Annotated in this window: 47 protein-coding genes (1 of these 47 running past the window's edge); 31 read left to right on the plus strand and 16 right to left on the minus strand. The window is 72.3% G+C overall.

What is annotated here, in order from left to right; all coding sequences use genetic code 11:
* Window positions 1-196 precede the first annotated feature (196 nt).
* On the minus strand, window positions 197-463 hold the full coding sequence (gene rpsT / locus DCW30_RS07065) for a 30S ribosomal protein S20 (protein WP_030783448.1): 267 nt from the start codon (window positions 461-463) through the stop codon (window positions 197-199).
* A gap of 218 nt (window positions 464-681) precedes the next feature.
* Between rpsT and lepA the strand changes: the two genes are divergently transcribed.
* A complete protein-coding gene (gene lepA, locus DCW30_RS07070) occupies window positions 682-2,553 on the plus strand; it encodes a translation elongation factor 4 (RefSeq protein WP_062776579.1) in 1,872 nt (623 codons plus the stop codon).
* Window positions 2,554-2,812: 259 nt separating this feature from the next.
* Entirely contained in the window at window positions 2,813-4,702 is a 1,890-nt protein-coding gene (locus tag DCW30_RS07075; protein WP_076689339.1) for an AMP-dependent synthetase/ligase, read from the plus strand.
* Between the two features lie 25 nt (window positions 4,703-4,727).
* Here the strand turns inward: DCW30_RS07075 and DCW30_RS07080 are convergent, their stop codons facing one another.
* Both DCW30_RS07080 and DCW30_RS07085 read right to left on the minus strand, forming a co-directional pair.
* Window positions 4,728-5,312, minus strand: coding sequence for a response regulator (locus DCW30_RS07080; RefSeq protein WP_076689341.1), 585 nt, complete (start codon window positions 5,310-5,312; stop codon window positions 4,728-4,730).
* 11 nt (window positions 5,313-5,323) lie between these two features.
* Window positions 5,324-9,418, minus strand: a complete 4,095-nt coding sequence (locus DCW30_RS07085; protein WP_076689343.1) for a HAMP domain-containing protein — start codon at window positions 9,416-9,418, stop codon at window positions 5,324-5,326.
* Window positions 9,419-9,664: 246 nt separating this feature from the next.
* Between DCW30_RS07085 and DCW30_RS07090 the strand changes: the two genes are divergently transcribed.
* Window positions 9,665-11,581 (plus strand): SpoIIE family protein phosphatase, encoded by a 1,917-nt coding sequence (locus DCW30_RS07090; RefSeq protein ID WP_079250145.1) that lies wholly within the window; start codon window positions 9,665-9,667, stop codon window positions 11,579-11,581.
* 65 nt (window positions 11,582-11,646) lie between these two features.
* Entirely contained in the window at window positions 11,647-12,879 is a 1,233-nt protein-coding gene (gene hemW / locus DCW30_RS07095) for a radical SAM family heme chaperone HemW (protein WP_076686432.1), read from the plus strand.
* 129 nt (window positions 12,880-13,008) lie between these two features.
* Here hemW and DCW30_RS07100 read toward each other — a convergent pair whose 3' ends face one another.
* Entirely contained in the window at window positions 13,009-13,842 is an 834-nt protein-coding gene (locus DCW30_RS07100) for a DUF3097 domain-containing protein (protein ID WP_076686433.1), read from the minus strand.
* A gap of 35 nt (window positions 13,843-13,877) precedes the next feature.
* Window positions 13,878-14,618 carry an MBL fold metallo-hydrolase gene (locus tag DCW30_RS07105; protein ID WP_076686435.1) on the minus strand — a complete coding sequence of 247 codons (741 nt, stop codon included), beginning with the start codon at window positions 14,616-14,618 and terminating at the stop codon, window positions 13,878-13,880.
* 166 nt (window positions 14,619-14,784) lie between these two features.
* Here DCW30_RS07105 and hrcA point away from each other — a divergent pair, with 166 nt between their 5' ends.
* The 17 genes from hrcA (at window position 14,785) to DCW30_RS07190 (ending at window position 33,194) form a co-directional block, all read left to right on the plus strand.
* Window positions 14,785-15,801: a heat-inducible transcriptional repressor HrcA gene (gene hrcA / locus DCW30_RS07110; RefSeq protein WP_062776595.1), complete on the plus strand. Its 1,017-nt coding sequence runs from the start codon at window positions 14,785-14,787 to the stop codon at window positions 15,799-15,801.
* On the plus strand, window positions 15,802-16,938 hold the full coding sequence (gene dnaJ, locus DCW30_RS07115) for a molecular chaperone DnaJ (RefSeq protein WP_062776597.1): 1,137 nt from the start codon (window positions 15,802-15,804) through the stop codon (window positions 16,936-16,938). It begins immediately after the preceding gene.
* 250 nt (window positions 16,939-17,188) lie between these two features.
* Window positions 17,189-18,280 carry a nitronate monooxygenase gene (locus DCW30_RS07120; RefSeq protein ID WP_076686437.1) on the plus strand — a complete coding sequence of 364 codons (1,092 nt, stop codon included), beginning with the start codon at window positions 17,189-17,191 and terminating at the stop codon, window positions 18,278-18,280.
* A complete protein-coding gene (locus DCW30_RS07125) occupies window positions 18,277-19,017 on the plus strand; it encodes a 16S rRNA (uracil(1498)-N(3))-methyltransferase (protein ID WP_076686439.1) in 741 nt (246 codons plus the stop codon). Before DCW30_RS07120 ends, DCW30_RS07125 begins: the two co-directional genes overlap by 4 nt.
* A gap of 20 nt (window positions 19,018-19,037) precedes the next feature.
* Entirely contained in the window at window positions 19,038-19,430 is a 393-nt protein-coding gene (locus DCW30_RS07130; RefSeq protein WP_076686441.1) for a VOC family protein, read from the plus strand.
* A 90-nt stretch (window positions 19,431-19,520) separates the two neighbouring features.
* Window positions 19,521-20,129 (plus strand): hypothetical protein, encoded by a 609-nt coding sequence (locus DCW30_RS07135; protein WP_237283437.1) that lies wholly within the window; start codon window positions 19,521-19,523, stop codon window positions 20,127-20,129.
* 46 nt (window positions 20,130-20,175) lie between these two features.
* Entirely contained in the window at window positions 20,176-23,406 is a 3,231-nt protein-coding gene (locus tag DCW30_RS07140; RefSeq protein WP_076686444.1) for a S41 family peptidase, read from the plus strand.
* A 75-nt stretch (window positions 23,407-23,481) separates the two neighbouring features.
* Window positions 23,482-23,835: a histidine triad nucleotide-binding protein gene (locus DCW30_RS07145; RefSeq protein ID WP_076686446.1), complete on the plus strand. Its 354-nt coding sequence runs from the start codon at window positions 23,482-23,484 to the stop codon at window positions 23,833-23,835.
* Between the two features lie 15 nt (window positions 23,836-23,850).
* Window positions 23,851-24,756 (plus strand): ribonuclease Z, encoded by a 906-nt coding sequence (locus tag DCW30_RS07150; RefSeq protein ID WP_076686448.1) that lies wholly within the window; start codon window positions 23,851-23,853, stop codon window positions 24,754-24,756.
* A gap of 62 nt (window positions 24,757-24,818) precedes the next feature.
* Window positions 24,819-25,820 carry an adenosine deaminase gene (locus DCW30_RS07155; RefSeq protein ID WP_076686449.1) on the plus strand — a complete coding sequence of 334 codons (1,002 nt, stop codon included), beginning with the start codon at window positions 24,819-24,821 and terminating at the stop codon, window positions 25,818-25,820.
* A gap of 163 nt (window positions 25,821-25,983) precedes the next feature.
* Window positions 25,984-27,171 (plus strand): macrolide family glycosyltransferase, encoded by a 1,188-nt coding sequence (locus DCW30_RS07160; RefSeq protein WP_076686451.1) that lies wholly within the window; start codon window positions 25,984-25,986, stop codon window positions 27,169-27,171.
* 131 nt (window positions 27,172-27,302) lie between these two features.
* A complete protein-coding gene (locus DCW30_RS07165) occupies window positions 27,303-28,607 on the plus strand; it encodes a glucarate dehydratase family protein (RefSeq protein ID WP_076686453.1) in 1,305 nt (434 codons plus the stop codon).
* 76 nt (window positions 28,608-28,683) lie between these two features.
* Window positions 28,684-29,787, plus strand: coding sequence for a carbohydrate kinase family protein (locus DCW30_RS07170; RefSeq protein WP_062776620.1), 1,104 nt, complete (start codon window positions 28,684-28,686; stop codon window positions 29,785-29,787).
* A 218-nt stretch (window positions 29,788-30,005) separates the two neighbouring features.
* Window positions 30,006-31,022 (plus strand): PhoH family protein, encoded by a 1,017-nt coding sequence (locus DCW30_RS07175; RefSeq protein WP_076686455.1) that lies wholly within the window; start codon window positions 30,006-30,008, stop codon window positions 31,020-31,022.
* Window positions 31,023-31,034: 12 nt separating this feature from the next.
* Window positions 31,035-31,532, plus strand: a complete 498-nt coding sequence (ybeY, locus tag DCW30_RS07180) for an rRNA maturation RNase YbeY (protein WP_062776625.1) — start codon at window positions 31,035-31,037, stop codon at window positions 31,530-31,532.
* Between the two features lie 4 nt (window positions 31,533-31,536).
* Window positions 31,537-32,841, plus strand: coding sequence for a hemolysin family protein (locus tag DCW30_RS07185; RefSeq protein ID WP_062776628.1), 1,305 nt, complete (start codon window positions 31,537-31,539; stop codon window positions 32,839-32,841).
* Window positions 32,838-33,194 (plus strand): MmcQ/YjbR family DNA-binding protein, encoded by a 357-nt coding sequence (locus DCW30_RS07190; RefSeq protein WP_076686457.1) that lies wholly within the window; start codon window positions 32,838-32,840, stop codon window positions 33,192-33,194. The genes DCW30_RS07185 and DCW30_RS07190 overlap by 4 nt, the downstream gene beginning before the upstream one ends.
* Window positions 33,195-33,396: 202 nt before the next feature.
* On the opposite strand, the gene DCW30_RS37890 is transcribed toward DCW30_RS07190, so the two are convergent.
* Entirely contained in the window at window positions 33,397-33,528 is a 132-nt protein-coding gene (locus tag DCW30_RS37890) for a hypothetical protein (protein ID WP_257788610.1), read from the minus strand.
* A 444-nt stretch (window positions 33,529-33,972) separates the two neighbouring features.
* Here DCW30_RS37890 and DCW30_RS07195 point away from each other — a divergent pair, with 444 nt between their 5' ends.
* Complete coding sequence (locus tag DCW30_RS07195) at window positions 33,973-34,887, plus strand: helix-turn-helix domain-containing protein (protein WP_076686459.1); 915 nt, start codon at window positions 33,973-33,975, stop codon at window positions 34,885-34,887.
* A 198-nt stretch (window positions 34,888-35,085) separates the two neighbouring features.
* Entirely contained in the window at window positions 35,086-35,310 is a 225-nt protein-coding gene (locus tag DCW30_RS07200; RefSeq protein WP_076686461.1) for a DUF397 domain-containing protein, read from the plus strand.
* A 50-nt stretch (window positions 35,311-35,360) separates the two neighbouring features.
* Here DCW30_RS07200 and DCW30_RS07205 read toward each other — a convergent pair whose 3' ends face one another.
* A complete protein-coding gene (locus DCW30_RS07205; protein ID WP_076686463.1) occupies window positions 35,361-36,788 on the minus strand; it encodes an MFS transporter in 1,428 nt (475 codons plus the stop codon).
* Window positions 36,789-36,879: 91 nt separating this feature from the next.
* On the opposite strand from DCW30_RS07205, the gene DCW30_RS07210 reads away from it, so the two are divergent.
* From DCW30_RS07210 to era, 3 genes are all read left to right on the plus strand, one after another.
* Window positions 36,880-37,770, plus strand: coding sequence for a helix-turn-helix transcriptional regulator (locus tag DCW30_RS07210; protein ID WP_076686464.1), 891 nt, complete (start codon window positions 36,880-36,882; stop codon window positions 37,768-37,770).
* A gap of 37 nt (window positions 37,771-37,807) precedes the next feature.
* Window positions 37,808-38,161, plus strand: coding sequence for a cytidine/deoxycytidylate deaminase family protein (locus DCW30_RS07215; RefSeq protein WP_062776644.1), 354 nt, complete (start codon window positions 37,808-37,810; stop codon window positions 38,159-38,161).
* A 253-nt stretch (window positions 38,162-38,414) separates the two neighbouring features.
* The gene (gene era / locus DCW30_RS07220) at window positions 38,415-39,368 is read left to right on the plus strand and encodes a GTPase Era (protein ID WP_076686466.1); all 954 of its coding nucleotides are present in this window, start codon (window positions 38,415-38,417) and stop codon (window positions 39,366-39,368) included.
* Window positions 39,369-39,671: 303 nt separating this feature from the next.
* On the opposite strand, the gene DCW30_RS07225 is transcribed toward era, so the two are convergent.
* The 4 genes from DCW30_RS07225 to DCW30_RS07240 all read right to left on the minus strand — a co-directional run bounded on the left by DCW30_RS07225 (window position 39,672) and on the right by DCW30_RS07240 (window position 43,721).
* Window positions 39,672-40,910 carry an MFS transporter gene (locus DCW30_RS07225; RefSeq protein WP_076686468.1) on the minus strand — a complete coding sequence of 413 codons (1,239 nt, stop codon included), beginning with the start codon at window positions 40,908-40,910 and terminating at the stop codon, window positions 39,672-39,674.
* Window positions 40,907-42,259, minus strand: coding sequence for a GH1 family beta-glucosidase (locus tag DCW30_RS07230; protein ID WP_076686470.1), 1,353 nt, complete (start codon window positions 42,257-42,259; stop codon window positions 40,907-40,909). Before DCW30_RS07230 ends, DCW30_RS07225 begins: the two co-directional genes overlap by 4 nt.
* 75 nt (window positions 42,260-42,334) lie before the next feature.
* Window positions 42,335-42,601, minus strand: coding sequence for a protealysin inhibitor emfourin (locus tag DCW30_RS07235; protein ID WP_062776653.1), 267 nt, complete (start codon window positions 42,599-42,601; stop codon window positions 42,335-42,337).
* Window positions 42,602-42,644: 43 nt separating this feature from the next.
* Complete coding sequence (locus DCW30_RS07240) at window positions 42,645-43,721, minus strand: M4 family metallopeptidase (protein ID WP_076689345.1); 1,077 nt, start codon at window positions 43,719-43,721, stop codon at window positions 42,645-42,647.
* Between the two features lie 358 nt (window positions 43,722-44,079).
* Here DCW30_RS07240 and leuA point away from each other — a divergent pair, with 358 nt between their 5' ends.
* From leuA to DCW30_RS07265, 5 genes are all read left to right on the plus strand, one after another.
* Complete coding sequence (gene leuA / locus DCW30_RS07245; RefSeq protein ID WP_062776658.1) at window positions 44,080-45,801, plus strand: 2-isopropylmalate synthase; 1,722 nt, start codon at window positions 44,080-44,082, stop codon at window positions 45,799-45,801.
* A gap of 207 nt (window positions 45,802-46,008) precedes the next feature.
* Window positions 46,009-46,740, plus strand: coding sequence for a TerB family tellurite resistance protein (locus DCW30_RS07250; RefSeq protein ID WP_373569014.1), 732 nt, complete (start codon window positions 46,009-46,011; stop codon window positions 46,738-46,740).
* A 149-nt stretch (window positions 46,741-46,889) separates the two neighbouring features.
* Window positions 46,890-48,998 (plus strand): MMPL family transporter, encoded by a 2,109-nt coding sequence (locus DCW30_RS07255; protein WP_079250147.1) that lies wholly within the window; start codon window positions 46,890-46,892, stop codon window positions 48,996-48,998.
* A 65-nt stretch (window positions 48,999-49,063) separates the two neighbouring features.
* A complete protein-coding gene (locus DCW30_RS07260; protein WP_103557491.1) occupies window positions 49,064-50,308 on the plus strand; it encodes a sensor histidine kinase in 1,245 nt (414 codons plus the stop codon).
* Window positions 50,305-50,973, plus strand: coding sequence for a response regulator (locus DCW30_RS07265; protein WP_076686472.1), 669 nt, complete (start codon window positions 50,305-50,307; stop codon window positions 50,971-50,973). The genes DCW30_RS07260 and DCW30_RS07265 overlap by 4 nt, the downstream gene beginning before the upstream one ends.
* A gap of 32 nt (window positions 50,974-51,005) precedes the next feature.
* Here the strand turns inward: DCW30_RS07265 and DCW30_RS07270 are convergent, their stop codons facing one another.
* The 5 genes in view from DCW30_RS07270 to DCW30_RS07290 are tightly spaced (at most 37 nt apart) and all read right to left on the minus strand, a layout consistent with a single transcriptional unit that may run on beyond the window.
* Window positions 51,006-51,935 carry a dihydrodipicolinate synthase family protein gene (locus tag DCW30_RS07270; RefSeq protein WP_076686473.1) on the minus strand — a complete coding sequence of 310 codons (930 nt, stop codon included), beginning with the start codon at window positions 51,933-51,935 and terminating at the stop codon, window positions 51,006-51,008.
* The gene (locus tag DCW30_RS07275) at window positions 51,932-52,972 is read right to left on the minus strand and encodes an oligopeptide/dipeptide ABC transporter ATP-binding protein (RefSeq protein ID WP_076686474.1); all 1,041 of its coding nucleotides are present in this window, start codon (window positions 52,970-52,972) and stop codon (window positions 51,932-51,934) included. Before DCW30_RS07275 ends, DCW30_RS07270 begins: the two co-directional genes overlap by 4 nt.
* Entirely contained in the window at window positions 52,969-55,014 is a 2,046-nt protein-coding gene (locus tag DCW30_RS07280) for a dipeptide/oligopeptide/nickel ABC transporter permease/ATP-binding protein (RefSeq protein WP_079250148.1), read from the minus strand. The genes DCW30_RS07275 and DCW30_RS07280 overlap by 4 nt, the downstream gene beginning before the upstream one ends.
* 31 nt (window positions 55,015-55,045) lie before the next feature.
* A complete protein-coding gene (locus tag DCW30_RS07285) occupies window positions 55,046-56,005 on the minus strand; it encodes an ABC transporter permease (RefSeq protein WP_076686475.1) in 960 nt (319 codons plus the stop codon).
* A gap of 37 nt (window positions 56,006-56,042) precedes the next feature.
* Window positions 56,043-57,671: the 3' portion of an ABC transporter substrate-binding protein gene (locus DCW30_RS07290; protein ID WP_076686476.1), read on the minus strand. The gene runs 36 nt beyond the window's last position; only the last 1,629 of its 1,665 coding nucleotides appear in the window; its start codon lies off the right edge, out of view — the gene reads right to left on this strand; it ends in the stop codon at window positions 56,043-56,045.

Here is a 57,671-nt window from a genome sequence, read left to right on the forward strand (position 1 = left end):
CCTGGGGAAGGTCGGCGAGACGGGGTCTCGGGAAATGCTGGGTGGACCCGTACCCGCGTGGCGAACGCAGATCGTGTACGGATCCGAGGTGCCGGACGGGAGCGGAAGAGAGGGCCCGCTGGTTCCCGTATCGGCGTCGAATCAAGTGAGGCCGCTGTCAGCCGCTCGAAGAGGGCCCGCGGTTCTCGCAGAGGCTTCAGCCCTTGAGGGACGCGGCCTTCGTCGCAAGCGCCGACTTCTTGTTGGCGGCCTGGTTCTTGTGGATGACACCCTTGGAGACGGCCTTGTCCAGCTGACGCGTGGCCTCACGCGTGAGCTCGGCGGCCTTCTGGGCGTCACCGGCGGCAACGGCCTCGCGGGCCTTGCGGATCGCGGTCTTCAGGGAAGACTTGACCGCCTTGTTGCGCTGACGCGCCTTCTCGTTGGTCTTGATCCGCTTGATCTGGGACTTGATGTTCGCCACGAAAGAGCCTTTTCAGGTTCAGGTACTGCAGAGGTACTGCAGATGAGTGTTATGACACGCGCCTCGATGCTTTGAGAGGGCTACGAGACACAGCTGTCCACGGTATCAGTCACCCTCCGACCGGCCCAAACCGAGCGCAGTGCGCCACCCATGGGACGATGGAGGCTACGTATAGATCCGACCCGAGGCGACAGGCGCCTCAAGAGACAGGACCCTGCGTGCCCGCGACCCCTAAGAATGTGCCCGAGCCGAGCCGTACCGACCCGGCTCTGATCCGCAATTTCTGCATCATCGCGCACATCGACCACGGCAAGTCCACGCTCGCCGACCGCATGCTCCAGCTCACCGGTGTGGTGGAGCAGCGGCAGATGCGTGCTCAGTACCTCGACCGGATGGACATCGAGCGCGAGCGCGGCATCACGATCAAGTCCCAGGCGGTGCGTCTGCCCTGGGCCCCGAGCGAGGGCCCGGACCAGAGCAAGACCCACATCCTCAACATGATCGACACCCCGGGCCACGTGGACTTCACGTATGAAGTCTCGCGTTCGCTCGCGGCCTGTGAGGGCACGATCCTCCTGGTCGACGCGGCCCAGGGCATCGAGGCGCAGACTCTCGCCAACCTCTACCTGGCGATGGAGAACGACCTCAAGATCGTCCCCGTGCTGAACAAGATCGACCTGCCGGCCGCCCAGCCGGAGAAGTTCTCCGAGGAGCTCGCCAACCTCATCGGCTGCGACCCCGAGGACGTCCTGAAGGTCTCCGCGAAGACCGGCATGGGCGTCGAGGCGCTGCTCGACAAGGTGGTCGCCGAGGTCCCGCCCCCGGTCGGCGTCAAGGACGCCCCGGCGCGCGCGATGATCTTCGACTCGGTCTATGACTCCTACCGCGGCGTCGTGACGTACGTACGAGTCGTCGACGGTCAGCTCAACAAGCGCGAGCGCATCCGGATGATGTCCACCGGCGCCACGCACGAGCTGCTCGAGATCGGTGTCTCCTCGCCCGAGATGACCCCGGCCGACGGCATCGGCGTCGGTGAGGTGGGCTACATCATCACCGGCGTGAAGGACGTCCGCCAGTCCAAGGTGGGTGACACGATCACCTCCCTGAACAAGGGTGCGACCGAGGCCCTCGGCGGATACAAGGACCCCAAGCCGATGGTCTTCTCGGGTCTCTATCCCCTGGACGGCTCCGAGTACCCCGACCTCCGCGAGGCCCTGGACAAGCTCCAGCTCAACGACGCCGCGCTCGTCTACGAGCCCGAGACGTCCGCCGCGCTCGGCTTCGGCTTCCGCGTGGGCTTCCTGGGTCTGCTGCACCTCGACGTGATCCGCGAGCGTCTCGAGCGCGAGTTCGGGCTCGACCTCATCGCCACCGCCCCCAACGTGGTCTACCGCGTGATCATGGAGGACGGCGCCGAGCACACGGTCACGAACCCGAGCGAGTTCCCCGAGGGCAAGATCGACGAGGTGTACGAGCCCGTCGTGCGCGCCACGATCCTCGCCCCGAGCGAGTTCATCGGCTCGATCATGGAGCTGTGCCAGAACCGGCGCGGCGTCCTGCTCGGCATGGACTACCTCTCCGAGGACCGCGTCGAGATCCGCTACACCCTGCCGCTCGCGGAGATCGTCTTCGACTTCTTCGACCAGCTGAAGTCCAAGACCCGCGGGTACGCCTCGCTGGACTACGAGCCCACGGGCGAGCAGTCCGCGCAGCTCGTCAAGGTCGACATCCTGCTCCACGGCGACAAGGTCGACGCCTTCTCGGCGGTCACGCACAAGGACCAGGCGTACGCGTATGGCGTGCGGCTCGTCGCCAAGCTGCGCGAGCTCATCCCGCGGCAGGCCTTCGAGGTGCCGGTGCAGGCCGCGATCGGTTCGCGCGTCATCGCCCGCGAGACCATCCGCGCCATCCGCAAGGACGTCCTCGCCAAGTGCTACGGCGGTGACATCTCCCGTAAGCGCAAGCTCCTGGAGAAGCAGAAGGAGGGCAAGAAGCGCATGAAGATGGTCGGCTCCGTCGAGGTGCCGCAGGAAGCCTTCATCGCCGTGCTCTCCAGCGACGACAGCGGCCCCGGCAAGGCCAAGAAGTAGTTACGCGGACGCGGCCCGGCCGCTGCCGCTCGGGCCCGGTGCGCACGCGCACCGGGCCCGCGGCGTGTCACGGGGGCCGGCTCGTTCCGTTCGGGTGTCTGGAGGAAGTGACAGGCAGATGCCTCTTACGCGCTGGCCTTCGGCGTTCTACTCTGATCACCACTCGTAGGTTACTCGCAAGTTAAACAAGTAGCCGGCAGGGACGTAAGAAGCAGCCAACCAGCCAGTTCGCCGCACTGACGTGGGCCCGGAGGATGTCGTGAGCGACACACAGACCTTGATCGAGAACCGTCCGCCGTCCGTGGCGCACCTGTTCCTGGAGCGCGTGGCGGCCACGCCCGACGCCGAGGCCTATCGCTACCCGGTTCCCGCGGCCTCCGGCGAGGGCCCCGACGACTGGAAGGCGCTCAGCTGGGCCCAGGCCGCCGAGCGCGTCCACGCCATCGCCGCGGGCCTGATCGAGCTGGGCATCCGGCCCGAGGAGCGCGTCGCCCTCGCCTGCTCCACGCGGGTCGAGTGGATCCTCGCCGACCTCGGTGTGATGTGCGCGGGCGCGGCCACCACGACCGTCTACCCGCAGACCAACGCGGAGGAGTCCGCGTACATCGTGGCCGACTCCGAGAGCCGGGTGCTGATCGCCGAGGACGCCGCGCAGCTCGCCAAGGCGCGCGAGAAGCGGGCCGAGCTGCCCGAGCTGCGGCACGTCGTCGTCATCGACCCCGAGGGCGTCTCGGCCGCCGAGGGCGACCCCGACGGCTGGGTGCTCACCCTCGCCGACCTGGAGGCCAGGGGCGCCGCGCACCTGGAGAAGAACCCCGCGCTCGTCAAGGAGCGGATCGCGGCGATCACCAAGGACCAGCTCGCCACGATCATCTACACCTCCGGCACCACGGGACGCCCCAAGGGCGTGCGCCTGCCGCAGGACAACTGGTCGTACATGGCGAAGGCCATCGCGGCGACCGGGCTGCTCGGCCCGGACGACGTGCAGTACCTGTGGCTGCCCCTCGCCCACGTCTTCGGCAAGGTGCTGACCTCCGGGCAGATCGAGCTCGGGCACGTCACCGCCGTCGACGGCCGCGTGGACAAGATCATCGAGAATCTGCCGGTGGTCCAGCCCACCTACATGGCCGCCGTGCCCCGCATCTTCGAGAAGGTCTACAACGGCGTCGCGGCCAAGGCGCGGGCCGGCGGCGGCGCCAAGTACAAGATCTTCCAGTGGGCCGCTGAGGTCGCCCGCGAGTACGCGCGGGTCAGCCAGGACAACTTCCGCAGGACCGGCACCTCCTCCGTGCCCTTCGGGCTGCGCGCCAAGCACAAGGCCGCCGACGCGCTCGTCTACTCCAAGCTGCGCGAGGCCTTCGGTGGACGGCTGCGCGCCGCCGTGTCCGGCTCCGCCGCGCTCGCCCCCGAGATCGGCTACTTCTTCGCGGGCGCCGGCATCCACATCCTGGAGGGCTACGGCCTGACCGAGTCCTCCGCGGCCTCCTTCGTCAACCCCGGCGAGGCCTACCGCACCGGCACGGTCGGCAAGCCGCTGCCCGGCACCGAGGTGCGCATCGCGGACGACGGCGAGATCCTGCTGCGCGGCCCCGGCATCATGGAGGGCTACCACAAGCTGCCCGACAAGACCGCCGAGGTCCTGGAGGCCGACGGCTGGTTCCACACCGGGGATATCGGCGAGCTGTCCGTCGACGGCTACCTGCGGATCACCGACCGCAAGAAGGACCTGATCAAGACCTCCGGCGGCAAGTACATCGCGCCCGCCGAGGTCGAGGGCCAGTTCAAGGCCGTGTGTCCGTACGTCTCCAACATCCTGGTGCACGGCGCCGACCGGAACTTCTGCACCGCGCTGATCGCCCTGGACGAGCCCGCGATCCTCCAGTGGGCCGAGGAGAACGGCCAGGAGGGCAAGTCCTACGCCGAGGTCTGCGCCTCGCCCGCGGCAGTCGCGCTCGTCGACGGCTACGTGCAGCAGCTCAACGAGGGCCTCCAGCGCTGGCAGACCATCAAGCGGTTCCGCCTCCTGCCGCGCGACCTCGACGTCGAGCACGGCGAGCTCACGCCCAGCCTGAAGCTCAAGCGCCCCGTCGTCGAGCGCGAGTACAAGCACCTGATCGACGAGATGTACGCGGGCTCGCGCGAGGCCTGAGCGCCGCACGCGGGGGCGCCTTCGGTCAGGCGCCCCGTCCGCGGCGCATCTCCCGCACCAGCTCCTCCATGTGCGTCACGTGGCGGCGCAGTTCGAGGACGTCCTGGAGGCTGCTCGCCGCCATGTGGCTCTCGATCGCGGAGAGACGCGCGGCCAGCTCGTCGAACTGGCGCTGCTCGCGTGCGAGTATCCGCTCCAACTGGCGGTTCTTGCGGTGCAGTTCGAGGAAGACGGTGACCTTGGCGCGCAGCACCCACGGGTCGAAGGGCTTGGTGAGGTAGTCGGCGGCGCCCGTGGCGTACCCGCGGAAGGCGTAGCCCGCGTCGTTGTCGGTGCCCGTCAGGAAGATGATGGGCACGTCCTTGGTCTGGTCGAGGCGCTTGATGTTCGTCGCCGTCTCGAAGCCGTCCATGCCGGGCATCCGGACGTCCAGGAGGATCACGGCGAAGCGCTGCCGGAGGATGGCCTTCATCGCCTCCTCCCCGGAACGGGCCCGCACCAGCGGCTCGTTCAGGGACCCCAGGACTGCTTCGAGTGCCATCAGGTTGTCCTCCATGTCGTCGACCAGGAGGATGCTCGCGCGGTGGTCGGTCATGGATTCTGCGCTCATGGTCATGTGCCTCAATCGGTTGTCGGCGGAGCAGCGCCCTCTTCGGGGGTGCTCGGCGCTTCCGCTGCGACGGATGCCGGGTCGGGGGAGGTGGACTCGTGGCCGGTGGCCGCGCCCTCGGGGTCCAGGAGGGCGCAGACGACACCGAGGAGCTGGTCCACGTCCACGGGCTTGGGCACGTAGTCGGTGGCGCCCTCGGCGATCGCCTTCTCGCGGTCGCCCGGCATGGCCTTGGCGGTCAGCGCGACGATCGGCAGCCCGCGCCAGAGAGGGCTGCGGCGGATGGCGGCCATGGTTTCGTAGCCGTCCATCTCCGGCATCATGATGTCCATCAGGACGATGTCGACGTCGGGATTGCGTTCGAGGGTCTCGATGCCCTCGCGGCCGTTCTCCGCGTACAGGACGGGCATGCCGACGCGGCTGAGCACGTGGGTGAGCGCGAAGACGTTGCGGATGTCGTCGTCGACGATCAGCACCTTGCGGCCGGGCAATATGCGCCCGGCGTTCCCCTCCTTCCACTCCTCCAGCTTCGTGGGCGTGGGCCAGCTGTCGTCCGGTTCGAGGGCGGTGTGCGGGCGCAGGGCCGCGTGTTCCAGCGGCTCGGGCAGGTGCTGGGTGTGGGTCGCCGCGTACGCCATGGCGGCGGCGCCGTGGCCGGGGTGCACCACGGGCACGTACAGCGAGAAGACCGAGCCCTCGCCCGGGTGGCTCTCGGCGGTGATCCGGCCGCCGAGCAGGCCGGCGATCTCGCGGCTGATGGAGAGGCCGAGTCCGGTGCCGCCGTACTTGCGGTTGGTGGTGCCGTCGGCCTGCTGGAACGCCTCGAAGATCACCGGCAACTGCTCGGCGGGGATGCCGATGCCGGTGTCCTTGACCTCGAAGCAGAGCAGGTCGTCGTTGTCGTGGACCAGGCGGTCGCGCGCGGTCTCCTTGACGCGGCTGACCCGCAGCTCGACGCTGCCGGCCGAGGTGAACTTCACCGCGTTCGACAGGAGGTTGCGCAGGATCTGCTGGAGGCGCTGCTCGTCCGAGAACATCTCGCGCGGCACGTCCTCGCCGACCGACACGTCGAAGGCGAGCCCCCGGTCCAGGGTGAGCGGGCGGAACGTGGCGTGGACGTAGTCGAGGACCTTGATCAGCGGGAGTTTCTTGGGGCGTACGTCCATCCGGCCCGCCTCGATCTTCGACAGGTCCAGGATGTCGTTGATGAGCTGGAGGAGGTCGGAGCCCGAGCGGTGGATGGTCGTCGCGAACTGCACCTCCTGGTCGGACAGGTGGTTGTCGGGGTTGTCGGAGAGCAGCCTGGCCAGGATGAGCAGGGAGTTGAGCGGTGTGCGCAGCTCGTGCGACATGTTGGCCAGGAACTCCGACTTGTACTGGGAGCTCGTGGCGAGCAGGGCCGCCTTCTCCTCCAGCTCGGCGTTGGAGCGGCGCAGTTCGGCCTGCTGGCGCTGGAGTTCGTCCGAGCGCTCCTGGAGCTGTGTGGCGAGCCGCTGCGACTCGCTGAGCAGCGATTCCGTGCGGGAGTTGGCGATGATGGTGTTGATCGCGACGCCGATGGTGTTCACGAACTGGTCGAAGAAGGCCAGGTGGACGTCGGAGAAGCGGGAGAACGTGGCCAGCTCGATCACGCCGAGCAGCTTGTCCTCGAACAGGATCGGGATGATCACGACGGTGGCGGGCGCCGCGTCGCCGAGCCCCGAGTGGATCTTGATGTAGTCCGGCGGCACCTCTTCGACGAGGATGCGCTTCTTCTCCAGGGCCGCCTGGCGCACCAGGCCCTGCGCGGGCATCCCTCCGGTGTCGACGACCGAGCCCTGCGCCGCGCCGTAGCCCGCGATGAACGCGAGGCCCTTCGCGGTGACCTGGGTGGGCGCCGGGCCCTCCGCGGTGTCCGGATCGGCCAGGAAGAACGCGCCGTACTGCGCGTTCACCAGCGGGGTCAGCTCGCGCAGGATCAGGTCGGCGACCTCCATCAGGTCGCGGTGGCCCTGCATCAGGCCCGCGAGGCGGGCGAGGTTGGACTCCAGCCAGTCCTTGGCGCGGGTGGTCTCGCGGAGGTTGGAGACCATGAGGTTGATGTTGTCCTTCAGCTCCGAGACCTCGCCCCGCGTCTCCACGGTGATGGCGCGCGTCATGTCGCCCTGGGCCACGGCGGACGCGACCTCGGCGATGGCGCGGACCTGGGTGGTGAGGTTCAGCGCCAGCTCGTTCACGTTCGTCGTCAGGCGCTTCCACGTGCCGTAGACGCCCTCGACCCGGGCCTGGCCGCCGAGCTGGCCCTCTGAGCCGACCTCGCGGGCCACGCGGGTGACCTCGGAGGAGAAGGAGGAGAGCGTGTCCACCATGGTGTTGATGGTGGTCTTCAGCTCCAGGATCTCCCCGCGCGCGTCCACGTCGATCTTCTTGGACAGGTCGCCCTGGGCGACGGCGGTCGCGACCTGCGCGATGTTGCGGACCTGGCCCGTGAGGTTGTCCGCCATGTAGTTGACGTTGTCGGTGAGGTCCTTCCACACGCCCGACACGCCGAGCACCTGCGCGCGGCCCCCGAGCCGGCCGTCCGTTCCGACCTCGCGGGCGACGCGGGTGACCTCGTCGGCGAAGGCGCGGAGCTGCTCCACCATCGTGTTGACGGTGTCCTTCAGCTCCAGGATCTCGCCGCGCGCGCTGACCGTGATCATCTTGGAGAGGTCGCCGTTGGCGACGGCGGTGGTCACCTGGGCGATGTTGCGGACCTGGGAGGTGAGGTTCGACGCCATGAAGTTGACGTTGTCGGTGAGGTCCTTCCAGACGCCCGAGACGCCCCGGACCTGGGCCTGCCCGCCGAGGTTGCCCTCGGTGCCGACCTCGCGGGCGACGCGGGTGACCTCGTCGGCGAAGGCGGAGAGCTGGTCCACCATCGTGTTGATGGTCGACTTCAGCTCCAGGATCTCGCCCTTGGCCTCGACGGTGATCTTCTTGCCGAGGTCGCCCTGGGCGACGGCCGTCGAGACGAGCGCGATGTTGCGCACCTGGGAGGTGAGGTTGTCCGCCATGAAGTTGACGTTGTCGGTGAGGTCCTTCCAGACGCCCGAGACGCCCCGCACCTGAGCGCGCCCGCCGAGGTTGCCCTCGGTGCCGACCTCGCGGGCGACGCGGGTGACCTCGTCGGCGAAGGCCGAGAGCTGGTCCACCATCGTGTTCACCGTCGACTTCAGCTCCAGGATCTCGCCCCTGGCGTCGACGGTGATCTTCTGGCTCAGGTCGCCGTTGGCGACGGCGGTGGTCACCTGGGCGATGTTGCGGACCTGCGAGGTGAGGTTCGACGCCATGAAGTTGACGTTGTCGGTGAGGTCCTTCCACACGCCCGAGACGCCCCGCGCCTGGGCGCGGCCCCCGAGCTGCCCCTCCGTGCCGACCTCGCGGGCCACGCGCGTGACCTCGGCGGCGAAGGCGGAGAGCTGCTCGACCATGGTGTTCACGGTCAGCTTCAGTTCGAGCAGCTCGCCCGTCGCCTCGACCGTCACCGTGCGCGTCAGGTCGCCCTGCGCCACCGCCGTGGTCACCAGCGCGATATCCCGCACCTGCGCGGTGAGCCGCGCCGCCATGGTGTTGACCGCCTCGGTCACGTCACGCCAGCTGCCCGACAGGCCGCGCACCTTGGCGCGCCCCCCGAGCCGTCCCTCGGTGCCGACCTCGCGGGCCACGCGCGTGACCTCGCCGGTGAAGAGGGAGAGCTGGTCGACCATCGTGTTGACCGCGCGGCCGAGCCGGCGCAGGTCGCCCCGCAGCTCACGGCTGCCGTCGTGCAGGTCGACGCGCTGGGTCAGGTCGCCGCCCGCCACCGCGTTGAGCACCCGGGTGGCGTTCGCCGCCGGGGCGACCAGGGAGTCCAGGAGGGTGTTGACCTCCTGGACGCGGGCCGCCCACCGGCCCTGGCCCGGGCTCGCGGTGAACCGCTCGTCGAGACGGCCGTGCCGGATGATCTCCCTGCGCACCCGGACGAGTTCCCCGTCGAAGTGGAGCGAGCGGTCCAGCATCTCGTTGAAGACCGTGTACAGCTCGGCGGTCAGACCCTCGCCGACCGGTGGCACCTTGGTGAAGTCCCCGTCCCGCGCCGCGCGCATGGCGGCGAGAAGCGGACGCAGTTCGGCTGGGGGCACGGTGGCGGCACTCGCGGGAGCGGCCTCGGCCACCGGCGGTTCGGGAGGGCGCGCCGGAGCGGGAACACGGGTCGATTTACGCGCAGGCGTAGCACTGTTCTCACTCATAACGGCCCACTTCGGTAACTCGGTGCTTATGAGCGCGGCCAGTCTGTCACTCTGTCGGTGTCGCCTGAGGCGTATTCGCCCGAACTGCTCAGGAGCCGCACCGTGGGGTCCATTCCGACGCAACGGGAGACCGTGTTCCGCGCCTCCGCCGAGGACCCGGACCGTCCCGGGCCACCGGCGGTGGTGCGGACGTCGCTGCCGGGGAACTCCCTGGCCCCGGCGGCCGCACGAAGGTTTGTGCGCGCGGCCCTCGCCGACTGGGCCGAGCTGGGCGTGCCCGCGGCGGCCGGTGTGGACAGCCGTCTCGCCGACGACGCGGTCCTCATCGTCAGCGAACTGGCGACCAACGCCGTCGTCCACGCGGGCACCGACGTCGAACTGCTGTGCCGCCTCGACGAGGCGCAGCCCGGCGAGGAGACCGAGACCCTCGTCATCGAGGTGTCCGACCACCACCCGGCCCGCGCCGTCCGCGGCGAGCAGGACCAGCGCCCGGCCGGCATCCCCGAGTACGGCCGCGGTCTCCAGCTCGTCGCCAGCCTCGCCGAGGCCTGGGGCATCACCTACCGCACGGGCGCCAAGAGCGTCTGGGCCAGGCTGCCCGTCGACGGCGCCGCGGCAGGCAAGGGCATCGAGGCGTACGCGGCCGACCAGGCGCTCCAGCGCGGTCTGCGCGCCGTCGAGATCCTCGCCCCGCTGCCCAAGCGGATCTCCCATGACACGGAGTGGGTCAACCGCGGGGCGCTGAGCTTCCTCGCCGAGGCGTCCGACCTCCTCGCCGGGCAGTTCGACGAGGACCTGGTGGCCGCGCTCGCGGGCCAGCTCCTCGTGCCGCGGCTCGCCGACTGGTGCGCGGTCTGGCTCGACGACGCCTCCGAGGGCCCGGTCCACCCGGCGTCCGGCTCCCTCGCGATGCGGCTCGCGCGCGTCTGGCACACCAGCGAGAGCCGGATAGAGGAGCTGCGCCGCGTCCTGGACAAGGACCCGCCCCGGCTGCCCGCCGCGGCGGGTTCCGGCGCGTACCCCGTCGACTGGCCGGGCGCCGCCCTGCCGGACGACAGCTCCGGCGCCGCGCTCGCGTACCGGCTCACCGTGGGCGGGCGCACCCTCGGCATGCTGGTGATCGGCAGGTCGGGCCTGGTGCGCTTCCCCGACGAGGTCACCGGCCTGGTCGAGGACTTCAGCCGCCGCGTCGCCCTCGCGATCAGCACGGCCAGGCGGTACCAGCGCCAGGCCAACATCAGCCAGGTGCTCCAGCGCGGCCTCCTGCCGAGCAAGGTCGCGGAGATCCCCGGCATGGTCAGCGGCGTGGTGTACGAACCACGGGACAAGGGCGGGCCGGGCGGCGACTTCTACGACCTCTTCCAGGCCGGCGACGGACGCTGGTGCTTCGCGCTCGGCGACGTCCAGGGCAAGGGGCCCGAGGCCGCCGTCGTCATCGGCCTCGCCCGCCCCTGGCTGCGCCTGCTCTCCCGCGAGGGGTACGCGGTCACCGAGGTACTCGACCGCCTCAACCGGCTCCTCCTCGACGACGCCACCGAGGCCTCCGACGCGGCCGCCGCGGTCGTCGCCGTCGCGGGCGGCCAGGGAGTGCCTGCCGACGGACCCACCGCGCGCTTCCTCTCCCTGCTCTACGGAGAGCTCGTGCCGTACGACGGCGGCGTCCGCTGCACCATCGCGTGCGCGGGGCATCCGCTGCCGCTCCTGCTCGGCCCCGAGGGGAAGGTGCGGGTGGCGGCGGCCCCGCAGATGCTGCTCGGGGTCTTCGACGACGAGACGTACACGAGCGAGACCTTCGACCTGCTGACCGGCGACACCCTCCTGTGCGTCACCGACGGCGTGACCGAGCGGCGCTCGGGGCGGCTCCAGTTCGACGACGGCGACGGCCTCGCGCGGGCCCTCGCCGACTGCGCCGGGCTCGACGCGGAGCTGGTGGCGGAGCGGATCAGACGGCTCGTGCACGAGTTCTCCGACCGGCCGCCGGACGACGATCTGGCGGTGCTGGTGCTCCAGGCGCGGTGAGGTGCGTTCGGTGCGGTGAAACCGTCCGGCGCGGTGCGGGCGTCCGGTGCGGGACAATCGTTTACATGCCTTCCGCACTGCCCGATGGTGAGCCCATGCCCGAGGACGGGACGCTGCCCGCGTCCGCCCTGGACGGCGCGGCCTCCCGCCCGCTCGGCTTCTACCTGCACGTCCCGTACTGCGCCACGCGCTGCGGCTACTGCGACTTCAACACCTACACCGCGACCGAGCTGCGCGGCTCCGGCGGTGTGCTCGCCTCCCGCGACAACTACGCCGAGACCCTGGCCGACGAGGTGCGGCTCGCCCGCAAGGTCCTCGGCGACGACCCGCGGCCCGTGCGGACCGTCTTCGTCGGCGGCGGCACCCCGACGCTGCTCGCCGCGAGTGACCTCGTACGGATGCTGGACGCCGTACGGCAGGAGTTCGGGCTCGCCGACGACGCGGAGGTGACGACCGAGGCGAACCCGGAGTCGGTCGACGCGGCGTACCTCGCCGAGCTGCGGGAGGGCGGCTTCAACCGCGTCTCCTTCGGCATGCAGAGCGCGAAGCAGCACGTCCTGAAGGTGCTCGACCGCACGCACACGCCGGGGCGGCCCGAGCGTTGCGTGGCCGAGGCGCGGGCGGCCGGGTTCGACCACGTCAACCTCGACCTGATCTACGGCACGCCGGGCGAGTCCGACGCCGACTGGCGCGCCACGCTCGACGCGGCGCTCGGGGCCGGGCCCGACCACATCAGTGCCTACGCGCTGATCGTCGAGGAGGGCACACAGCTCGCGCGGCGCATCCGCCGCGGCGAGGTCCCGATGACGGACGACGACGTGCACGCGGACCGGTACCTCATCGCCGACGAGGTGCTCGGGGGCGCGGGCTTCGACTGGTACGAGGTCTCCAACTGGGCCACGTCCGCCGCGGGCCGGTGCCTGCACAACGAGCTGTACTGGCGCGGGGCCGACTGGTGGGGCGCCGGGCCCGGCGCGCACAGCCACGTCGGGGGCGTGCGGTGGTGGAACGTGAAGCACCCCGGGGCGTACGCGGCGGCTCTGGCGGAGGGGCGCTCGCCCGGGGCCGGGCGGGAGGTCCTCTCCGCCGAGGACCGCCGGGTCGAGCGCGTCCTCCTGGAACTCCGCCTCCGGGACGGCTGCCCGCTGTCCCTCCTCCGCGAGGCGGGGCTCGCCGCGGCGGGGCGTGCGCTGTCCGACGGTCTGCTGGCTCCCGAGCCCTATGCGGAGGGCCGCGCGGTGCTGACCCTGCGGGGGCGGCTTCTCGCGGACGCGGTCGTACGGGATCTGGTGGACTAGCCCGTCGCGCTGCCGCCGGCTCCGGCGGGCCTGCGGCCGGTTCACCCACCCGTCACCCCGCGGCGGGCCGCCCGGTTCCCGGCTTCGCCGCCGGCGCCGGCCGGCTGGGAAAGCACGCCGCCGCAGGTCCTAGGCCCCCGGGCCGGGCGTCGTCACGAAGTCGATCAGTTCCTCCACCCTGCCCAGGAGCGCCGGCTCCAGGTCCCGGTAGCTGCGGACCGAGCCCAGGATCCGCTGCCAGGCCGCGCCCGTGTTCGCGGGCCAGCCCAGGGCCTCGCAGACGCCCGACTTCCAGTCCTGGCCCCGCGGCACCCGCGGCCATGCCTCGATGCCCACCGAGGACGGCTTCACGGCCTCCCAGACGTCGATGTAGGGGTGGCCGACCACCAGGGCGTGCGCGGCGCCGACCTGCGCCGCGATGCGGGACTCCTTGGAGCCGGGGACCAGGTGGTCCACCAGGACGCCGAGGCGCGCGTCGGGGCCCGGCGCGAACTCCGCGACGATGCGGGGCAGGTCGTCGATGCCCTCCAGGTACTCGACGACGACGCCCTCGACCCGCAGGTCCTCGCCCCACACCCGCTCCACGAGTTCCGCGTCGTGGCGGCCCTCCACGTAGATGCGCCCGGCGCGGGCGACCCTGGCGCGCGCCTGCGGGACGGCCACCGATCCCGATGCCGTACGGGAGGGCCGTACCGGAGCGGGCGCCGTCGCGGCCGGGCGGACGAGCGTCACCGGCCTGCCCTCCAGGAGGAAGCCGCCGGGCTCCATCGGGAACACGCGGTGCTTGCCGAAGCGGTCCTCCAGCGTCACCGTCGGCCCCTGCGCCGTCTTCTCGCAGCGGATCACCGCCCCGCAGAACCCGGTGCGCGGCTCCTCGACCACGAGGCCGGCCTCGGCGGCCACCTCGGGCACGGGCTTCGGCTTCTTCCAGGGAGGGGTCAGGTCGGCGGAGTACTGGCGCATTCCGCCGACGATAGGAAGAAGGGCGTCGACGGACCTCACGACACGCCGGGGCGAGCCGCCAGTGTGGCGCGCTGCGCACGGACAAAAGCCGCATCCACCACCGCACCGTGCCCCGGCACGTAGAGCGCGTCCTCGCCGCCGAGTTCCAGGAGCCGGTCCAGCGCCGCGGGCCACCGCCCGGGCGCCGCGTCCGGGCCCGCCTGCGGCTCGTCCGACTCCTCGACCAGATCACCGCAGAACACGACTTCGGGACCGCCGCCGGGACTCTTCACCAGGACCGCCAGGTCGTGCCCCGTGTGACCGGGACCGACGTTCGCGAGCAGGACCTCGACGCCGCCGCCGAGGTCCAGCGTCCACTCCCCGCACACCGCGTGCTCCGGTGCGCGCAGCAGATCGGCCGCCTCCGCCGCCGCGTCCGCGTCCAGGCCGTGCCGCACCGCGTCCGCGCGCAGCTCCTCGCGGCGGGCGAGGACCGTGTCGATGCCCGCGGCGGCGTACACCTGTACCCCCGCGAAGGCCGCCGCCCCGAAAACATGGTCGAAGTGGGGGTGGGTCAGCGCGAGATGCGTCACTCTGCGCCCGCCTCCGATGAGGTCCCTGGCCCGCGTCCGCAGCGCCGCGCCCTCCGCCAGGCTCGATCCCGCCTCCACCATGAGGGCCGCGTCGGTGCCGACCACGAGACCCGCCGTGCAGTCCCAGACGGGCAGGCGGACCCGCCCCGCGCGCGGCGCGAGCCGTTCCCAGCCCGCCGCTTCCCATGCCGGCTCCACGTCCATACGGTGACGCTAGCCGCTGCGGGACGCCTCGGCAGAACGGGAGGGGTCCGGCCTTGCCGGGCCCGTACCCGACCGCCGTACACTGGCCCTTTGACAGGCTGGCACTCACCCGCGTTGAGTGCCAGGCGGGGATCACGGCGGCGGATGACGGCTGGAGGTGTGCGCGATGCTGAGTGAACGCAGGCTTGAGGTGCTGCGCGCCATCGTCCACGACTATGTCGGGACGGAGGAGCCGGTCGGCTCCAAGGCGCTCACCGAGCGGCACAGCCTCGGAGTCTCCCCGGCCACGGTCCGCAACGACATGGCGGCGCTGGAGGAGGAGGGGTTCATCGCCCAGCCCCACACCAGCGCGGGGCGCATCCCGACCGACAAGGGATACCGCCTCTTCGTCGACAAGCTCGCGGGCGTCAAGCCGATGACCGCGCCCGAGCGGCGCGCCATCCAGAACTTCCTCGACGGCGCCGTCGACCTCGACGACGTGGTGGGGCGCACGGTGCGGCTGCTCGCGCAGCTCACGCGGCAGGTCGCCGTGGTGCAGTACCCCTCGCTGACGCGTTCGACGGTGCGCCACGTGGAGCTGCTCTCGCTCGCTCCGGCGCGCCTGATGCTGGTCCTGATCACCGACACCGGCCGGGTCGAGCAGCGCATGATCGACTGCCCGGCGCCCTTCGGGGAGACCGCGCTCGCCGATCTGCGGGCACGGCTGAACAGCAGGGTCGCGGGGCGTCGCTTCGCGGACGTGCCACAGTTGGTGCAGGACCTGCCCGAGGCCTTCGAGACCGAGGACCGCGGTACGGTCGCCACCGTCCTCTCCACCCTCCTCGAAACACTCGTGGAGGAGACCGAAGAACGGCTGATGATCGGCGGCACCGCCAATCTCACCCGCTTCGGACATGACTTTCCCCTCACCATCCGGCCCGTTCTCGAAGCCCTTGAGGAGCAGGTCGTGCTCCTCAAGTTGCTTGGTGAGGTGCAGGATTCGGGCATGGCCGTACGGATCGGTCATGAGAACGCCCATGAGGGGCTCAGCTCCACGTCCGTGGTCTCCGTCGGCTACGGTTCGGGCAGCGAGGCAGTCGCGAAACTAGGCGTGGTCGGACCGACCCGCATGGACTATCCGGGAACGATGGGAGCAGTACGCGCAGTGGCACGTTACGTCGGACAGATCCTGGCGGAGTCGTAGGTGGCCACGGACTACTACGCCGTACTCGGCGTGCGCCGCGACGCTTCCCAGGACGAGATCAAGAAGGCCTTCCGGAGGCTGGCGCGTGAGCTTCACCCGGACGTGAATCCGGATCCGAAGACTCAGGAGCGCTTCAAGGAGATCAACGCCGCCTACGAGGTGTTGTCGGACCCGCAGAAGAAGCAGGTCTACGACCTCGGCGGCGACCCGCTGTCCCAGGCGGGCGGCGGCGGAGCGGGCGGCTTCGGGGCCGGTGGCTTCGGCAACTTCTCCGACATCATGGACGCGTTCTTCGGCACGGCGTCGCAGCGTGGCCCGCGGTCGCGCACGCGCCGCGGCCAGGACGCCATGATCCGCCTGGAGATCGACCTCGACGAGGCCGCCTTCGGCACCACCAAGGACATCCAGGTCGACACGGCGGTCGTCTGCACGACCTGCAGCGGGGAAGGCGCCGCTCCCGGCACGTCCGCGCAGACGTGTGACATGTGCCGCGGTCGCGGTGAGGTGTCGCAGGTCACGCGGTCCTTCCTGGGCCAGGTCATGACCTCGCGGCCCTGCCCGCAGTGCCAGGGCTTCGGCACGGTCGTGCCGACGCCGTGCCCCGAGTGCGCGGGCGACGGGCGTATCCGCTCGCGTCGGACGCTGACCGTCAAGATTCCGGCCGGTGTCGACAACGGCACGCGGATCCAGCTCGCGGGCGAGGGCGAGGTCGGGCCTGGCGGCGGTCCCGCCGGTGACCTCTACGTCGAGATCCACGAGCTGCCGCACTCCGTCTTCCAGCGGCGCGGCGACGATCTGCACTGCACGGTGACGATCCCGATGACGGCGGCGTCGCTCGGCACGAAGGTGCCGCTGGAGACGCTGGACGGCCTGGAGGAGATCGACATCCGGCCCGGCACGCAGTCGGGGCAGTCCGTCCCGCTGCACGGGCGCGGCATCACGCATCTGCGGGGCGGCGGCCGGGGTGACCTCATCGTGCACGTCGAGGTCCTGACGCCGACGAAGCTCGACGCCGAGCAGGAGCGGCTCCTGCGGGAGCTGGCGCAGCTGCGCGGCGAGGAGCGGCCCACGGGGCAGTTCCAGCCGGGGCAGCAGGGGTTGTTCTCGCGGCTCAAGGACGCGTTCAACGGGCGGTAGCGCCTTGAGCGGCACGCCGGTGCCCCCGGGGCGGGATCTTCCCGTGCCGGGGGCTCTTGTCGTTCGGCTGCGAGCGGTGGGGGTGGTCGCGCGGTTCCCCGCGCCCCTTCAGGGCCGACGGTGACTGCGCGAGCAACCCAGGAGTGCCCGCAGCCGCCGGCGGGGGGCGTGGGCAGACCGGTCGCGTACGCCGGGTGCGGCGTGCGGGGTGCGATGCGGTGCGGTTCATGGGGCGTGGCACGATGCGTGCATGTCCTCCGTACTGACCGATCTCTGCCGCTTTCCCCTCGTGCAGGCCCCCATGGCCGGCGGGGCCGCGGGCCCACGGCTGGCCGCGGCCGTGTCCGAGGCAGGGGGGCTCGGTTTCCTCGCCGCCGGGTACAAGACCGCCGACGGGATGTACCAGGAGATCAAGCAGGTGCGGGGCCTGACCGCGCGGCCCTTCGGCGTCAACCTCTTCATGCCGCAGCCCGACACCGCCGACGCCGCCGCGATCGAGGTGTACCGCAACCAGCTCGCCGGCGAGGCCACCTGGTACGAGACACGGCTCGGCGACCCGGACCGCGGCCTCGACGACGGGTACGACGCCAAGCTCGCGATCCTGCTCGACGACCCCGTGCCGCTCGTGTCGTTCACCTTCGGCTGCCCCACCCGCGACGTCCTGGAGTCCTTCGCGCGCGTCGGCACCCTGACCGTCGTCACGGTGACCACGCCGGAGGAGGCGCGGGCCGCCCAGTGGGCGGGCGCCGACGCGCTGTGCGTGCAGGGCGTCGAGGCGGGCGGCCACCAGGGCACCCACCGCGACCAGCCGGAGGCCGACGGCGCCGGGCTCGGCCTGCTCACCCTGCTCACGCTCGTCCGCGAGACCGTGCCGCTGCCTCTGATGGCCACGGGCGGCCTGATGCGCGGCGCGCAGATCGCCGCGGTCCTCGCGGCGGGCGCGGACGCCGCCCAGCTCGGCACGGCCTTCCTCGCCACCCCGGAGTCGGGCGCCGACCCCCTGCACAAGCAGGCCCTGACCAACCCGCTGTTCGTGCGCACCGAGCTGACCCGGGCCTTCTCCGGACGGCCCGCGCGCGGCCTGGTCAACCGCTTCATGCGCGAGCACGGCCGGTACGCGCCCGCCGCCTACCCCCAGCTCCACCACCTGACCAGCGGCCTGCGCAAGGCCGCGGCGAAGGCGGGTGACGCGCAGGCCATGGCGCTCTGGGCCGGGCAGGGCCACCGACTCGCCAGGGAGCTGCCCGCCGGGCGGCTCGTGGAGGTCCTCGCCGCCGAACTGGCCGAGGCACAGGGGGCGCCGGCCGGTGCGGCCACGCCGGAGCAGGGAGAGAACCAGTGACCGCACCCGTGTTCGTCGTCGACCACTTCGACGCGGAGGCCGGCGGGCGCTATGTGCTCGACGGGCCCGAGGGGCGGCACGCCGTCTCCGTGAAACGGCTGCGCGCCGGTGAGGACGTCGTCCTGACCGACGGCGCCGGACGGTGGGCCACCTGCGTGGTCGTGGACACCGAGGGCAAGGACCGGCTCGTCGTCCGCATGGACCCCGTCGCCGAGGAACCCGCGGAGTCGCCCCGTATCACCGTCGTCCAGGCACTGCCCAAGGGCGACCGCGGCGAACTGGCCGTGGAGACCATGACGGAGACCGGCGTCGACGCCGTCGTGCCGTGGGCCGCGTCGCGCTGCATCACGCAGTGGAAGGGCGAGCGCGGCCAGAAGGCGCTCGCCAAGTGGCGGGCCACCGCGCGCGAGGCGGGCAAGCAGTCGCGCCGGACGCGTTTCCCCGAGGTGGCGGACGCCGCGTCGACCAAGCAGGTCGCGGCCCTGCTCGCGGAGGCCGACTTCGCGGCCGTCCTGCACGAGGAGGGCAGCGAGCCGCTGGCCACCGCGGAACTCCCCACGGCCGGGCACATCGTCCTCGTGGTGGGGCCCGAAGGAGGGGTTTCCCCCGACGAGCTGGCCCTCTTCGCGCGGGCCGGGGCGGCGCCGTACCGGCTGGGGCGTAGCGTGTTGCGCACATCGACCGCGGGGACCGCGGCGAGCGCGCTGCTCCTCGGACGCACGGGCCGCTGGTCCTGACCGACCCCACGGGGGCTGCGTTGGAACTCGCCCAGGTCCGCCTGCTCGTCTCGGACTTCCCTACCTGCTACCGCTTCTACGCCGAGGTCCTCGGTCTCAAGCCCCAGTCGGGCGCCGAGGAGGGCCCGTACGAGAAGTTCAGTCCGTCCGCGGGCTCGGCGGGCATCGCGCTGCAGGACCGGTCGATGATGGCCGGGCTGATCGACGAGCTCGCCGGGTCGGCGACCGGGCACCGCTCCCTGGTGGTGCTGCGGGTCGACGACCTGGACGCGTACTGCGCACGGATCACCGGGCGCGGGGCCGTCCTCGCGCACGGGCCCGCGCCGATGACCGACCGTATGCGGGTGGCGCACCTCAAGGACCCGGAGGGCAATGTCGTGGAGCTCCAGGAGTGGCTGCTCTCCCAGGGGTGACGCGGGGCAGGCCGTAGGCGCGCCGCGGCCCTCGGCAGATGGCCGCAAGCGGTCTACCCCTCGGGCGCGCGGGGTGGCACTCTGCCGCCCATGGGGGCATTGAGGCGGCCGATGGGCCGCGACAAGGGGATCTCGGGGTCACGGCGGCGTACGCCGGTGCTCTGCGCCGCCGCTCTCGCCGGGGCCGCCGCGCTCGGCGTCACCGCGTGCGACCCGGCGAACGGCGACATGAACACCTCCGCGGTCGCGCTCACCGCCGACCGGGCGGGTACGAAGGAGCTGGAGCGGCAGCACCTGGACGTGGCGTGGCTGAGCTGCACGGCACGCCACGCGGACAGGGTCACCCCGAAGAGCGGCTCCTCCGCCGGCGAGAACGCGGCCGTCACGGTGGACTGCCAGGGCCGGAGCGACGACGGCAAGGACATCACCGTCAAGGGCACGGTGCGCTCCGTCGTCGACGGGGGCTGCGTGCGCGGCGACCTCACGGCCAAGGTCGACGGCAAGCAGTGGTTCCGGGTCGACGTCCTCGGCAACTGCGACGCGGGCGACGACAACGGCGACGGCGGCGGGGACTCCGAGCCGCCCGTCTCCCACCAGCCGCCCTCCCACGAGAAGCCGCGGCCCGGCCCCACCACGACCGTCACCGTCACCGTGACCCCGCCGCCCGACCCCACCTGCGACTGCCGACCGGGCAAGTGATCCAAACCTCTGTCGGAGCGCCGGGGGCCTGCCTAGGCTGGACCGTGTGACACAGACTGCGTACCTCCGATACCCGCACATCCACGGCGAGTTGGTCACCTTCACGGCTGAGGACGACGTCTGGGTCGCCCCCCTCGACGGGGGCCGCGCCTGGCGGGTCAGCGCCGACAACATGCCCGTGAACCACCCCCGCGTCTCCCCGGACGGCACCACCGTCGCCTGGACGTCCACCAGGGACGGGGCTCCCGAGGTGCACATCGCGCCGCTCGACGGCGGGCCCTCCCGGCGGCTCACGTACTGGGGCACGGCGAAGACCGGCGTGCGCGGCTGGACCCCCGACGGGCGCGTCCTCGCCGTCAGCGCGGCGGGACAGGCCTCGCCGCGCCGCACCTGGGCACGGGCCGTCCCGCTGGACGGCGGCCCCGCGCAGACCCTTCCATACGGCGTCGTCGGCGACGTCACGCACGGCCCCGACGGGCAGGTCCTGCTGCTCACGGCCCCCATGGGGCGCGAGGCCGCCTGGTGGAAGCGGTACCGGGGCGGCACGGCGGGAAAGCTGTGGCTCCGCGCCGCCGCCTCCGCCCCCGGGCCGACGAGCGATCCCGCGGGAACGTTCGCACGCGTCCACCAAGAGCTGGAAGGCAACATCGAGTACCCGCTCTGGGTGGGGGAGCGGATCGCCTTCCTCAGCGATCACGAGGACGTCGGCGCGGTCTACTCCTCGCTGCCCGACGGCGCCGACCTGCGGCGCCACACCCCCGTCGACGGCTTCTACGCCCGGCACGCCGCCACCGACGGCGCCCGCGTCGTCTACGCCGCGGCCGGTGAACTCTGGCTCCTCGACGACCTGGAGGGCGCCGAGCCGCGCCGCCTCGACATCCGCCTCGGCGGCCAGCGCACCGACCTGCAACCGCACCCCGTGGCGGCGGCCCGCTGGTTCGGCGCCGCCGCGCCCGACCACACCGGACGCGGCAGCGCCGTCTCCGTGCGCGGTTCCGTGCACTGGGTCACGCACCGCCAGGGCCCCGCCCGCGCCCTCGCCGCCACGCAAGGGGTCCGCGCCCGGCTGCCCCGCACCTTCCGCGTGGCGGGCGAGGAGCACGTCGTGTGGGTCACCGACGCCGAGGGCGACGAGGCCCTGGAGTTCGCCCCGGCCACCGGCCCCGCGCCCGGCGCCACGCCCCGCAGGCTCGCCGCGGGGCAGCTCGGGCGGGTCCTCGGGCTCACCATGTCGCCGGACGGCAGCCGCGCCGCCGTCGCCTCGCACGACGGCCGGGTCCTGCTCGTGGAGCGGGAGAGCGGCGAGGTCCGCGAGGTCGACCGGAGCGAGGACGGCGAGGCCACCGGGCTCGTCTTCTCGCCCGACTCCGCCTGGCTCGCCTGGTCGCACCCCGGGCCGCGCCCGCTGCGGCAGCTCCGGCTCGCCAACACCGCCGACCTCTCCGTCTCCGACGCCACCCCGCTGCGCTTCCGCGACTACTCGCCCGCGTTCACCCTCGACGGCAAGCACCTCGCGTTCCTCTCCGCGCGCGCCTTCGACCCGGTCTACGACGAGCACGTCTTCGACCTCGCCTTCGTCGGCGGCTCACGGCCGCACCTGATCACGCTCGCCGCGACCACGCCGTCCCCGTTCGGGCCGCAGCGCCACGGCAGGCCCTTCGACGCGCAGGACGGCGGCCCGGAGACGCCCGACAGCGAGGGCGCCCCCGTCACCCGCGTCGACTTCGACGGGCTCGCCGACCGCATCGTGCCCTTCCCCGTGGAGGCCGCCCGCTACTCGACGCTGCGCGCCGCCAAGGACGGCCTGCTCTGGCTGCGCCACCCCGTGCGCGGTGTGCTCGGCGCCTCCCGGGCGCACCCCCTCGACCCCGAGCCGCGCACCGAACTGGAGCGGTACGACCTCCTACAGCACCGCGTGGAGGAACTGGCGTCCGACGCCGACCACTTCACGGTCACCGGCGACGGTAAGCGGGTCCTGCTGCGGACCGACGGCAAGCTGAAGGTGGTGCCGAGCGACCGGCGCGCCTCCGGCGACGACGACAGCGACTCGAACATCACCGTCGACCTCTCCCGCATCCGGTGCACCGTCGACCCGGCCGCCGAGTGGCGGCAGATGTACGACGAGACCGGCCGCCTCATGCGGGACAACTTCTGGCGGGCGGACCTCGGCGGCGTCGACTGGGACGGCGTCCTGGAGCGCTACCGGCCCGTCCTCGCCCGTGTCGCCACCCACGACGACCTCGTCGACCTGCTCTGGGAGGTCCAGGGCGAGCTGGGCACCTCGCACGCGTACGTCATGGCGGGCGGCGGCGCCCACGCGTACCGGCAGGGGCTCCTCGGCGCCGACCTCTCGCGCGGCGAGGACGGCCTCTGGCGCGTCGACCGCGTCCTGCCGTCGGAGACCTCCGACCCGGCCGCGCGCTCGCCGCTCGCCGCCCCCGGCGTCGCGGTGCGGCCGGGCGACGCGGTGATCGAGGTCAACGGCCGGGCGGTCGACCCCGTGACCGGTCCCGGACCGCTGCTCGTCGGCACCGCGGGCAAGCCCGTCGAGCTGACCGTCTCGCCCTCCGGCGGCGGCGACCCGCGGCACGCCGTTATCATCCCGGTCGACGACGAGGAGCCCCTGCGCTACCACGCCTGGGTCGCGGACCGGCGTGCCTACGTCCACGAGCGCTCCGGCGGCCGGCTCGGATACCTCCACGTGCCCGACATGCAGGCGCCCGGCTGGGCGCAGATCCACCGCGACCTGCGCGTCGAGGTCGCCCGCGAGGGCCTGGTGGTGGACGTCCGCGAGAACCGCGGCGGACACACCTCGCAGCTCATCGTGGAGAAGCTGGCGCGCCGCGTCATCGGCTGGGACATGCCCCGCGGCTCACGGGCCTTCAGCTACCCGCAGGACGCGCCGCGCGGCCCCGTCGTCGCCGTCGCCGACGAGTTCTCCGGCTCCGACGGCGACATCGTCAACGCCGCCATCAGGGCGCTCGGCATCGGCCCCGTCGTGGGCACCCGCACCTGGGGCGGCGTCGTCGGCATCGACAGCCGCTACCACCTGGTCGACGGGACGCTCGTGACCCAGCCGAAGTACGCGTTCTGGATGGAGGGCCAGGACTGGGGCCTGGAGAACCGCGGGGTCGACCCCGACGTCGAGGTGGTGACCACCCCCGAGGACCACGCGGCGGGCCGCGACCCGCAGTTGGACGAGGCGGTGCGGATCGCCCTCGCGGCCCTGGCGGAGAACCCGGCGAAGACGGCGCCCGACCTGCCGGGCGCACGGTGACCTTCCCCCGGCCCCGCGGACGCGGGGCCGATAGCATGCCGGACGTACTGATCATTTCGTTCGAGGAGGCGGCCCATGGCGGGCGAAGCGCAAGACGACTGCCTGTTCTGCAAGATCGTCGCGGGTGACGTGCCGGCGACCGTCGTCCGCGAGACCGAGACGACCGTGGCCTTCCGCGACATCAACCCGCAGGCGCCCACCCACGTCCTGGTGATCCCCAAGGCGCACTACCCGGACGCGGCGTCGCTCGCCGCCGCCGAACCGGCCATCGCCGCCGACGTGCTGCGCGAGGCGGGCGAGGTCGCCGCGCAGGAGAAGGCGGAGAGCCACCGCATCGTCTTCAACACCGGGACCGGCGCCGGGCAGACCGTCTTCCACACGCACGCGCACGTCCTGGGCGGCCGCGGCCTCCAGTGGCCTCCCGGATAGCGGGGCCACCACCCCTTGTCCGCACGTGAACTGGTCGTGCTCGGCACGGCCAGCCAGGTCCCCACCCGGCACCGCAACCACAACGGCTACGTCCTGTTCTGGGACGGCCAGGGCATCCTCTTCGACCCCGGCGAGGGCACGCAGCGGCAGATGCTGCGCGCCGGGGTCGCCGCACACGACCTGCACCGCATCTGCGTGACCCACTTCCACGGCGACCACAGCCTGGGCCTCGCCGGGGTGATCCAGCGCATCAACCTCGACCGCGTCCCGCACCCCGTCACCGCCCACTACCCGGCCTCCGGGCAGCACTTCTTCGACCGCCTGCGGTACTCCACCGCGTACCGCGAGACCGTGGCGCTCGTCCAGGAGCCGGTCGCCGCCGACGGGCCGCTGGCCGAGGGCCCCTCGTACACCCTCGACGCGGTGAAGCTCTCCCACCCCGTCGAGTCCTACGGCTACCGGCTCACCGAGCCCGACGGGCGGCGCATGCTGCCCCGGCTGCTCGCCGAGCGCGGCATCAGGGGGCCCGACGTCGGGCGCATCCAGCGGGAGGGCAGCCTCGGCGGGACCACGCTCGACGAGGTCAGTGAGGTGCGGCGCGGGCAGCGGTTCGCCTTCGTGATGGACACCCGGCTCTGCGCGGGCGTGCACACGCTCGCCGAGGGCTGCGACATGCTCGTCATCGAGTCCACCTTCCTCGACGAGGACGAACAGCTCGCCACCGACCACGGGCACCTCACCGCGGGGCAGGCGGCCCGGGTGGCGGTGGAGGCGGGCGTGCGCCACCTCGTCCTGACCCACTTCAGCCAGCGCTACTCCGACCCCGGTCTGTACGAGCGGCAGGCCCGCGCCGCGGGGTTCGAGGGCGAGCTCACCATCGCCCGCGACCTCACGCGCGTCCCCGTGCCCAAGCGGACCTGAGAACCTGGGGGACAGCCCCCGGGCCGGACGAGCACCACCACAGAACTGAGCGAGACCGCACCATGCCGATCCCCAAGGCCGAACTCCACCTGCACATCGAGGGCACCCTCGAACCCGAACTGGCCTTCGCGCTGGCCGCGCGCAACGGCGTCGACCTGCCGTACGCCGACACCGAGGAACTGCGCAAGGCCTACGACTTCGACGACCTCCAGAGCTTCCTCGACCTCTACTACGGCCTGATGGCCGTCCTGCGCACCGAGGCCGACTTCGAGGAACTCGCGGACGCCTACCTCGCCCGCGCCGCCGGGCAGGGCGTCCGCCACGCGGAGATCTTCTTCGACCCGCAGGCCCACATCGCGCGCGGCGTCCCCATCGGCACCGTCGTCGAGGGCCTCTCCCGCGCCCTCGACCGCAGCGAGGAGCGGCACGGCGTCTCCACGCGGCTCATCATGTGCTTCCTGCGCGACGAGTCCGCCGAGTCCGCCATGGAGACGCTGCGGGCCGCGCGGCCCCACCTCGACCGGATCATCGGCGTCGGCCTCGACTCCGCCGAGGTGGGCCACCCGCCGGCCAAGTTCAAGGAGGTCTACGAGGCCGCGGCCGCGCTCGGGCTCCGCCTCGTCGCCCACGCCGGGGAGGAGGGCCCGCCCTCCTACATCACCGAGGCCCTGGACGTGCTGCGCGTCGAGCGCGTCGACCACGGCCTGCGCTGCGTGGAGGACCCGGCCCTCGTCGAGCGGCTGGCCGCCGAGCGCGTGCCGCTCACCCTCTGCCCGCTCTCCAACGTCCGGCTGCGCACCATCGACGTGCTGGCGGACCACCCGCTGCCGCGGATGCTGGACGCCGGGCTCATGTGCACGGTCAACTCCGACGACCCCGCCTACTTCGGCGGCTACGCGGGCGACAACTTCGACGCCGTGCGCGAGGCGCTCGGGCTCGACGAGGAGCGGCTGCGCACCCTGGCGCGCAACTCCTTCGAGGCGGCGTTCCTTGACCGTGACGCGGGCGAGGAGGCGCTGCGGGCGCGGTACCTCGCCGAGGTCGAGGCTTATTCGTTCGACTGAGGCCCCGGAGGCGGGCTACGGTCCCGGTATGGACTCCTGCGCGCAGATCTACGGCTGACACGGCTCTCGTGGCCCCCGCCCGCCCTGGGAAAGGGCCGTGGCGGCGGGCCGCCGTGTCCTCGTCCGTGGTTCCGCACATTCCTGACGCAGGTGAAGGAAGCCCATGTCATCCCACCGCAGTCCCCGTCGCCGTGCCCATATCGCCATGATCGGCGTCCCCATGGTCAGCCACGTGCTGCCGAGCCTGGAGATCATCCGGGTCCTCGCCGCGCGCGGCCACCGCGTCACGTACGCCAACGACCCGGCCGCCGCCGCGCTCATCGGGCCCACCGGCGCCGAACTCGTCCCGTACGACTCGACGCTCCCGCACCGCGACAACATCTGGCCCGACGACCCCATCGAGGCCAGTTCGCTCTTCCTCGACGACGCGATGGCGGTGCTCCCGCAGCTCCGCGCGGCGTACGACGACGATCCCGCGGACGTGTACCTGTACGACATCGGGGCGTACGTCGGCCGTGCGCTCGCCGAGGCGCAGGGGCGGCCCGTCGTGCAGCTGTCGCCCACCTTCGTCGCCTGGGGCAGTTACCAGCAGGACGTCGGCGCCCATCTCGCGCGGCTGCCGGGCGCCGACGCGCTGGAGGCCCGCTTCACGCAGTGGCTGGGCCGGTGCGGGGCCACCACCCTCGACGTGGGCGAGTTCTCCGGCGTGCCGCCGCGGGCCATCGCCACGATCCCGCGCGCCATGCAGCCGCACGCCGACACGGTCGACGCGGCCCGGGTCGACTTCGTCGGGCCCTGCCTCGGCGACCGGGCGGACCAGGGGGCGTGGGAGCGGCCCGCCGGGGCGTCGAAGGTGCTTCTCGTGTCGCTCGGCTCCGCCTACACCCAGCAGCCCGACTTCTACCGGCGGTGCGTGGCGGCCTTCGGGGACCTCGCGGGGTGGCACGTCGTGCTGCAGATCGGCAAGCACGTGGACCCCGCGGAGCTGGGACCCGTGCCCGACTCCGTGGAGGTCCGCTCCTGGGTGCCGCAGATGGCGATCCTCGAACAGGCCGACGCGTTCGTCACGCACGCGGGGATGGGCAGCAGTTCCGAGGGGCTCTCCTGCGGGGTCCCGATGATCGCGGTGCCGCAGGGCGCCGAGCAGCCGATGAACGCCGACCGGCTGGTCGAGCTGGGGGTCGCGCGGCGGCTCGACACGGAGGCCGCCACGGTTTCCGCGCTGCGGGAGGCCCTGCTGGACCTCACCTCCGATCCCGGCGTCGCCGAGCGCTGCGCGCGGCTTCGGGATGAGGTGCGGGGGGCCGGTGGCACGGTGCGCGCCGCGGAGCTGGTGGAGGCGGAGCTGTAGCCGGGCGTTGAAGGGCGCTCTTTCGGCGCGGGCGGGCTGGGGCGGGTCGCGCGGTTCCCCGCGCCCCGGGCGGCCGTTCGCGCCGTCGGCCCCCTTGCCTCGGAGCGTTCGCCTACCTAGTCTCCGTTCTCATGTATGGACAGAGCTTGGTCATCAGCGAGGTTCGTCTCACTCCCGTGCTCGTCGCCGATCCGCCCCTGCTCAACACCCAGGGCGTCCACCAGCCCTACACCCCGCGCCTGATCATCGAGGTGGTCACGGAGGGCGGCGTCACCGGGGTCGGGGAGACGTACGGGGACGGGAAGTATCTGGAGCTGGCGCGGCCGTTCGCCGCGGGGCTGGTCGGCCGGGCGGTCAGTGATCTGAACGGCCTGTTCACACTGGCGGACGACGTCGCCGTGAACGCCGCCCGCGTCGACGCCGCCGTCGACGTGGGCGGGCTGCGCGGCGTGCAGACCGCCGACAAGCTGCGGCTCTCCGTGGTCTCCGGGTTCGAGGTGGCCTGCCTGGACGCGCTCGGCAAGGCCCTCGGCCTGCCCGTGCACGCGCTGCTCGGCGGCAAGGTGCGGGACGCCGTGGAGTACAGCGCCTACCTGTTCTACAAGCGGGCCGAACACCCGGCGGGGACCGTGAGCGAGCCGGACGACGGGTGGGGCGCCGCCCTCGACCCCGCCGGCATCGTCGCCCAGGCCAGGCTCTTCACCGAGCGGCACGGGTTCACGTCGTTCAAGCTCAAGGGCGGTGTCTTCCCGCCCGACGAGGAGATCGCCGCCGTCCGCGCCCTCGCGGAGGCCTTCCCCGGGGCGCCGCTCAGGCTGGACCCCAACGGGGCCTGGTCGGTCGAGACGTCGCTGAAGGTCGCGGGCGAGATCGGCGACGTCCTGGAGTACCTGGAGGATCCCGCGCTCGGCACCCCCGCCATGGCCGAGGTCGCCGCCGGCGCCTCCGTGCCGCTCGCCACGAACATGTGCGTGACGACCTTCGAGGAGATACCCGAGGCGTTCGCCGGGGACGCCGTGCAGGTGGTGCTCTCCGATCACCACTACTGGGGCGGCCTGCGGCGCACCCGCGAACTGGCCGCCGTCTGCCGCACCTTCGGGGTCGCCGTCTCCATGCACTCCAACACGCACCTGGGCATCAGCCTCGCCGCGATGACGCACGTGGCGGCGACCGTGCCCGACCTCCGCCACGCCTGCGACTCGCACTACCCCTGGCAGTCCGAGGACGTGCTGACCGAGCGGACGCGCTTCGTCGACGGCCGGGTCGCCGTCACCGACACCCCCGGCCTCGGCGTCGAACTGGACCGGGACAAGCTCGCGGCCCTGCACGCGCGCTGGCTGGACGACGGCTTCCGCGCGCTGCGGGAGCGGGACGACGCGGCGGCGATGCGGGTGACCGACCCGCGGTGGGTGGCCCCGGCGGCGCCCCGCTGGTAGGGCCCGCGGCGACTCCCGCGCGCCCGAGCCGCCGCAACCCCGCGCCTTCGCGGGAAACGTCGGTTACGTTGCCTGCATGGTCGTACCAGCGCAGCCCACCGTCGACCCGCTGAAGTCGGCCCGCAGAGCCGGTGATCCGTCCTGCGACGTCTACCTCACCGGCACGGTCTTCCTCGACATCATCTTCACCGGCCTCGACTCCGCGCCCGTGCGCGGCACGGAGTCCTGGGCCCGCGGCATGGGGTCGAGCCCCGGCGGCGTCGCCAACATGGCGACCGCGCTCGCCCGGCTCGGCCTGCACACGTCCCTGGCCGCCGCCTTCGGGGACGACCACTACGGGGAGTACTGCTGGGACGCCCTCGAAGGGGGAGAGGGCATCGACCTCACCTCGTCGCGGACCGTGCCCGGCTGGCACACCCCGGTGACCGTCTCCATGGCGTACGAGGGCGAGCGGACCATGGTCAGCCACGGCCACGAGCCGCCCCCGGACGCCGACGCGCCGGACGGCGGCGCCCCCTGCTGCCCGCCCCGCGCCCGCGCCGCCGTCGCCTCGCTCACCCCCGGCGCCAGCGCCCCCTGGATCGCCCGCGCCGCCCGCAGCGGCACCCGGATCTTCGCCGACGTCGGCTGGGACGACACCGGGCGGTGGGACCTCGCCGCCCTGCCCGACCTGCGACACTGCGAGGCGTTCCTGCCGAACGCGGAGGAGGCCATGCGGTACACCCGCACCTCCTGCCCCAGGGAGGCGGCCCGGGCGCTGACCGCCTATGTGCCGCTCGCCGTGGTGACCCTCGGTTCCGAGGGGGCGTACGCGGTGGACCGGCGGACCGGCGAGACCGCGGAGGTGCCCGCCATCGAGGTGGAGGCCCTCGACCCGACCGGCGCCGGCGACGTCTTCGTGGCCGGCTTCGTCACCGGGACGCTGGCCGACTGGCCGCTGGCGGACCGCCTGGCCTTCGCCGGGCTCACCGCCGCCCTCTCGGTGCAGGAGTTCGGCGGCTCCCTCTCCGCGCCCGGCTGGGCCGAGGTGGGCGGCTGGTGGCGTCGGGTCACGGAATTCGACGAGCAGGACCCGAAGGCCCTGCGGCGCTACAGCTTCCTGGAGACCCTGCTCCCGGCGGCGGGCAGGCCCTGGCCGCTGCGCAGGGCCGTGCCGACGATCGGCTTCCGCTCGGCGTAGGCCCCGCACGGCGGCCGGGCCGAAAAGGCCTACGGCTCTGTCAGTGGGCCGTCGTACCCTTGGCAGTGCAAGAGCAGCAGGCGCTGTGGCGGCCGCGTCGCGGAACACGCGATCACCGGCTCCCACCGCCGAGGACCACGATCGCGGACGGTCCGGCCGCGAGAGCGGCGCCGGACCCGGCGCGGATGGAGGGTTGAGCAGGCCTTGAGGGCCGGCCCATGACGCAGACACCCACGACTCCCCCTGCCGCGCAGGGCCAGGCCCGAGCACACTTCACCGTGCCGGCGAACCACCCCATGGTGACCGTCCTCGGCTCCGGCGACGCCCTGCTGCGGGTGATCGAGAAGGCCTTCCCGGCGGCCGACATCCACGTCCGGGGCAATGAGGTGAGCGCCGTCGGCGACGCCCGCGAAGTCGCGCTCATCCAGCGCTTGTTCGACCAGATGATGCTGGTGCTCCGCACCGGTCAGCCGATGACGGAGGACGCAGTGGAACGCTCGATCGCCATGCTGAGGGCGGACGAGAACGGCGACGGCGCGGAGGAGACCCCCGCCGAGGTCCTCACGCAGAACATCCTCTCGTCCCGCGGCCGCACCATCCGCCCCAAGACCCTGAACCAGAAGCGGTACGTCGACGCGATCGACAAGCACACCATCGTGTTCGGCATCGGCCCCGCCGGCACGGGCAAGACCTACCTGGCCATGGCCAAGGCCGTGCAGGCCCTCCAGTCCAAGCAGGTCAACCGCATCATCCTGACCCGGCCCGCGGTCGAGGCGGGCGAGCGCCTCGGCTTCCTGCCCGGCACGCTGTACGAGAAGATCGACCCCTACCTCCGCCCGCTGTACGACGCGCTGCACGACATGCTCGACCCCGACTCGATCCCGCGCCTGATGGCGGCGGGCACGATCGAGGTCGCCCCGCTGGCGTACATGCGCGGCCGCACGCTGAACGACGCGTTCATCATCCTGGACGAGGCGCAGAACACCAGCGCCGAGCAGATGAAGATGTTCCTGACCCGCCTCGGCTTCGACTCCAAGATCGTCATCACCGGTGACATCACCCAGGTCGACCTGCCCGGCGGCACCAAGAGCGGTCTGCGCGAGGTCCAGCGCATCCTGGACGGCGTGGAGGACATCCACTTCTCCCGGCTCACCTCGCACGACGTCGTACGGCACAAGCTGGTCGGCCGTATCGTCGACGCGTACGAGCAGCACGACAGCCGCGACGGGAAGTAGACCAGCACCACCATGGCGATCGACGTCAACAACGAATCCGGGACCGAGGTCGACGAGCAGGCGATCCTCGACATCGCCCGCTACGCCCTCGCGCGGATGCGCATCCACCCGCTGTCCGAGCTCTCGGTGATCGTGGTGGACGAGGGGGCCATGGAGCAGCTCCACATCCAGTGGATGGACCTGCCGGGGCCCACGGACGTCATGTCCTTCCCCATGGACGAGCTCAGGCCGCCCATGAAGGACGACGACGAGCCCCCGCAGGGCCTCCTCGGCGACATCGTGCTCTGCCCCGAGGTCGCCGCCAAGCAGGGCCAGGACGCCCCGACGCGGCACTCCATGGACGAGGAGCTCCAGCTCCTGACGGTCCACGGCGTGCTGCACCTGCTCGGGTACGACCACGAGGAGCCCGACGAGAAGACCGAGATGTTCGGGCTCCAGGCGGCGATCGTCGACGGCTGGCGCGCGGAGAAGGGCCTGACCGGCCCGTCCCCGGCGCCCACCGTCTCGTAGCGCCATGGACATCCAGCTCATCGCGGGAGCCGTCGCCCTGGTCGTCGTCGCCTGGCTGGCGGCCTGCGCGGAGGCGGGCATCGCCCGCGTCTCCAGCTTCCGCGCGGACGAGGCCGTCCGCTCGGGGCGGCGCGGCAGCGCCAGGCTCGCCCAGGTCGCCGCCGACCCCACCCGCTATCTGAACGTGGCGCTGCTGGTGCGGGTGGCGTGCGAGATGGCCTCGGCGGCCCTCGTGACGTACGCGTGCCTGAAGGAGTTCGACCGGACCTGGGAGGCCCTGGCCATCGCCATCGGCGTGATGGTCCTCGTCAGCTATGTCGCCGTGGGCGTCTCACCGCGCACCATCGGCCGCCAGCACCCGCTGAACACCGCGACCGCCGCGGCGTACGTCCTGCTGCCGCTGGCCCGCGTCATGGGCCCGATCCCGCCCCTGCTGATCCTCATCGGCAACGCGCTCACGCCCGGCAAGGGCTTCCGGCGCGGTCCGTTCGCCTCCGAGGCCGAGCTGCGCGCGATGGTCGACCTCGCCGAGAAGGAGTCCCTGATCGAGGACGACGAGCGCCGCATGGTGCACTCCGTCTTCGAGCTCGGCGACACGCTGGTGCGCGAGGTCATGGTGCCCCGCACCGACCTGGTCTCCATCGAGCGGTTCAAGACGATCCGCCAGGCCCTCACGCTCGCCCTGCGCTCCGGCTTCTCGCGCATCCCGGTGACGGGGGAGAGCGAGGACGACGTGGTCGGTGTCGTCTACCTCAAGGACCTGGCGCGCAAGACGCACATCAACCGCGACAGCGAGTCCGAGCTGGTCTCCACGGCGATGCGTCCGGCGACCTTCGTGCCCGACACGAAGAACGCCGGCGACCTGCTCCGCGAGATGCAGCAGGAGCGCAACCACGTGGCCGTCGTCATCGACGAGTACGGCGGCACGGCCGGCATCGTGACCATCGAGGACATCCTGGAGGAGATCGTCGGCGAGATCACCGACGAGTACGACCGCGAGCTGCCGCCCGTCGAGGAGCTGGCCGACGGCTGCTACCGCGTGACGGCCCGCCTCGACATCGGCGACCTCGGGGAGCTGTTCGGCTTCGACGAGTTCGACGACGAGGACGTCGAGACGGTCGGCGGCCTCCTCGCCAAGCGGCTCGGCCGCGTCCCGATCGCGGGGGCCTCGGCGGTCGTCCCGCTGCCGGACGGCCGGGAGCTCGCGCTCACCGCCGAGTCCGCGGCCGGCCGCAGGAACAAGATCGTGACGGTGCTGGTGGAGCCGGTCGCGGCCGGGAAGCCGGTCGAGGAGGGGGAGCCCGGATGAGCCCCGAGGAGCTGCGCACGTTCTGCCTCTCGTTCAACGACGCGGTGGAGGAGTTCCCCTTCACGCCGGAGCTTTCGGTCTTCAAGGTGGCGGGGAAGGTCTTCGCCCTCACCGCCCTCGACAGCCGTCCGCTCACCGTCAATCTCAAGTGCGACCCGGACCTCGCCGTCCAACTGCGGGCGGCGCACCCGGAGATCGTGCCGGGCTGGCACATGAACAAGCGCCACTGGAACACGGTCACGGCCGACGGAGCGCTCCCCGAGCGGCAGCTCAAGGAGCTGATCGAGGACTCCTACGACCTGGTGGTCGCCGGCCTGCCGCGCGCGCAGCGGCTCCGGCTCGACCGCGCCTGACGGCGCGCGCGGGCCGGGGTGAACTCGTCGATGCCCCCCAACAGCCCCTCGCCATCGGAGTGGCGGGGCGGCAGAATGGTGGGGAGGGCGGATCCGAAACGCTCCCACTCCGGGCTGCCGTCGAAGTAACACGGAGTGGAAACGTCTGTGCGATGGCGTCCGCCGCACCTGGCCCCGGCCCCTAGGTCGGGGCCAGTTCCGTTCACACGTGAGGCAGCACCCACTCGTCGATGATCTTCTGGATCACCAAGAGAAGGCTGACCCACGGGGCCGCGAGGGCGGCCCGGTCGGTCCACGTGCGGAGGGTGCGACGCCCATCCGGCTTCTCGGCCATCGGGCTGTTCTCCTTCCTGGTCCCACGAGAGCCGTGGATACCGCGGCGATCCACGAACGGGTGGCGCCAGGAAGAGGGAACCGGCGGTCCGCGCCACTCGAAGGAGTGAGTCGGGCGCCGTGGTGTCGCTTCGCTGCAACCTCCTTGCTGGAGCTTTCACTTGGGGCGTGACGCTGCTTCAGGCCAGCGTAGCCTGGAGGTGCGCAGCTGGGTAGAGTGCGGTACGACAGCTTGCCGAAGTGCGTGTCAACTTAGGAGCGTCCGATGAGCAGGTAGCCAAATGCGATATAGCTGTCCGGCAACTGCCGGGTCTCCCTGTTGCCGTGTCGAGCGGGGCGGGTTCTCCTGGTAGTGACGTGAACCGTCGCCTCGGAAGGTCTCGATGAGTAAGCTGCTATTCTGCTATGTTGCACCTCGGACAGTGCCGTTGGGGGTTGAGCCATCATGAGCGTGCCGAATGCGGCCCTTCAGCGGCTGCGGCTGCGTACTGAACTGCGCAAGGCGCGGACAGGCGCCCGGCTCACGCAGCGCCAGGTCGCCTCCAAGATGGAGTGGAGCCCCTCCAAGCTGATCCGGATCGAGGCCGGTGAGGTCGGGATCTCCGTCAACGACCTGCGCCCCCTCCTCGACGCGTACGGGATCAGGGACCGCCGCAAGATCGACGAGCTCCTCGACCTCGCGCGCGGCAGCCGGCGCATGCCCTACAGCGAGTACCGCGATCTGTACGGCAAGGAGTTCCTGGAGTTCCTCGCCCTGGAGTCCTCGGCCTCCATCATTCGGCACTACGGCGCTCTGGTCATGCCGGGTCCGCTGCAGACCGAGGAGTACGCGCGGGCGATCATGACCGCCTACAACAAGAGCATCCCCGAGGAGCGCCTGGAGCGGGGCGTCGAAGTGCGCCTCGCGCGGCAGGAGTTGCTGACCTCCGGCGGGCGTGAGCTGTTCTACATCCTCGACGAGGCGGTCGTGCGCCGCCATGTCGGCGGGCGGGGCGTGATGCGCGCCCAGCTGGAGCGGCTCGCCGAGCTGGCGGCCAAACCCGGGGTCACCATCCAGATCCTGCCGTTCAGCGTCGGCGCCCACGCGGGCATCCAGGGCCCCTTCAGCCTCTTCGAGTTCGAGGCGGACGAGATGCCGGACTCCCTCCACCTGGAGAATCCGCGCGGCGACTCGTACACCACCAACGCCCCGGACGAGACGGGCCGCTACCTGGAGCGCTTCTGGGAGCTGGAGGACCTGGCGCTCAAGGACGACGTCGGCGCGCTCCTGCGGGCGCTCGCCGAGCGGACGGAGGACGGGCGGGACGATCTGGAGACACTGCTGCAAAGCGTCCCCGTGGACGCCGTCGCACAGGAGTAACACGCCCTGGAGCGCGGGACCTTGGCGAGAAACGGGTCATTCATATTCGTATGGCGTCCCGTTATCCTGGAAGAGGTGCTGCGTGTGCCTGCACCAGTCGCGCGGGGGAGTCGAGTGAGCTGGAACCCCAGTCTCCGTCCGTCCGTTCGCCGTGGGCAGTGACGGCTGGTCTTCCGCACCCAGGGGTGGAGGAGAAGCGTGGGCAGCTCATGGACGTGGCGCAAGAGCAGTGTGAGCGACGGCGGGGAAGGGCAGTGCGTGGAGACCGCCTGGACCGGAGAGACGGTCCTGGTGCGTGACTCCGCCCGGCGCAGAGGCGCCGTGCTCACCTTCTCCCCACAGGCCTGGACGGCCTTCCTCGGCCTCGCGGCCGGGCCGTCCCCGGCCGCCCGCCCACGGGACGAGTCGACGGCCCGCCTCTGAGTGAGGCGGACCGCCCGACGGCCGCGGCGCCGCCCGCACCTCGTCCGGTGCTAGGCGCGGACGCCGCGGCGCAGCCCCCACGCGATCAGGGCCGCAGCCCCCAGGGTCGCCGCCGCGTCGACCGCGAGGACCGTGCGGGTGCCCGTCAGGAGGTCGGGGGCCGTCGTCGCGAGGACGCCGAGCAGCGGGATGCCGACCGTGAGGCCCGTCTGCTGGACCGAGGTGACGAGGCCGGTCGCGAGGCCCTGCTCCTCGTCGGGCACGCCCGACGTCACCGTCACCCCGTACGAGATGATCGCGCCCAGGTGGCACATGCTCGCCAGGGAGACGGCCGCCGTGGCCGGCCAGACCCACCAGGCCTGCTCGCCGACGCCGAGCAGCGCGGCCACCAGCAGCCCCTGGCCGGCCAGTGAGCCGACGAGCGTGCGGCGCGCCCCGAAGCGGCCGATGACCCGGGACGCGTACGTCCCCGCGAGCACCGACACGATGCCCTGGACGCCGAAGACCAGGCCGGTCCCGAACGCGGAGAGGCCCAGGATCTCCTGGAGGTAGAGGGTCAGCACGAAGACGACCGTCGACATCATGGAGAAGGTGACGAGGCCGCCGAGGTTCCCCCACGCCACCGTGGAGCGCCGCAGCATGGGCAGGGAGACCAGGGGAGCCGCGGCGCGCGACTCGATGAATCCGAAGGCCGCGAGCAGGACCACGCCCGCCACCAGCGTGACGATGACGTCGACACCGCCGAACCCGCGCTCGGCGGCCGTGGACAGGGCGTAGATCAGGGCGAGCAGGCCGCCGGTGACCGTGACGGCGCCGGGGACGTCGAGGCGCGGACGGTCGGGCGTACGGGACTCGGGGAGCAGGCCCGGGGCGAGCGGCAGCACGATCAGGGCGAAGAGGGCCAGCAGGCCCATGGTGGAGCGCCAGCCGAGGGTGTCGGTCAGGACGCCGCCGAGGACCATGCCCACCGTGAAGCCGAGTGAGAGCAGCGTGCCGGAGATGCCGAGTGCCCGGTCGCGCTGCGGGCCCTCGGGGAAGGTCGTCGTCAGCAGGGACATCCCGGTCGGCACGATGGCCGCCGCCCCGACGCCCTGCAGCGCCCGGCCGGCGAGGAACGACGCCGGGTCCCAGGCGAACGTGGCGAGCAGCGAGGCCAGGCCGAAGAGCGCGAGCCCGGCGAGGAACAGCCTGCGCCGCCCGAAGAGGTCGCCCGCCCTGCCGAAGAGGAGGAGGAAGCCGCCCGAGGGCAGCGCGAAGGCGGTGACCGCCCATTGCAGCGCGGACTGGTCCATGCCGAGGTCGGCGCCGAGGACGGGCAGCGCCACGTTCAGCACGGAGAAGTCCAGCGCGACCATGAACTGTGCCGCGCAGAGCACGAAGAGGACGAGTCCGTCGCGGGGGGAGAGCCTGGGTTTCGCCGGGCGCGGCGCCGCTTCGTCGGGCCGGCCGGGCGGAGCGGTGGAGGCGTCGATCGCCATGGGCAAGAGCGTCGTGCGTGCGGAACGGGCGTGGGGAGCGGGTATTTATGCTGGTGGTCCGAACACCAGTCAGGGCTTGGGGGAGCGCCATATGGTCGCGGCAACGGTCACGGACGCCAAGGCGCGTCGCCTCGCGGAACTGCGCGAGTTCCTGATGAGCCGCCGGGCGCGGGTCAGCCCCGCGGAGGCGGGGCTTCCGGACGGGGGCGGACGCAGGCGCACGCCGGGGCTCCGTCGCGAGGAGGTCGCCGTGCTCGCCGGGGTCGGGGCGTCCTGGTACCAGTGGCTCGAACAGGGCCGCGACATCTCGGTGTCGCCGCAGGTCCTGGACTCCGTGGCGCGCGTTTTGAAGCTGAGCGGCACCGAGCGGCGCCACCTGTACGTGCTCGCCGGGCTCAATCCGCCGCCGCCGGAGGTCGCGCGGGAGGACCGGGACATGTGCGAGGGCCTGCGCCGGCTCATCGACGCCTGGCTGCCGTACCCCGCGCACATCATGGACGCCTACTGGAACTGCGTCATGTACAACGACGCGGCGGCCGCCGTGCTCGGCATGCGCTCGGAGACCGCCGAGAACTGCCTGCTCAGCTTCTTCACCGACCCCATCTACCGCTCCCGCTCGCGGAGTTGGGAGCAGAACGCGCCCCAGGTGGTGGCGATGTACCGGGCGGCGTGCTCGGAGCGGCCCGACGACGACGGCTTCGCCTCGGTGGTCGCCGCGGTCAAGGCGGCGAGCCCGGACTTCGCCGAGCTGTGGGAGCGGCGGGACATCCGGCCGGGCGGGCAGGTCACCAAAGAGATCGAGCATCCGGTGGCGGGCCCGCTGTTCCTGGAGTCGACGCAGCTCAGGGTGCCCGCTCGGCCCGACCTCGTGATCGTGCTGCACACGCCGACGCCGCACGCCGAGGCGGACACGGCGGCGCAGCTGGCGTGGCTGGCGTCGCCGGAGGGCCGCCGGGGCGCGATGCACCCCGTCGCGGGGTGAGTTCCCCGGCGATCTTCCCGCTCCTTATGCTCGTGCCATGACGCAGAGCACCGACCTCGGTCCCGAGGACCGCAAGATCGTCACCCTCGCCCGCTCGGCCCGGGCCCGCAACGGAGTGCCCGAGGGGGCGGCCGTACGGGACGAGACGGGGCGCACCTACGTGGCGGGCACCGTGGACCTCGCCTCGCTCCAGCTCTCCGCGCTGCGCACGGCGGTCGCGATGGCCGTCGCCTCGGGGGCGGAGTCCCTGGAGGCCGCGGCGGTCGTCTCGGCGGCGCAGGAACTCCCCGCGGACGACATCGCGGCGGTACGCGACCTGGGCGGCAAGGGCACCCCGGTCTTCCTGGCGGGCCCCGACGGCGAACTCCGCGAGACGCTGACAGCGGAATAAGGCCGGGCGCAGCCGCATCAAGCGAGCCCGGCGCTCGGGAGCGACCTCGGAGCAGCCGCGTCAAGCCCGTCCGGCGTTTGAGGACGAGCCCGGCGCAGCCGGCGACGCGGTGACCTGTCGCCCGGCGGTCGAGGCGGATCAAGCCCGTCCGGCGTTTGAGGACGAGCTCGGCGCAGCCGGCGATGGGGGGGCGAAGCAAGGCCTACGGCCAGCACTGTGCGGCAGGGGTCCCGGAATCAGGGACAATGGCGCCATGAGCGTTCGTACCCCGTCATCAGCCGAGCCGTCCGAGGCCGTCCACCGCGCCGGTTTCGCCTGCTTCGTCGGCCGCCCCAACGCGGGCAAGTCCACCCTCACGAACGCTCTGGTCGGCAAGAAGGTGGCGATCACCGCCAACCAGCCGCAGACCACGCGGCACACGGTGCGCGGCATCGTGCACCGGCCCGACGCCCAGTTGATCCTGGTGGACACCCCCGGCCTGCACAAGCCGCGCACCCTGCTCGGCGAGCGGCTCAACGACGTCGTGCGCACCACGTGGGCCGAGGTCGACGTCATCGGCTTCTGCCTGCCCGCGAACGAGAAGCTCGGCCCCGGCGACCGCTTCATCGCCAAGGAGCTCGCCTCCATCAAGAAGACGCCGAAGATCGCGATCGTCACCAAGACCGACCTCGTCGACAGCAAGACGCTCGCCGAGCAGCTCATCGCGATCGACCAGCTCGGCGCGGAGCTGGGCTTCGAGTGGGCCGAGATCGTCCCGGTGTCGGCCGTCGGCGACCAGCAGGTCGGGCTCCTCGCCGACCTCATCGTGCCGATGCTGCCCGAGGGCCCCGCGCTCTACCCCGAGGGCGACCTCACGGACGAGCCCGAGCAGGTCATGGTGGCCGAGCTGATCCGCGAGGCGGCGCTGGAAGGCGTACGGGACGAGCTGCCGCACTCCATCGCCGTCGTGGTGGAGGAGATGCTGCCGCGCGAGGACCGGCCCGCGGACAAGCCGCTGCTCGACATCCACGCGTTCGTCTACATCGAGCGGCCCAGCCAGAAGGGCATCATCATCGGCCCCAAGGGCAAGCGGCTCAAGGACGTCGGCATCAAGTCCCGCAAGCAGATCGAGGCGCTGCTCGGCACGCCCGTCTTCCTCGACCTGCACGTCAAGGTCGCCAAGGACTGGCAGCGGGACCCGCGCCAGCTCCGCAAGCTCGGCTTCTGACGCCGGCCCCCGGCCGCTCGTGACGCCCCCGCCGTGCGGAGGCGGCGCAGCGATGGACCCCCGTCCCGCCGCTGCGCCGCCGTCACCCGGCTCCGGCCGGATGTCATCGGGAACCGATGCGGGCGTCCCCGCATTCCCGTTCGGGCACCAAGAGTTCCCTTTCGGACGCCGAGAGTGGCGGAAACGGGCATTACGGGCCGCTGTCCGGGCGTGACGGGTCCCTCATCCGGGCATCTGACGACCTGTTCGGGCACGACGGACGCCCCGTCCGTGCGTCGCGGCCGCCCCCTTCGGGCATCCCGCTCAGTCCACGCCCCTGATCCGCGTCACGAGCGCCGCCCCCGCGAGGCCGATCACCGCAGCCGTCAGGTAGAGCACGCGGTAGCCGCCGAGGTGGGTCACGATCGGCGCGGCGATGGCCGGGGCCGCCACCTGGGGCAGGGAGTTGGCGATGTTGATGACGCCGAGGTCCTTGCCGCGGTCCCTGGCCTTCGGCAGGACGTCCGTCATCAGGGCGAAGTCCACCGAGGTGAAGACGCCGAAGCCGACGCCGAGCAGCGCCGCCGCCACGACCACGCCCGGCCACGTCTGCCAGAGGGCGAGCAGCCCCGTCGCCGCCGCCATCAGCGAGCCCGACCAGATCACGAAGGGCTTGCGCCGCCCCACCCGGTCCGAACAGGCGCCGCCCACCACAACGGTGGCGAGCATCGTCACGCCGTTCACGGCCGTCAGGATCAGCACGCCGCCCTCCGGGTCGTCGCGGTCCAGCCCGTCCCGCAGGAAGTACAGGAGGTAGAGCAGCACCACGGAGTTGCTGACGTTGATCAGGAAGCGGGTCAGCCAGGCCCAGGCCAGATCCGGGTGGCGGCGCGGGCTCGGCCAGAAGCCCGCGAGGAAGGCCCGCGGCTCCCACGGCGGCCGGTCGGCCACCGGAAGCCGCAGGTCACGATGGCGCACCACGTACGGAAGCACGCCCGCCACGGTGAACACCGCGCACGCCGCGTACCCCGCGACCGTCCCGCCCGCGGCCGTCGCGAGCCCCGTCCCCACGACCACGCCGAGCAGTTGCGCCGCCCCGAGCCAGCCGCCGACCGAGCCCCGCTGCGCACGCGGCACCCGGTCGGGCACGGCGGCCGTGACCGCGGCGAAGGCGGCGTTCAGGGTGAGCTGGACCAGGCACCAGCCCGCCGCCAGCCACCACACGGAACCCGCGGCGGACAGCAGCAGGAGCGCGGCGGCGCCGCCCGCGGCGCCCGCCGCGATCCACGGCGTGCGCCGCCCGAGGCGGCAGGTCGTGCGGTCCGAGAGCGCGCCGAAGAGCGGGTTCGCGGCGAGCGAGACGACGGCACCGGCGCCCGTCACCCAGGCGAGGACCGTCTCCTTGGGGGTGCCCGCGGGGGCCAGGTCCGCCGCCTGCACGGCGAGCAGGATCTGCAGCGGCCCGTACCAGCCCACCCAGAGCGCGCCGTTCGCCACAGAGAGGGCCGCCGTCCAGCTCCGCCCGACCCGCTCGGCCGGCTCCCGCAGCGCGCCGGAGGTCATGCCCGCTGCGCCCGCAGGACCTCGCGCAGCCAGTGGTAGGACGCCTTCGGGGTGCGTTTCTGGGTGGCGTGGTCGACGTGGACGAGGCCGAAGCGCCGCCGGTGGCCCTCCGCCCACTCGAAGTTGTCGAGCAGCGACCAGACGAAGTAGCCGCGCACGTCGACGCCCGCTTCGACCGCCCGGTGCAGGGCCCGCAGATGGCCGTCCAGGTAGGCGATCCGCTCCTGGTCGTCGATCCCCTCGTACGAGCAGCCGTTCTCGGTGATGACCAGGGGCGGGAGTCGGTCGCCGTAGCGGTCGCGGAAGGCGGTGAGGAGTTCGGTGAGCGCCTCGGGGACGACCGGCCAGCCGAAGTCCGTGACCGGGTACCCCTCGATCGGCCGGGGTGAGAAGGGGAGTCCGGTCGGGAGCGTGAGGCCCGCGAACTCGGCGGCGGTGCCCTCGGGGAGCGGGGCGCCCACCTTCGTCGGCTGGTAGAAGTTGATCCCGTACCAGTCGAGCGGTTCCGCGATCACCTTCAGGTCCGCTTCGAGGTCCGCCGCCGGCATCAGCTCGCCGAGTCCTTCGGGGTAGCGGCCCATCAGCAGCGGGTCGGCGAAGAGGCGGTTGAGGAGCACGTCGTAGAAGCCGGCGGCGGCCGTGTCCTCCTCGGCGGCCGAGGCGGGCCAGGTCGGGCCGTGCGAGTTGGCGATGCCGATGTCACGGGCGCCCGCCGCGCGCAGCGCGCGTACCGCGAGGCCGTGGGCGAGCAGCTGGTGGTGGGCGGCGGGCAGCGCGTCGAAGAGCAGCTTCTCGCCGGGGGCGTGCTCGCCGAGGGCGTGGCCGAGCAGGGTGTGCTCGGCCGGTTCGTTGAGGGTGATCCACTTCGGGACGCGGTCGCCGATGCGGGCGGCGACGACCGCCGCGTACTCGGCGAAGCGCTCGGCGGTGTCGCGCCGCAGCCAGCCGCCCGCGTCCTGGAGGGCCAGGGGGGTGTCCCAGTGGAACAGCGTGGGCACGGGCCGCACGCCCCGCGCGCACAGCTCGTCGACGAGGCGGTCGTAGAAGTCCAGGCCCGCCGCGCTGACCGCGCCCGCCCCCGTCGGCAGCACGCGCGGCCAGGAGACCGAGAACCGGTAGGCGGCCACGCCGAGGCCGCCGACGAGCGCCACGTCCTCGCGGTAGCGGTGGTAGTGGTCGCAGGCGACGGCGGCGGTCGTGCCGTCCTTCACGTTCCCCGGCACGGCGGTGAAGGCGTCCCACACGGACGGGCCCCGCTGGTCGGCGGCGCCCTCGATCTGAGGGGCCGAGGTGGACACGCCCCACAGGAAGTCGCGGGGGAACCGGGGTATCGCCGCAGTCGCTGCCATGGGCGGGATCTTCCGTACCGCCCGGTACGCGCGTCAATGGGCGTGCGCGGAAAAGGTGAACAATTCTCAGGTTCGCTACGCGCCTTCCTTCAGCACCCGCGAGATCAGCTTGCGCTGCGGCTCCGTGAGCCGGGGGTCCGAGCAGTAGACCGTCCGCCCGTCGACCGTGAGGGTGTAGCTGAAGCCGTCGGGCACCCCTATCGGCGGCGTGCTCCTGCCCTCGGCCACGGCCTGCTCGGCCAGGGCGTGCCACTCGGGGGCATCGGCCAGCTGCGAGGTGTCCACCTCGGCGTGCCGGTCGATGCCCGCGAATCCTCCGGTCCGCTTCACCTGGATACGCATGGGTCCTGTCTACTGCACCGGGCGGGCGGCGGAAAGCGCGCCGTCAGCCGTTGGTGGGCACCTTGACGGTGGTCCACGCGTCGACGACGGCCTTGAGCTCCTCCCCGTCGCCGAACTTCTGCCGGGCGGCGGCCACCGTCAGCTTCGCGAAGTCGGTGAAGGAGGCGTCCTGCGCCAGCTCGCCGCCGGTCAGGACGGCGTACCAGATCTGTCCCGCCCGCTCCCAGGAGTGACCGCCGAGCGCCTCGGCGACCAGGTAGAACGCGCGGTTCGGGATGCCGGAGTTGATGTGCACGCCGCCGTTGTCGCGGCCCGTGCGGACGTAGTGGTCCATGTCGGCGGGCTGCGGGTCCTTGCCGAGCACGTCGTCGTCGTAGGCGGTGCCGGGCTCCTTCATGGAGCGCAGCGCCTTGCCGGTGACGCGCGGGGCGAGCAGTCCCGCGCCGATCAGCCAGTCGGCCTCGGTGGAGGTCTGGCCGAGCGTGTACTGCTTGATCATCGCGCCGAAGACGTCCGACATCGACTCGTTCAGGGCGCCCGGCTGACCGAAGTACGTGAGGTTCGCCGTGTACTGCGTGACGCCGTGGGTCAGCTCGTGGCCGATCACGTCCACCGGGATGGTGAAGTCGAGGAAGATCTCGCCGTCGCCGTCGCCGAACACCATCTGCTCGCCGTTCCAGAAGGCGTTGTTGTAGTCCTCGGAGTAGTGCACGGTCGCGTTCAGCGGCAGTCCGCCGCCGTCGATGGAGTTGCGCTCGTACGACTTCAGGAACAGCTCGAAGGTGGCGCCCAGACCCGCGTACGCGCGGTTGACGGTGGCGTCCTTGCCGGGCTTGTCCCCCTCGGAGCGGACCTTGCGGCCCGGCAGCTCGGTGCGGTGCCTCGCGTCGTACACCGTGCGGTGCGGCTTGTCGGCGGCGGCTCCCTTGGGCGGGGCCACGGCGGGCGCGCCGATGACGGTCGTCAGGTGGCGGCGGGTGCGCTCGATGGCGTCGCGCTCCAGGGAGCGGCGGGCGGGCGTGGCGAGCGCGGGGTCCTGGCTCTGGGCCAGCGTGTCCAGGACGTGCGGCGGCACGATGGTGCAGAAGACGGGCTCGAAGCCCGTCGGATTGGCGGTCATGGCGGCAATGTGGCACTGGGTCATGCCGCTGTCACTACCTGCCACCATGATTGATGAAATAGAGGCATACGGGCTCCGGAGGGCCTCCCCATCGGGTACGGCACGCTGTGCGCCGACGGAGGCGGCAGTGGGGTATGACACCTTTTGCACCGCTCTCCGCCCCTGGTCCCGCATACTGATACGGGCCCGCGCACAGAGCGCGGCTCGGCTAGGCTGCGGTCCATCATGCGATTCGGGCTGCTTCTCCTTAGCTGCCGCGGCGAGGGCCTGTAGACAAGGCCGACCCCCTCCCCGCGGAGTTCGGCGTTGCGCTAAGACCGTCGGCCGTCCTTCAGGACACTTCCGAGGAGCCCCGCACATGCCGAACTTCCAGCGCCCCACGTCCATGCCGGTCCACAAGTACGGGCAGTACGAGCAGGTCGCGATCCCCGACCGCACGTGGCCGGACAAGCGGATCACCGTCGCCCCCCGCTGGCTCTCCACCGACCTGCGCGACGGCAACCAGGCGCTGATCGACCCGATGTCCCCCGCGCGCAAGCGCGCCATGTTCGACCTGCTGGTACGCATGGGCTACAAGGAGATCGAGGTCGGCTTCCCCTCGTCGGGCCAGACCGACTTCGACTTCGTGCGCTCCATCATCGAGGACGAGGACGCGATCCCCGAGGACGTGACGATCTCCGTCCTGACCCAGGCCCGCGAAGAGCTGATCGAGCGCACGGTCGAGTCCCTGAAGGGCGCCCGCCGCGCCACCGTCCACCTGTACAACGCGACCGCGCCCGTCTGGCGCGACGTCGTCTTCCGCGGCTCGCGCGACGCCGTGAAGCAGATCGCCGTCGACGGCACACGCCTGGTCATGGAGTACGCGGACAAGCTGCTGGACGACCGCACCACCTTCGGGTACCAGTACAGCCCCGAGATCTTCACCGACACCGAGCTGGACTTCGCCCTGGAGGTCTGCGAGGGCGTCATGGACGTCTGGCAGCCCGACGCCGAGCGCGAGATCATCCTGAACCTGCCCGCCACGGTGGAGCGCTCCACGCCCTCCACCCACGCGGACCGCTTCGAGTGGATGTCCCGCAACCTGTCCCGGCGCGAGTTCGTCTGCCTCTCCATCCACCCGCACAACGACCGCGGCACCGCCGTCGCCGCCGCCGAGCTGGCCGTGATGGCCGGCGGCGACCGCGTCGAGGGCTGCCTGTTCGGCCAGGGCGAGCGCACCGGCAACGTCGACCTGGTCACCCTGGGCATGAACCTCTTCAGCCAGGGCGTCGACCCGCAGATCGACTTCTCGGACATCGACGAGGTCCGCCGCGTGTACGAGTACTGCACGCAGATGGAGGTCCACCCCCGCCACCCGTACGCGGGCGACCTGGTCTACACCGCCTTCTCCGGCTCCCACCAGGACGCCATCAAGAAGGGCTTCGACGCGCTGGAGTCCCGCGCCGCCGCCGCGGGCAAGACCGTCGACGACGTCGAGTGGGCCGTGCCGTACCTGCCCATCGACCCCAAGGACGTCGGCCGCTCCTACGAGGCCGTCATCCGCGTCAACTCGCAGTCCGGCAAGGGCGGCATCGCGTACGTCCTGAAGAACGACCACAAGCTGGACCTGCCGCGCCGCATGCAGATCGAGTTCTCGAAGATCATCCAGACGAAGACCGACGCCGAGGGCGGCGAGGTCACGCCCGGCGCGATCTGGAGCGTCTTCCAGGACGAGTACCTGCCCAACCCCGAGAACCCCTGGGGTCGGATTCAGGTCAAGAACGGCCAGACGACGACCGACACCGACGGTGTCGACACCCTCACCGTCGAGGCCACGCTGGACGGCGCGGACACCGTCCTGACCGGTTCCGGCAACGGACCGATCTCCGCGTTCTTCGACGCGCTGCAGGGCATCGGCATCGACGTACGCCTGCTGGACTACCAGGAGCACACGATGAGCGAGGGCGCGTCCGCGCAGGCCGCCTCGTACATCGAGTGCGCGATCGGCGACAAGGTGCTGTGGGGCATCGGCATCGACGCGAACACGACGCGCGCCTCGCTCAAGGCCGTCGTCTCCGCGGTCAACCGCGCGGCCCGCTGACCGCGCGCCGATTTCCCCGGCCCGTACGCCGCCCCGCCCGCCGTCGCGCGGGCGGGGCGGCGTCGTCTCCCGGCCACGTATCCCTCGCTCTCCTGTACGAGGTGCTGACGCCACATCAACAATGTGGCTAACATCACGCCAACGCGGCAATGGAGTCGGTCGGGGCACCTTCATGTCCATCAGGACATGGGGGAGTTACGGAGGTGCGTGGTGCTGGATCGGGAACGAAACGGCAGGAAAGCGCGCGTCCTCGCCCTGCCCGTGTCGCGCGGCAGGGCGCTGCGCAGGCGCCTGATCGGCATGCACACCGCCTGGGACACCATCGGCGACGGCGAGTTCTTCTGCCCCGCCTGCGGCGGCGACCGCAACTACCAGCGGCTCACGGGCCGGCGTCGCTTCGTCGTGCTCGGCATGCCGCTCGTGCCGCGCGGCTGCGCGGGGCCCGTCATCCGGTGTACCGCCTGCCAGGACCTCTTCGACCCCGACGTCCTCGACCACCCCACCACCACCCGGCTCTCCGCGATGCTCCGCGACGCCGTGCACACCGTGGTCCTCGCCGTCCTCTCGACCGGCGGCACCGGATCGCGCTCCACGCTCGACACGGCCGTCGCCACGCTGCGCGCCGCGGGCCACGACGACTGCACCGAGGAGCGCCTCGTCGCCCTCGTCGACGCGCTGGCCGCCGACACCGGCCGTGCCACCGAACCCGACTGCGGGCCCGGCCTCGCCATAGAGCTCCACGAGGCCCTCGGCCCCCTCGCCCCGCACCTCGCCCCGGCGGGCCGCGAGGCCCTGCTCCTCCAGGGCGCCCGCATCGCCCTCGCGGACGGCCCCTACACCCCGGCCGAGCGCGACGTCCTCTCCACGGCGGGCTGCGCGCTGACGATCTGCTCCGAGGACGTGGCCCGCCTCCTGGTGGCCGCGCGCACACCTTCCTGAACGGCGCGTTCCGTACTCCCCAGGGAGTAACGCCCGCGTCCCGCCTCCCCGTGGCGTACCGCGCGACTCGGTCTCGGGCCTGACGGATCGGGGCGCGCGCCCCGGCAGGGTTGACCCCGAAACGTCACCCCTGCCGAAGGAGGCCCGTCATGGGGGCCGCACCGGCCGACGCCGCACCAGGGCGGAGCACCGCGCCACGACGCCGAAGGCGCGCCGTCCCCTGGGTCCTGCTGGGCCTGTGGATCGTGCTGCTGGCGATCGCCTCGCCCTTCGCCGCGAAGCTCGCCGACGTCCAGAACGACCGCGCCGTCGACTACCTGCCCGCCGGCGCCGGGTCCACCGAAGTGGCGTGCATCCAGGACCAGTTGCCCGGCGGGGAGGCCACCGAACTGGTCCTCGTCTACCACCGGGACGGCGGGCTGACCGCCGCCGACCGCGCGACCGCCGGCGACCAGGTCACCCGTATCGCCGGGGAACACCGACTCGTGTCCGAACCCGAGGGCGTGCCCTCCGAGGACGGCGCCACCCTGATGTACCCGGTCGTCAGCACCGAGCCGGGGCAGGACGAGGAGAAGCGGGACGCCCTCGTCGACGACATACGCGACACCGCCCGCGGCGGGGACGGGCTGAGCGCCGACGTCGGCGGGCCCGGGGCGCTGACCACCGACGCGGGCAAGGTGTACGACTCGCTCGGCGGGCCCCTGCTCTACACCACCGCCGGCGTCGTCGCGGTCCTGCTCATCCTCATCTACCGCAGCCCGTTCCTCTGGCTCGTGCCGCTCGCCGTCGCGGGCGTCGCCGACTACCTCGCGATGGCCGTCGCCTACGGGCTCAACCAGGGCTTCGACACCTCCGTCAGCGGACAGAGCTCCGGCGTCATGACCATCCTCGTCTTCGGCGCGGGCACCGACTACGCCCTGCTGCTCGTCTCCCGCTACCGCGAGGAACTGCGCCGCTTCGAACGGCCTTACGACGCCATGGCCGCCGCCCTGCGCGGCTGCGGGCCCGCCGTGCTCGCCTCCTCGGGGACCGTCGCCGCCGGACTGCTCTGCCTGCTCGCCGCCGACCTCAACAGCAGCCGCGGCATGGGCCCGCTCGGCACCGTCGGCGTGCTCTGCGCGCTCGCGGCGATGACGACGCTGCTGCCCGCCGTCCTGGTGCTCCTCGGGCGGCGCGTGTTCTGGCCGCTCATCCCCGCCTTCGGCAGCACGCCCAAGCAGCGGCGCAACGTCTTCGCGGCGATGGGCGGCTCCGCAGGGCGCAGGCCGCTCACCGTCCTCGCGGGCGGCGTCGTGCTCCTCGGGGCGCTCGCGCTCGGGGCGCTGAACCTGCCCGGCGCCCTCAAGCAGGAGGACTCCTTCACCAAGACCCCGGAGTCCGTGACGGCCATGGAGACCCTCGCCGCCGCCTACCCCGGGCGCGGCACGCAGCCGATCACCGTCATGTCCCCGGCCGGCCGCGCCGACGAGGCCCTCGCCGAGATCCGGGACACGAAGGGCGTCGGCGCCGCCGAGCGGGGGCGCCGCAGCGAGGACTGGACCGAGATCTCCGTCATCGCCACGGCCGCCCCCGAGTCCGCGGCGGAGGCGGCCACCATCGAGGCCCTGCGCGAGCGCCTCGACGGCTCCCACGTCGGAGGCGCCGGAGCCCAGCAGCTCGACCTCAAGGAGACCAACGACCGCGACCGCGCCATCGTCGTGCCGCTCGTGCTCGCCGCCGTGCTCCTCGTCCTCGTCGCACTCCTGCGCAGCCTGGTCGCGCCGCTGCTGCTGCTCGCCGCGGTCGTCGCCGTCTGGGCCGCCTCGCTCGGCGTCGCGGGACTCGTCTTCGAGCCGCTCCTCGGCTTCGAGGGCACCGACCCGGGGCTCGGCCTGCTCTCGTTCGTCTTCCTCGTCGCGCTCGGGGTCGACTACGGGATCTTCCTGATGCACCGCATGCGCGAGGAGTGCCTGAACGGGGCCGAACCGGGGACGGCCGCGCTCACCGCACTGCGCACCACCGGCGGCGTCATCGCCTCCGCGGGCCTCGTGCTCGCGGCGACGTTCGCCGTGCTCACCAACATGCCGCTCGTCCAACTCGTCGAGCTGGGCTTCGTCATCGCGGTCGGCGTGCTCCTCGACACCTTCCTGGTGCGCACGTACCTGGTGACGAGCGCCGGCGTGGCGCTCGGCAGGAAGGTGTGGTGGCCGGGCCCGCTGTCCAAGGCGAGGCCCGCCCCCGCCGGCGAGCCGGCCCGCGAACCCGCCGGCGCCCTCTAGGAAGTCCCGCACCCGGGGCGTCCCTCCCCTGCCGGAGCGGCGCCCCCCTGACGGAGGATGCAACGGTGGACGCCACCCGAAGCCCGGACAGGAGCGCTTCCGCCCTCGCCGGGTTCCCCGGCCCGCGCCGTCGGCCCGTGGGCCCGGCGCGGGCCCTGCGCGACGACGCGCTGCTCACCGCCGCCGCGGCACTGTCCGCCGTGGTCATCGGCGGGGGACGGCCCGACGGCCACCCCCTCGACGCCCTCGGCTGGACCCTGCTGCTGGTGGCGCATCTGCCGCTGGTGTGGCGTCGCCGCGCCCCGCTGCTCTCCTTCCTCTGCCTGATCCTCTGCCTCGCGCCGTACCACGGCATGGACTACGACCACACGGCGCCCGTGGCCGCCGCCATGATCGGCCTCTACACGGTCGCCGTGAGCGGCAGGCCGCTGCGCACCGCGCTCGTCGGCTCCGCCGTCATCGGCCTGATGCTCTCGGTGAAGTTCGGCCAGGGCGTCAGCGAGGGCCGCGAGGCGCTGCGGGTCACCGGCTGGATCGTGGCGCTCCTGCTGATCGGCGTCTACGTACGGGTCCACCGCCAGTACATCGCCTCCGTCGTCGAGCGCGCGGAACGCGCCGAGCGCACCCGCGAGGAGGAGGCCCGCCGCAGGGTCGCGGAGGAGCGGCTGCGGGTCGCCCGCGACCTGCACGACCTGCTCGCGCACAGCATCACCCTGATCGGCGTCCAGACCTCCGTCGCCGCGCACGTCCTCGCCGCCGACCCGGACCGCCTGGACCGCGCGGCCGTGGCCAAGGCCCTGGACGACGTGGCCGGCACGTGCCGCGCGGCCCGCGGTGAACTCCGCGCCACGCTCGAAGTGCTGCGGTCGGGCGTCGACGACGGCACGCAGGAGGCCAGGGGTCCGCTGCCCGGCCTCGACGGCCTCCCCGACCTCGCCGAGGCGGCCCGCACCGCGGGGGCCCGCGTCGAACTGAGCGTCGGCCCGCGCGAGGCCCCGCCCGCCGTGGGCGCCGCCGCGTACCGCATCGTGCAGGAGGCGCTGACCAACGCCGTGCGGCACGCGGGCCCCGACCTGACGGTGCGCGTGGCCGTACGCACCCGGGACGCCGCCCTCGCCGTGACCGTGACGGACGACGGCGCCGGAGGCCGCCACGAGGCCGCGCACACGCCGGGGTTCGGGCTCATCGGCATGCGGGAGCGGGCCCGCACCGTCGGCGGCACCCTGGAGGCGGGCCCGCGGGCCGAAGGGGGTTTCATGGTCTCCGCGCTGCTGCCGCTCGCGCCCACCGCCCAGGGAGGCCTCACATGACGATCCGCGTCCTGCTCGCCGACGACCAGACGCTGGTACGCGCCGCCTTCGCGATGCTCGTCGAATCGGCGCCGGACATGGAGGTCGTGGGCCAGGCGGACACCGGCCGCACGGCCGTCGCCCTGGCCCGCACCGAGCGGGCCGACCTCGTCGTCATGGACATCCGCATGCCCGACCTCGACGGCATCGAGGCGACGCGGCTGCTCGCCGCCGACGAGGACCTGGCGGGCGTGAAGGTCCTCATGCTGACGACGTACGACACGGACGAGCACGTCGTCGAGGCGCTGCGCGCGGGCGCGTCCGGCTTCCTGGTCAAGGACACCAGACCCGCCGATCTGCTCGACGCCATCCGCACGGTCGCGGCCGGCGAGGCCCTGCTGTCGCCGGGCCCCACCGCGCGCCTCATCGCCCGCGTCCTGCGGGCCCCGGACGCCCCCGCCCTGGCCGCGGGCGGCGGCCCCGAGGGCCTCACGGACCGCGAGCGGCAGGTCCTGGCGCTGGTGGCCCGCGGCCTGAACAACACGGAGGTGGCCGACGCGCTGGGCCTCAGCCCGCTGACGGCCAAGACGCACGTGAGCCGCATCATGGGCAAGCTGGGCGCCAGGGACCGGGCCCAACTGGTGATCGTGGCGTACGAGTCCGGGCTGGTGGCGCCGGGAGGGTGAGGGGGCTTTCCGCGCCGCGCCCGGCCGCCCCCCTACAGCAGCCCCGCCGCCGTCAGGTGCTCGGCCACCGTCTTCGTCTCCTCGGGGGAGAGCGGGATCTGGGGGGCCGCCGTGGCCGGGCAGGTGATGACGCCGCGCAGGTGCAGCGCCGCCTTGAAGGCGCCGAGCGCCGACGAGCTGGGGCCCATGCGGGCCGGGTCGCCCGCCCTCACCATGCCGAACAGGGCGCACAGGCGCTCCTGTTCGGTCCTGGCCCGCGGCCAGTCGCCCGCGCGGCAGGCGCGGTACAGGCGGGCGTACCCGGCGGGGTCGACGTTCCCGAGGCCCGGCACCACGCCGTCCGCGCCCATGGCCAGCGCCGAGTCGGCCGTCAGCTCGGAGCCGGTCAGGGCGGCGAAGGGGCCGGTCAGCGCCCGTTTCCCGACGACCACCTCCCGGAAGCCGGCCTCGTCGCCGCTGGAGTCCTTCAGGCCCGCGAGCACCCCGTCGGCGGCCAGTTCGAGGACCGCTCCCGCGGTCAGCTTCGTGTGCACCGACGACGGCAGGTCGTACGCGATGAGCGGCGCCCCGGAGCCCTGGGCGACCGACCGGAAGTGGCCCATCACCTCGGCGGGGTGCGTGCGCGTGTAGAAGGGCGCGGTGACCACGGCGGCGTCCGCGCCCGCCTTGGTGAGGGCGCGGACGTGGTCGAGGACGCGGGGCGTCGTCATGTCGATGGCCCCGGCGAGGACGGGCACCTGCCCGGCGACGTGGCGGACGACCGTGTCGAGCACCAGCGCCCGCTGCCGGTCGGTGAGGTAGGCGACCTCCGAGGTCGAGCCGAGCACGAAGAGGCCGTCGACGCCGCCCGCCACCAGGTGGTCCACGAGCCGGACCAGCGAGGCCGTGTCCACCTCGCGCTCCGGTGTCAGCGGCGTGCAGACGGGTGGTACGACACCGCTGAGCGGGGCCGGAAGGGTCATGGGTGCTCCCTGGTCGTCGGTGCGGGGGCCGTGGCGGCGGCCTGGGCGACGAGGTCGTGGGTCGACTCGCCCTCGTCCACGGGGTGGTGGCAGCGGAACGTGTGCGCGGGGCCCGCGTCCTCGGCGTCCGGCATGGCGGCGGCGCACGCGTCGTCCGCCTTCCAGCAGCGCGTGCGGAACGGGCAGCCGCTCGGCGGCCGTGTCGCCGACGGCACGGGGCCCACCAGCGGGATCGGGTCGATGGGGTCGAGCAGTCCCGGCGTGGCGGAGAACAGGGCGCGCGTGTACGGGTGCCGGGCGCGGTCCAGGATGTCCCGCGCGGGCGACTCCTCCACGATGCGGCCCAGGTACATGGTGACGACGCGGTCGCTCATCCTGCGTACGGTCTGGATGTCGTGCGACACGAAGACCAGGGCCAGGCCCAGGCGTTCCTTGAGGTCCAGGAGGAGGTTGAGGATCTGGGCGCGGACGGAGACGTCCAGGGCGCTGGTCGGCTCGTCGGCCACGACCAGGTCCGGTTCCAGGGCCAGGGCGCGCGCGATCGCCACGCGTTGCCGCTGGCCGCCGCTGAGCCGGCCGGGCAGCCCGTCCGCCAGGCCCGGCGGGAGCCCCACCAGGTCCATCAGCTCTTTCACGCGCTCGTCCCGCTGCTTGGGGCCGCCCCGTCCGTGGACGTCCAGGGGGTCGCGGAGGATGCGGCGTACGGGGAGCCTGCGGTTCAGGGCCGTGGCGGGGTCCTGGAAGATCATTCCCGTGCCTGTGCCGATCGCCTCGCGGCGGGCCGCGGGGGACATGGTCCAGAGCTCCTCGCCCCGGAACGTCACCGTGCCGGTGGAGGGCCTCTGGATGCCTACCAGGGTGTGCGCCAGGGTGGTCTTGCCGCAGCCGGACTCTCCTACGACGCCGACCGTCTCGCCTCGGGCGATCGTGAGCGTCGCCGCTGTCAGGGCGTGGACCGTGTCCCTGGACCAGAGGCCGCCGGTCCGTGCCCTGTGGACGACGTGGACCGCGTCGAGCTCGGCGAGTGGGGTCGTCATTCGGCTGTGCCTCCGTGGGGGCTGGGCGCGCTCCGCGGCGGAGCCGCGGGTCGATACGGCCCCGCGCCCCCGAAGGGGCCCCTTCGGGGCCCTTCGCCGAGGGCCGGGTGGTGGCAGGCCGTGGCGTGGGACGTGACGCCCACCAGGGCCGGGGACATGTCGCGGCACACCTCGCTCGCCAGCGGGCATCTGTCGGCGAAGCGGCAGCCGGAGGGGAAGTCCGCGGGGGACGGGACCACGCCCTTGATCTGGGTGAGGCGTTGGGCCGCCGACTCCAGGGAGAGGACCGAGCCGAGCAGGCCCCGCGTGTAGTGGTGGGACGGGGCTTCCACCAGGTCCGCCGTCACGCCCGTCTCCACGATCTGGCCGCCGTACATCACCACCACCCGGTCGGTGACGTCGGCGACGAGGGCCAGGTCGTGCGAGACGAGGATCAGCGCGAAGCCGAGTTCTTCCCGCAGGCGCAGCAGGAGCTGGATGATCTGGGCCTGGACGGTGACGTCGAGGGCGGTCGTCGGTTCGTCGGCGACGATCAGCTTCGGGTCGCGGGAGAGGGCCATGGCGATGAGGACGCGCTGGCGCTGGCCGCCGGAGAGTTCGTGGGGGTAGCTGCGCAGGGTGCGCTCCGGGTCGAGGCCGACGAGGGTGAGGAGTTCGTGGGCCGTGCGGCGGCCACCCCTGCGTACGACCTGTTTGAGCTGGGCGCGGACGGTCATCGCGGGGTTCAGGGAGGACAGGGCGTCCTGGTAGACCATCGCCATGTCGTGGCCGAGGAGGCGGCGGCGGGAGCGCATGGGCAGGCCGGTCAGCTCCCGGCCGTCGAACGTGACGCGGCCCTGGACGCGGGCGCCCTTCGGTTCGAGGCCCATCACCGTCAGGGCGGTGAGCGACTTGCCGCAGCCCGACTCGCCGACCAGGCCGAGGACTTCGCCGGGGCGCACGTCGAAGCTGATGCCGTCGACGATGTCGACGCCGCCGTGGCGTTCGGGGAACGAGATGCGCAGGTCCTCGACGGAGAGCACGGGCGGGGCCGTCGGCAGCGGGCGGGCCCGGGAGCGCAGCCGGGCCGCCGCCTCCGTGAGGCCGGGGAGTTCGAGTACCTCGCCGCTGCCGGGCTCGGGGGCTTCGAGGCGGTCCTCGTGGCGGGCCCTGCCGGGGACGGTCCGGGCGGACGGCGCGGCCCAGGCGTCGGACACGCCCTCGGAGAGGACGTTCAGGGAGAGGACGGTGACCAGCATCAGCAGGCCGGGGAAGACCGTCGCCCACCAGCCGCCGATCAGGACCATGTTCTTGCCGTCGGCGATGACGCTGCCCCAGGACGGGTCGGGCGGACGGACGCCCGCGCCGATGAAGGAGAGCGAGGCCTCGAAGACGATGGCCTCGGCGACCTGCACGGTGCAGAAGACGAGGACGGGCGCCGCGCAGTTCACGGCGACGTGGCGGATGAGGATGTGCGGGGTGCGGGCGCCGATGACGCGTTCGGCGCGCACGTAGTCCTCGCCGTACTGGTCGAGGACGTTGGCGCGGACGACGCGGGCGATCGGGGGTGTGAACAGGAACGCGATCGCGCAGATCAGTACGGTGATGCCGCCGCCGAAGACCGCCACGAGGACGGCGGCGAGCGCGATGCCGGGGAAGGCCATGACGACGTCGAGGCAGCGCATCAGCGTCTCGTCGACGGCCTTGCGGGAGGTCGCGGCGACCGCGCCGATCACCGCGCCGACGATCAGGGCGAGCAGCGTGGCGCCGAGGCCGATGGCGAGCGACCAGCGCGCCCCGTACATGAGGCGGCTGAGGATGTCGCGGCCGAGGCTGTCCTGGCCCATCCAGTGGTCGGCGGAGGGGTGTCCCGTGCCGTCCGCCTGGGGCTGCTGGTCGAGCGGGTCGTGCGGGGCGACGAGCGGGGCGAGGAGGGCCACGAGGACGACCAGGCCGACCACGCAGGCCGCGACGCGGGAGGGGACGGGGAGGGCGCGCAGCGACCGGATGCGGATGCCGGGCGCCGAGAGGCGCTCGGTCAGCGTTTTGCGCGTGGAGTACATCAGCGGGCCTCTTCCGGGTGCGGCGCGGCCATCAGGCGGAGCCCCTCAGACGTGGATTGACCAGCAGGTGGAGGATGTCGATGACGAGGTTCACGACGACGAAGCCGACGGCGGTGGTGATGACGACGCCCTGCACGACGGCCGGGTCGCCGTTCTTCACGGCGTCGATCATCAGCTTCCCCATGCCCGGCAGCGAGAAGATCGTCTCGATGACGACGGCGCCGCCGAGCAGATAGCCCACGCGCAGCCCGAGCACGGTGAGCGGGTTGATGAGGGCGTTGCGGAGCACGTTGCGGCCGACGACCACCACGGGAGGCAGGCCGTTGCCGATGGCGGTGCGGACGTAGTCCTTGTCCAGTTCCTCGACCACGGCCGTGCGGATGATGCGGGTGAGGCCCGCCGCGACCGGCAGCGAGAGCGCGAAGGCGGGCAGGGTCATCGTCCTGAGCCAGCCGGTGAGGGAGTCGGCGGGGTTGATGTAGCCGCCGGTCGGGAACCAGCCGAGGTCGACGGCGAGGTACTGGATCATCAGCAGCGCCAGCCAGAAGCCGGGCGCCGCGACGCCGGTCAGGGAGATGACGCGGATGAGCTGGTCCGGCAGCCCGTCGCGGTGGATGGCCGCCGTCACGCCGAGGGTGAGCGAGAGCACCACGGCGATGCCGAGCCCCAGGAAGGTGAGCTGCATGGTGAGCGGCAGGGCGGTCATGACCTGGTCGAGGACGGGGGAGCGGTTGAGGACGCTGATGCCCATGTCGCCCTGGAGCAGGTCCCCTACAAAGGCGATGTAGCGGGCCGGCAGCGGATCGAGCAGCCCGTTCTCCTCGCGGAAGTCGTGCAGCTGCTCGGGGGTGGGGTTGGCGCCCTGGAAGAACGCGGAGGCCGGGTCGACGTCCGAGAACCGCATGACGAGGAAGACGAAGAGGACGATCCCGAGGAGCAGGGGGACGAGCAGGGCGATGCGGCGGGCCAGAATCCTGACGACTGCGGTCACGCGTGCGGCTCCTGAGCTTCGTTGGACCGGCGCCCGGTCAGGCCCACTTGGCCCGGAGCAGGTTGATCCCCGGGTAGGGCTGGGGCTGGACGCCGCTGATCTTCTTCGGGTCCCAGGCGGTCATGAGTTCGTTGTGCACGACCGGATAGAGCACGGCCTGCTCGGCCACGGTGTCGATGTAGTCCTGGATCATGGCCCGCTTGCGGGAGGCCTCCGGCTCGCGGGTGGCCCGGTCCATGTCCGTGAAGAGCCGCTTGGCGGTGGGGTTCCCCGCCCAGCGCGCGTAGCCCATCCAGATGTTCCGGGGGCCGTAGTTGTAGCGCATGATCAGGTCGGCGTCGAGGCCGAACTGGTTGGGGTTGGAGGCCGCCGCGACGATCTGGAAGTCCTTCTTCTGGTCCAGCTTGGTGAAGACGGCGGTGGTCTCCTGGGGGTCGAGGGTGACCTCGACGCCGAGCTTCTCCCAGCCGTCCTTGATGGTGGGCAGGCAGTCGACGATCCAGCTCACGTTGACGGCCATGAGGTTCACGCCGAACTTGCCCGCCCCGGCCTCCTTGAGGAGCTTCCGCGCCTTCGCCAGGTCGTAGCCGTAGACCGTCTTCGCGGGCCGGTAGGAGGGGTTGGACTCGTTGAGGAAGGACGTCGAGGCCCTGCCGTGGCCCCGCAGCGCGGCCTCGATCATCTTCTCGCGGTCGATGGCGTAGTGCAGGGCCTGCCGCACGCGCACGTCGTCGAACGGCTTGTGCGCGGTGTTGAAGAGCAGGAACAGGTTGTTCATCCCGGCGCCGCCCTCGACGGTGAGGCCGCCCTTCTTGAGCTGCCCGATGTTGGCGTAGGGGATGTTGTCGGAGATCTCCGCGTCCGCGCCGGCGCCGGAGATCTTCGCGACGCGGGGCGCGGCGTCCACGATGGTCAGCCAGTTCATCTTCTTGAAGGCGGCCTTGCGGGGGCCGTTGTAGTCCGCGAAGGCCTCGAAGGTGGTGTTCGACTTCGGGTGGTGCGCGGTCATCCGGTACGGGCCCGAGCCCACCGTCTTGCCCTTGGTGGCCTCGTCCCAGGCGCCGGGCTCGCCGAAGACGTGCTTCGGCATGATCTTGGCGAGGGAGAGCCGGGCGGCGCCGTCGGGGAAGGGGAACTTCAGGATCAGCTCCACGGACGTCGCCCCGGTCTTCCTGACCTCCTTCAGCCAGCTCTCGAAGAAGCCCTTGGCCAGCGTCTGGGTCTTCGGGTCGAGGATGCGGTCGAAGACGAACACCACGTCGTCCGCGGTGACCGGCTTCCCGTCGTGCCACTTCGCGCCGGGCCGCAGGGAGAACGTCCACGTGGTCGCCTTGAGGTCGTTCGGCACCTCCGTGGCGAGCGCCGCGTACGGCTCGCGGCTGATCGGGTCGGCGCCGAGCAGCCCCTCGTAGATGTGTTCGTTCCCCGCCATGGCGAAGGCGGACGCCGTCTGGGTCGGGTCCCAGCTGCCGTCGTTGCCGTAGCCGATGACGGCCGTGAGCGTGGAGTCGCCGCCCTGCCCGCCGTCCCCGGTCTCGTTGGTCGACTCGGGCCCCGCCGAGCAGGCCGCGAGCGTGCCGCTCAGGGCGGCGGCCGTGCCGAGCGCCCCGCTGTATCTGAGGAAGGACCTGCGGTCCGGCGCGGGTGGCGGTCCGAGCCGCGAGCC

It is taken from the genome of Streptomyces alfalfae (genome assembly GCF_004127445.1).
In the GTDB taxonomy this organism is placed as follows: Bacteria; Actinomycetota; Actinomycetes; order Streptomycetales; family Streptomycetaceae; genus Streptomyces; species Streptomyces alfalfae.

Bases quoted from the DNA above. Each gene is read 5' to 3' on its own strand.
- DCW30_RS07135 (WP_237283437.1), top strand. From the start codon at position 19,521: ATGGGGGCATTGAGGCGGCCGATGGGCCGCGACAAGGGGATCTCGGGG.
- DCW30_RS07215 (WP_062776644.1), top strand. From the start codon at position 37,808: ATGACGCAGAGCACCGACCTCGGTCCCGAGGACCGCAAGATCGTCACC.
- era (WP_076686466.1), top strand. From the start codon at position 38,415: ATGAGCGTTCGTACCCCGTCATCAGCCGAGCCGTCCGAGGCCGTCCAC.
- DCW30_RS07120 (WP_076686437.1), top strand. From the start codon at position 17,189: ATGTCCTCCGTACTGACCGATCTCTGCCGCTTTCCCCTCGTGCAGGCC.
- DCW30_RS07270 (WP_076686473.1), bottom strand. From the start codon at position 51,935: ATGACCCTTCCGGCCCCGCTCAGCGGTGTCGTACCACCCGTCTGCACG.
- DCW30_RS07080 (WP_076689341.1), bottom strand. From the start codon at position 5,312: ATGAGCGCAGAATCCATGACCGACCACCGCGCGAGCATCCTCCTGGTC.
- DCW30_RS07280 (WP_079250148.1), bottom strand. From the start codon at position 55,014: ATGTACTCCACGCGCAAAACGCTGACCGAGCGCCTCTCGGCGCCCGGC.
- DCW30_RS07275 (WP_076686474.1), bottom strand. From the start codon at position 52,972: ATGACGACCCCACTCGCCGAGCTCGACGCGGTCCACGTCGTCCACAGG.
- DCW30_RS07185 (WP_062776628.1), top strand. From the start codon at position 31,537: ATGGACATCCAGCTCATCGCGGGAGCCGTCGCCCTGGTCGTCGTCGCC.
- DCW30_RS07205 (WP_076686463.1), bottom strand. From the start codon at position 36,788: ATGGCGATCGACGCCTCCACCGCTCCGCCCGGCCGGCCCGACGAAGCG.
- DCW30_RS07235 (WP_062776653.1), bottom strand. From the start codon at position 42,601: ATGCGTATCCAGGTGAAGCGGACCGGAGGATTCGCGGGCATCGACCGG.
- DCW30_RS07160 (WP_076686451.1), top strand. From the start codon at position 25,984: ATGTCATCCCACCGCAGTCCCCGTCGCCGTGCCCATATCGCCATGATC.
- DCW30_RS07105 (WP_076686435.1), bottom strand. From the start codon at position 14,618: ATGGACGTGGAGCCGGCATGGGAAGCGGCGGGCTGGGAACGGCTCGCG.
- DCW30_RS07210 (WP_076686464.1), top strand. From the start codon at position 36,880: ATGGTCGCGGCAACGGTCACGGACGCCAAGGCGCGTCGCCTCGCGGAA.
- leuA (WP_062776658.1), top strand. From the start codon at position 44,080: ATGCCGAACTTCCAGCGCCCCACGTCCATGCCGGTCCACAAGTACGGG.
- ybeY (WP_062776625.1), top strand. From the start codon at position 31,035: ATGGCGATCGACGTCAACAACGAATCCGGGACCGAGGTCGACGAGCAG.
- DCW30_RS07155 (WP_076686449.1), top strand. From the start codon at position 24,819: ATGCCGATCCCCAAGGCCGAACTCCACCTGCACATCGAGGGCACCCTC.
- DCW30_RS07195 (WP_076686459.1), top strand. From the start codon at position 33,973: ATGAGCGTGCCGAATGCGGCCCTTCAGCGGCTGCGGCTGCGTACTGAA.
- DCW30_RS07255 (WP_079250147.1), top strand. From the start codon at position 46,890: ATGGGGGCCGCACCGGCCGACGCCGCACCAGGGCGGAGCACCGCGCCA.
- hrcA (WP_062776595.1), top strand. From the start codon at position 14,785: ATGCTGAGTGAACGCAGGCTTGAGGTGCTGCGCGCCATCGTCCACGAC.
- DCW30_RS07170 (WP_062776620.1), top strand. From the start codon at position 28,684: ATGGTCGTACCAGCGCAGCCCACCGTCGACCCGCTGAAGTCGGCCCGC.
- DCW30_RS07100 (WP_076686433.1), bottom strand. From the start codon at position 13,842: ATGCGCCAGTACTCCGCCGACCTGACCCCTCCCTGGAAGAAGCCGAAG.
- DCW30_RS37890 (WP_257788610.1), bottom strand. From the start codon at position 33,528: ATGGCCGAGAAGCCGGATGGGCGTCGCACCCTCCGCACGTGGACCGAC.
- DCW30_RS07230 (WP_076686470.1), bottom strand. From the start codon at position 42,259: ATGGCAGCGACTGCGGCGATACCCCGGTTCCCCCGCGACTTCCTGTGG.
- DCW30_RS07225 (WP_076686468.1), bottom strand. From the start codon at position 40,910: ATGACCTCCGGCGCGCTGCGGGAGCCGGCCGAGCGGGTCGGGCGGAGC.
- DCW30_RS07165 (WP_076686453.1), top strand. From the start codon at position 27,303: ATGTATGGACAGAGCTTGGTCATCAGCGAGGTTCGTCTCACTCCCGTG.
- hemW (WP_076686432.1), top strand. From the start codon at position 11,647: ATGCCTTCCGCACTGCCCGATGGTGAGCCCATGCCCGAGGACGGGACG.
- DCW30_RS07190 (WP_076686457.1), top strand. From the start codon at position 32,838: ATGAGCCCCGAGGAGCTGCGCACGTTCTGCCTCTCGTTCAACGACGCG.
- DCW30_RS07145 (WP_076686446.1), top strand. From the start codon at position 23,482: ATGGCGGGCGAAGCGCAAGACGACTGCCTGTTCTGCAAGATCGTCGCG.
- DCW30_RS07085 (WP_076689343.1), bottom strand. From the start codon at position 9,418: ATGCGCGCGGCGCGGGACGGGGACTTCACCAAGGTGCCACCGGTCGGC.
- DCW30_RS07265 (WP_076686472.1), top strand. From the start codon at position 50,305: ATGACGATCCGCGTCCTGCTCGCCGACGACCAGACGCTGGTACGCGCC.
- DCW30_RS07175 (WP_076686455.1), top strand. From the start codon at position 30,006: ATGACGCAGACACCCACGACTCCCCCTGCCGCGCAGGGCCAGGCCCGA.
- DCW30_RS07240 (WP_076689345.1), bottom strand. From the start codon at position 43,721: ATGACCGCCAATCCGACGGGCTTCGAGCCCGTCTTCTGCACCATCGTG.